40 protein-coding genes and 2 pseudogenes (1 of these 42 only partly in view) are annotated in these 50356 nt (G+C 62.2%); 8 read left to right on the top strand and 34 right to left on the bottom strand.

The window, feature by feature from the left end; translation table 11 throughout:
- Positions 1–345 precede the first annotated feature (345 nt).
- The 20 genes from FGE05_RS17610 to FGE05_RS17515 form a co-directional block, all read right to left on the bottom strand.
- Entirely contained in the window at positions 346–792 is a 447-nt protein-coding gene (locus FGE05_RS17610) for an excinuclease (protein ID WP_139646918.1), read from the bottom strand.
- 29 nt (positions 793–821) lie between these two features.
- Positions 822–2048, bottom strand: coding sequence for a beta-ketoacyl-ACP synthase (locus FGE05_RS17605; RefSeq protein WP_033034765.1), 1227 nt, complete (start codon positions 2046–2048; stop codon positions 822–824).
- Positions 2048–2776, bottom strand: a complete 729-nt coding sequence (gene fabG, locus FGE05_RS17600) for a 3-oxoacyl-ACP reductase FabG (RefSeq protein WP_139646916.1) — start codon at positions 2774–2776, stop codon at positions 2048–2050. The genes FGE05_RS17605 and fabG overlap by 1 nt, the downstream gene beginning before the upstream one ends.
- Positions 2773–3240 (bottom strand): hotdog family protein, encoded by a 468-nt coding sequence (locus FGE05_RS17595; protein ID WP_139646914.1) that lies wholly within the window; start codon positions 3238–3240, stop codon positions 2773–2775. Before FGE05_RS17595 ends, fabG begins: the two co-directional genes overlap by 4 nt.
- Positions 3237–4433 carry a beta-ketoacyl-[acyl-carrier-protein] synthase family protein gene (locus FGE05_RS17590; RefSeq protein ID WP_139646912.1) on the bottom strand — a complete coding sequence of 399 codons (1197 nt, stop codon included), beginning with the start codon at positions 4431–4433 and terminating at the stop codon, positions 3237–3239. Before FGE05_RS17590 ends, FGE05_RS17595 begins: the two co-directional genes overlap by 4 nt.
- Positions 4430–4924 carry a DUF3261 domain-containing protein gene (locus FGE05_RS17585; RefSeq protein WP_139646910.1) on the bottom strand — a complete coding sequence of 165 codons (495 nt, stop codon included), beginning with the start codon at positions 4922–4924 and terminating at the stop codon, positions 4430–4432. Before FGE05_RS17585 ends, FGE05_RS17590 begins: the two co-directional genes overlap by 4 nt.
- Positions 4921–5649 (bottom strand): class I SAM-dependent methyltransferase, encoded by a 729-nt coding sequence (locus FGE05_RS17580; protein ID WP_139646926.1) that lies wholly within the window; start codon positions 5647–5649, stop codon positions 4921–4923. The genes FGE05_RS17585 and FGE05_RS17580 overlap by 4 nt, the downstream gene beginning before the upstream one ends.
- 1 nt (position 5650) lies before the next feature.
- Complete coding sequence (locus FGE05_RS17575; RefSeq protein ID WP_139646909.1) at positions 5651–6901, bottom strand: NAD(P)/FAD-dependent oxidoreductase; 1251 nt, start codon at positions 6899–6901, stop codon at positions 5651–5653.
- A gap of 51 nt (positions 6902–6952) precedes the next feature.
- Complete coding sequence (locus tag FGE05_RS17570) at positions 6953–9286, bottom strand: MMPL family transporter (protein WP_139646907.1); 2334 nt, start codon at positions 9284–9286, stop codon at positions 6953–6955.
- Positions 9276–9866, bottom strand: a complete 591-nt coding sequence (locus FGE05_RS17565; protein ID WP_139646905.1) for an outer membrane lipoprotein carrier protein LolA — start codon at positions 9864–9866, stop codon at positions 9276–9278. The genes FGE05_RS17570 and FGE05_RS17565 overlap by 11 nt, the downstream gene beginning before the upstream one ends.
- A complete protein-coding gene (locus FGE05_RS17560; protein WP_139646903.1) occupies positions 9863–10288 on the bottom strand; it encodes a thioesterase family protein in 426 nt (141 codons plus the stop codon). Before FGE05_RS17560 ends, FGE05_RS17565 begins: the two co-directional genes overlap by 4 nt.
- Positions 10281–11825 carry a histidine ammonia-lyase gene (hutH, locus tag FGE05_RS17555; protein ID WP_139646901.1) on the bottom strand — a complete coding sequence of 515 codons (1545 nt, stop codon included), beginning with the start codon at positions 11823–11825 and terminating at the stop codon, positions 10281–10283. Before hutH ends, FGE05_RS17560 begins: the two co-directional genes overlap by 8 nt.
- Positions 11806–12750: a glycosyl transferase gene (locus FGE05_RS17550; RefSeq protein WP_139646899.1), complete on the bottom strand. Its 945-nt coding sequence runs from the start codon at positions 12748–12750 to the stop codon at positions 11806–11808. The genes hutH and FGE05_RS17550 overlap by 20 nt, the downstream gene beginning before the upstream one ends.
- Complete coding sequence (locus tag FGE05_RS17545) at positions 12747–13481, bottom strand: glycosyltransferase family 2 protein (RefSeq protein WP_139646897.1); 735 nt, start codon at positions 13479–13481, stop codon at positions 12747–12749. Before FGE05_RS17545 ends, FGE05_RS17550 begins: the two co-directional genes overlap by 4 nt.
- Positions 13482–13648: 167 nt before the next feature.
- Positions 13649–15328 (bottom strand): AMP-binding protein, encoded by a 1680-nt coding sequence (locus tag FGE05_RS17540; RefSeq protein ID WP_139646895.1) that lies wholly within the window; start codon positions 15326–15328, stop codon positions 13649–13651.
- Positions 15325–15885 (bottom strand): hypothetical protein, encoded by a 561-nt coding sequence (locus FGE05_RS17535; protein ID WP_139646893.1) that lies wholly within the window; start codon positions 15883–15885, stop codon positions 15325–15327. The genes FGE05_RS17540 and FGE05_RS17535 overlap by 4 nt, the downstream gene beginning before the upstream one ends.
- Positions 15882–16136 (bottom strand): acyl carrier protein, encoded by a 255-nt coding sequence (locus FGE05_RS17530; protein WP_024779866.1) that lies wholly within the window; start codon positions 16134–16136, stop codon positions 15882–15884. Before FGE05_RS17530 ends, FGE05_RS17535 begins: the two co-directional genes overlap by 4 nt.
- A 9-nt stretch (positions 16137–16145) precedes the next feature.
- Complete coding sequence (locus FGE05_RS17525; RefSeq protein WP_024779865.1) at positions 16146–16403, bottom strand: phosphopantetheine-binding protein; 258 nt, start codon at positions 16401–16403, stop codon at positions 16146–16148.
- Positions 16384–17193, bottom strand: a complete 810-nt coding sequence (locus tag FGE05_RS17520; protein ID WP_139646892.1) for a 1-acyl-sn-glycerol-3-phosphate acyltransferase — start codon at positions 17191–17193, stop codon at positions 16384–16386. Before FGE05_RS17520 ends, FGE05_RS17525 begins: the two co-directional genes overlap by 20 nt.
- Positions 17169–17897: a beta-ketoacyl synthase chain length factor gene (locus FGE05_RS17515; protein ID WP_139646890.1), complete on the bottom strand. Its 729-nt coding sequence runs from the start codon at positions 17895–17897 to the stop codon at positions 17169–17171. Before FGE05_RS17515 ends, FGE05_RS17520 begins: the two co-directional genes overlap by 25 nt.
- Positions 17898–18245: 348 nt before the next feature.
- Here FGE05_RS17515 and FGE05_RS17510 point away from each other — a divergent pair, with 348 nt between their 5' ends.
- Positions 18246–19016: a ParA family protein gene (locus tag FGE05_RS17510; RefSeq protein WP_139646888.1), complete on the top strand. Its 771-nt coding sequence runs from the start codon at positions 18246–18248 to the stop codon at positions 19014–19016.
- A 123-nt stretch (positions 19017–19139) separates the two neighbouring features.
- On the opposite strand, the gene trxC is transcribed toward FGE05_RS17510, so the two are convergent.
- On the bottom strand, positions 19140–19574 hold the full coding sequence (trxC, locus tag FGE05_RS17505) for a thioredoxin TrxC (RefSeq protein WP_139646886.1): 435 nt from the start codon (positions 19572–19574) through the stop codon (positions 19140–19142).
- A gap of 147 nt (positions 19575–19721) precedes the next feature.
- Here trxC and FGE05_RS17500 point away from each other — a divergent pair, with 147 nt between their 5' ends.
- Positions 19722–20000, top strand: coding sequence for a hypothetical protein (locus FGE05_RS17500; protein WP_139646884.1), 279 nt, complete (start codon positions 19722–19724; stop codon positions 19998–20000).
- A 184-nt stretch (positions 20001–20184) separates the two neighbouring features.
- On the opposite strand, the gene selO is transcribed toward FGE05_RS17500, so the two are convergent.
- The 5 genes and pseudogenes from selO to FGE05_RS30460 form a co-directional block, all read right to left on the bottom strand.
- Positions 20185–21648, bottom strand: a complete 1464-nt coding sequence (selO, locus tag FGE05_RS17495) for a protein adenylyltransferase SelO (protein ID WP_139646882.1) — start codon at positions 21646–21648, stop codon at positions 20185–20187.
- Positions 21649–21685: 37 nt separating this feature from the next.
- On the bottom strand, positions 21686–25048 hold the full coding sequence (gene mscK / locus FGE05_RS17490; RefSeq protein WP_139646880.1) for a mechanosensitive channel MscK: 3363 nt from the start codon (positions 25046–25048) through the stop codon (positions 21686–21688).
- A 36-nt stretch (positions 25049–25084) separates the two neighbouring features.
- Complete coding sequence (locus tag FGE05_RS17485; protein WP_139646879.1) at positions 25085–26827, bottom strand: potassium/proton antiporter; 1743 nt, start codon at positions 26825–26827, stop codon at positions 25085–25087.
- 253 nt (positions 26828–27080) lie between these two features.
- A pseudogene (locus tag FGE05_RS30465) lies at positions 27081–27680 on the bottom strand (methyl-accepting chemotaxis protein); the annotation flags it as partial.
- Positions 27681–27983: 303 nt separating this feature from the next.
- Positions 27984–28640: pseudogene (locus FGE05_RS30460) on the bottom strand (MCP four helix bundle domain-containing protein); the annotation flags it as partial.
- 322 nt (positions 28641–28962) lie between these two features.
- Between FGE05_RS30460 and FGE05_RS17475 the strand changes: the two are divergent.
- Entirely contained in the window at positions 28963–29193 is a 231-nt protein-coding gene (locus FGE05_RS17475; RefSeq protein WP_041024593.1) for a hypothetical protein, read from the top strand.
- The gene (locus FGE05_RS17470) at positions 29190–29492 is read left to right on the top strand and encodes a cell division protein ZapA (RefSeq protein ID WP_139646875.1); all 303 of its coding nucleotides are present in this window, start codon (positions 29190–29192) and stop codon (positions 29490–29492) included. Before FGE05_RS17475 ends, FGE05_RS17470 begins: the two co-directional genes overlap by 4 nt.
- A 263-nt stretch (positions 29493–29755) precedes the next feature.
- Here the strand turns inward: FGE05_RS17470 and FGE05_RS17465 are convergent, their stop codons facing one another.
- A complete protein-coding gene (locus tag FGE05_RS17465) occupies positions 29756–31558 on the bottom strand; it encodes an acyl-CoA dehydrogenase (RefSeq protein WP_139646872.1) in 1803 nt (600 codons plus the stop codon).
- 242 nt (positions 31559–31800) lie between these two features.
- Positions 31801–35754 (bottom strand): trifunctional transcriptional regulator/proline dehydrogenase/L-glutamate gamma-semialdehyde dehydrogenase, encoded by a 3954-nt coding sequence (gene putA / locus FGE05_RS17460; RefSeq protein WP_139646870.1) that lies wholly within the window; start codon positions 35752–35754, stop codon positions 31801–31803.
- A gap of 457 nt (positions 35755–36211) precedes the next feature.
- Here putA and putP point away from each other — a divergent pair, with 457 nt between their 5' ends.
- Positions 36212–37696: a sodium/proline symporter PutP gene (gene putP, locus FGE05_RS17455; RefSeq protein ID WP_139646868.1), complete on the top strand. Its 1485-nt coding sequence runs from the start codon at positions 36212–36214 to the stop codon at positions 37694–37696.
- A gap of 146 nt (positions 37697–37842) precedes the next feature.
- Here the strand turns inward: putP and FGE05_RS17450 are convergent, their stop codons facing one another.
- The gene (locus FGE05_RS17450; protein ID WP_139646866.1) at positions 37843–38337 is read right to left on the bottom strand and encodes a DUF2165 family protein; all 495 of its coding nucleotides are present in this window, start codon (positions 38335–38337) and stop codon (positions 37843–37845) included.
- 262 nt (positions 38338–38599) lie between these two features.
- On the opposite strand from FGE05_RS17450, the gene FGE05_RS17445 reads away from it, so the two are divergent.
- The 3 genes from FGE05_RS17445 (at position 38600) to FGE05_RS17435 (ending at position 42309) form a co-directional block, all read left to right on the top strand.
- Entirely contained in the window at positions 38600–40657 is a 2058-nt protein-coding gene (locus FGE05_RS17445; protein WP_139646864.1) for a type VI secretion system tip protein VgrG, read from the top strand.
- Complete coding sequence (locus FGE05_RS17440; protein ID WP_139646862.1) at positions 40654–41385, top strand: DUF4123 domain-containing protein; 732 nt, start codon at positions 40654–40656, stop codon at positions 41383–41385. Before FGE05_RS17445 ends, FGE05_RS17440 begins: the two co-directional genes overlap by 4 nt.
- An 84-nt stretch (positions 41386–41469) precedes the next feature.
- Positions 41470–42309: a 23S rRNA (adenine(2030)-N(6))-methyltransferase RlmJ gene (locus tag FGE05_RS17435; RefSeq protein WP_139646860.1), complete on the top strand. Its 840-nt coding sequence runs from the start codon at positions 41470–41472 to the stop codon at positions 42307–42309.
- A gap of 275 nt (positions 42310–42584) precedes the next feature.
- On the opposite strand, the gene msrA is transcribed toward FGE05_RS17435, so the two are convergent.
- From msrA to aceE, 5 genes are all read right to left on the bottom strand, one after another.
- Positions 42585–43232: a peptide-methionine (S)-S-oxide reductase MsrA gene (gene msrA, locus FGE05_RS17430; protein WP_041024603.1), complete on the bottom strand. Its 648-nt coding sequence runs from the start codon at positions 43230–43232 to the stop codon at positions 42585–42587.
- 78 nt (positions 43233–43310) lie between these two features.
- Positions 43311–46004: a bifunctional diguanylate cyclase/phosphodiesterase gene (locus FGE05_RS17425; RefSeq protein ID WP_139646858.1), complete on the bottom strand. Its 2694-nt coding sequence runs from the start codon at positions 46002–46004 to the stop codon at positions 43311–43313.
- A gap of 193 nt (positions 46005–46197) precedes the next feature.
- On the bottom strand, positions 46198–47577 hold the full coding sequence (locus FGE05_RS17420; protein ID WP_139646856.1) for an alkaline phosphatase D family protein: 1380 nt from the start codon (positions 47575–47577) through the stop codon (positions 46198–46200).
- A 407-nt stretch (positions 47578–47984) separates the two neighbouring features.
- Positions 47985–49616, bottom strand: coding sequence for a dihydrolipoyllysine-residue acetyltransferase (gene aceF, locus FGE05_RS17415; RefSeq protein ID WP_139646854.1), 1632 nt, complete (start codon positions 49614–49616; stop codon positions 47985–47987).
- A gap of 11 nt (positions 49617–49627) precedes the next feature.
- On the bottom strand, positions 49628–50356 hold the 3' end of the coding sequence (gene aceE, locus FGE05_RS17410) for a pyruvate dehydrogenase (acetyl-transferring), homodimeric type (RefSeq protein ID WP_047700433.1). Its footprint extends 1917 nt past the window's final position; only the last 729 of its 2646 coding nucleotides appear in the window; the start codon falls outside the window, past its right edge — the gene reads right to left on this strand; it ends in the stop codon at positions 49628–49630.

The following is a 50356-nucleotide window of genomic DNA, read 5'->3' as shown; positions in this document are numbered from 1 at the left end:
CAGCTTTGAGCTTGAACTCACTGGAATAAGATTTACGCATAGCCAAACACCTCAGATTTGGGCGCCATCATAGCGCCCGATTGAAGTGTCCAAAATCATTAGGCCAGTTCACAGTGGCCCCTCAAGAAACCTGTACCGGATACATATCCCTTGTGGGAGCCGAGCTTGCTCGCGATAGTGGTGGATCAGTTGGCATCGCTGTCGACTGTCCTGCCGCCATCGCGAGCAGGCTCGCTCCCACAGTGGAGTATCAGTGAGCCAAACGCCTGCGCCTGGTACAGAACTTTTGTGGGAGCGAGCCTGCTCGCGATGGCGGCGGGCCGGGCGGCATCAATGCCCGAGGGCTTATTGCACCTTCGACAGATCCCCCTTCAATGCAACGCCTGCCATGATCGCGCCGGCATGGCATTCATAGGTCGCAGGGTCTTTGCGCTCGTTGCTCTTGTAGAAGCTGACGATGTTGGTCACGGCGTTGGCGCCTGCATTCTTGGCTGCCTGGTGCAGGCTGATCAGCGCCGATTGCAGCACCCATTCGCAGGCTGCTTCGTCGGATTTGTTGAAGGCGTTGGTTTTCTTGTTAGTCACCGCACCGGGGCTGACCACGGTGACGTTACCGGCCGGTTTGTTGCCCGCCAGGTAGAATTTCACGCTGCCGTCGATCTTGCCGGTGCGGATGGCTTCGGCGACGACCTTGTCGAAAGGCAGGTACAGCGCGGTATCACGGGCCTGGCTGAGAGTCGGCAGGGTGCTGAGCAACAGGGCGGCGGTAACGGCGATTTTCTTCAGCGACATCAGGGTCTCCTTGACCAGAGGAACGGGCGTCAGTGCCAGCGACGGAAGATCAACGAAGTGTTGACCCCGCCAAAGGCGAAGTTGTTGTTCATCACGTACTCGTTGCTCATCGACCGAAACTCGTTGCGCAGATAATCGAGCTGGCCGCATTGAGGGTCGACTTCGTCGAGATTGCAGGTATGTACATACCGGTCGCGGTTCATCATCTCGATGCTGAACCAGGACTCCAGTGCCCCGCAGGCGCCCAAGGTATGGCCCAGGAAGCTTTTCTGCGAACTGATGGGCATGCGTTCACCGAACAGGCTGCTGGTGGCGAGGGTTTCGGCAATGTCGCCCTGTTCGGTGGCGGTGCCGTGCCCGTTGACGTAGCCGATGGCGGAGGGTTCGAGGCCCGCATCTTCCAGGGCCAGCTCCATGGCCCGGCGCATGGTGACCAGCTCGGGACGGGTAGCATGCTGGCCATCGGCGTTGCTGCCGAAGCCGACGATTTCGGCGTGGATTCGCGCACCGCGGGCCAGGGCATGTTCCAGCTCTTCAAGGACCAGCATGCCGGCACCTTCGCCGATCACCAGGCCATCACGGCCCTTGTCGTAAGGGCGTGGGCTGGTCTGTGGTGCATCGTTCTTCAGGCTGGTGGCGTAGAGCGCGTCGAAGACCATCGCTTCGGTCGGGCACAGTTCCTCCGCGCCACCGGCAATCATCAAGGGCAGGCGCCCGAACTTGATCGCCTCGTACGCGTAGCCGATGCCATGGCTGCCACTGGTGCAAGCGCTGGAGGTGGGAATCATCCGTCCGGTAAGGCCGAAGAAAATGCTGATATTGGCCGCCGTGGTATGGGGCATCATCCGCACATAGGAGTTGGCGTTCAGGCCTTCGGCCACGCTGTTGAGCAGCATGTTGCCGAACGCCTTGACCTCGTCGGTGCTGCCGGTCGACGAGCCGCAGGATACGCCCATGCGTCCGTCCTTGATCGACTCGTCACCCAACAGGCCGGCGTCGGCCAGGGCTTGTTCTGCCGCGGCGACCGCCAGCCGCGAGACCCGGCCCATGCTGCGCAGTTGCTTGCGTGTCCAGTGGGCCGGGACCTTGAAATCATCGATGGGGCCGGCCAGGCGGGTGTTCAGCTCAGTGAATCGGTCCCACTCGTCCATGCGCCGGATGCCGCTGCGGTTGGCGGCGAAGTTGGCGGCGATGGTCTCCCAATCGCTGCCCACGGAGGTGATGCCGGCCATGCCGGTGACGACAACGCGCTTCATCAGCACAAGCCTCCGTTGACGGCCAGGACCTGCCGGGTGATATAGCCGGCTTCGGCGGACATCAGAAAGTTCACCGCGCTGGCCACTTCTTCCGGCGTGCCCATGCGCTGGGCGGGAATCATTTTCATCAGTTCTTCCACGGGGACGTTTTCATCGAGCATGGCGGTGTCGATCAGCCCTGGCGCGACGCAATTGACGGTAATCTTGCGCTTGCCGAGTTCGATTGCCAACGCCTTGGCCGCCCCGATCAGTCCGGCCTTCGAGGCGCTGTAATTGACCTGGCCACGGTTGCCGATCAACCCCGACACCGACGTGATGCAGACGATTCGTCCGGCGGCGCGACGACGGATCATCGGCATCATCACCGGATGCAGCACGTTGTAGAAACCGTCGAGGTTGGTGCGCATCACCGCGTCCCAGTCTTCTTCACTCAGGGCTGGAAACGCACCATCGCGGGTCAGACCTGCATTGAGCACCACGCCATAGTAGGCGCCGTGGGTTTCGACGTCGGCCTCGAGAATGGCCTTGCAGGCGGCACGGTCGGACACGTCGAACTGCAGGACCCGGGCCTGTCGACCGAGGGCCTGGATCTCGGCCTGGACGGCATCGGCCTCAGCACGGCCGCTGCGGCAGTGCAGCACGATGTCATGCCCGGCCTGGGCCAGGCGCAGGGCGATGGCGCGGCCGATGCCACGGCTGGAGCCGGTGACCAATACGGATTCAGTCATGGCTGGTTTCCTGTTGCGGATGGTTCATGGAGGTAGTGGGCGGACTTGGGTGGACGGAACACGTTCAACCGGGCTGTGGCATGTATGCCGGGTGCTTCGATATGGCACTCGAACACACCCATGCCGTTGTCGTCTTCCAGCGAGCGCATACCGCGGATGTCCAGCTCGGTACCGACTGGAAAACAGTCGACGTTGCATTCGAACTTACGGGTGCCGAGCAAAAAACCCAGCTCAACGGCGTCGCCACGTCGGCGCGCATGGCAACCGGCAAACGCGGCGACGCTCTGGGCCATCAACTCGATGCCGACCCAGGCCGGCAGGCCACCGTCGTCACGGTTGAACAATCCCCCGGGTTTGACGATGGCGTGGGTATGGATCTGCTCGTCATCGAATGCCACGACGCGATCGATGAGAATCATGTCGCCTGCGTGGGGCAGCAGTTCGGCGAGTGGCCAGTCAATCATGGGGCATCTCCGATAATCAGGCTGACGTTGTTGCCGCCGAAGGCAAACGAATTGCTCATCAGGCGACGGGGGGCGGTCGGATTCAGGCGGCTGTCGGCGCGGGTCCAGGCCAAGGCCGGCAGGTCGGGATCGGCCTGACCGTCCCAGACATGAGGCGGCAGAGCCCCGGTGGGGTTTTCGGCGCTCAGGCTCAACCAGCAGAAGGCCGCTTCCAACGCTCCGGCCGCACCCAGGGTGTGGCCGGTCATGGGTTTGGTGGATGAACACGGCACCCCCTGCGGAAACAGGCCGGCCACCGCATGGCTTTCCATGGCGTCGTTGTGTTGCGTGGCGGTGCCGTGCAGGTTCAGGTAGTCGATCTGGCTGGCCTCGAGACCTGCGCAGAGCAAGGCTTTTTCCATGGCTTGGCGAGCGCCGCGACCGCTGGGCTCCGGAGCGGAAATATGATGGGCATCGGAGCTGGCGCCATCGCCGAGCAAGGCAATCGGCGTTCCATTACCTGGTGTCTTGCTCATCAGAAACAGCACGGCCGCCTCGCCGATGTTGATGCCGTTGCGGTTTACCGAAAACGGATTGCAGCGCTCGTTCGACACTGCTTCCAGCGCCGAAAAACCGTTGAGGGTCAGCTTGCACAGGCTGTCCACCCCGCCGCAGAGCACCGCATCGCACAGGCCCAGGTCGAGCAGACGCCGGGCGCTCATCAAGGCACGGGCGCTGGAGGTGCAGGCGGTGGAAATCACATAGGACGGACCACTCAGGCCGAGCCAGTCGGAGAGGAAATTGGCCGGCGCGCTGAGTTCCTGCTGCTGGTAGTCGTAGCCGTCCGGGAAGCGCTGTTCGCGCAGGTAATGGGCGATGCCCTGACTGGCCTCGTCGATTCCCGAGGTGCTGGTGCCCAGGACTATGCCGATGCGCGCACGGCCATAGGCCCGGATGGCCCGGTCGATCTCGGGCCGGATCTGCAACCCGGCCTCCAGCAGCAACTGATTGTTGCGGCTGCCATGGGCGGCCAGGGTCTCGGGGATGCGAGCCAGTTCACCTGTTACCGAAGCAACCGGCAAGGCACGCTCGGCCACCCACCCGGCTTCGATACGCAGGCCCGAGCAATCGCCGGCGAATAGGTTGCGCGCCACTTCATGTTTATCGCGGCCCAGGGCACAGATCACGCCGAGGGCATTCAAATAGGCGGTCATGGAGTGCTCTCGGTCAGCGGCGTGATGCGGTAGTGGAGGCCTTGGGGCAGGCTCAGTTGGAAATCCAGCGGCTGCTTGTAGCGCACCTGCCAGCGGGAATCCAGGGTTCGTTGCGCGGTCTGTTGCCGGGCGGTCGGATAATTGCCGGACAGCTCGGTTTCAGGGGTCAGGGCGAACAGCAGCGCGGCGAACAGCTCCCGGGCTTCGGCGTTGGGGGGCAGCAGGCCGTCGGCTTGCCACTGGCCATCGACCAGGCGTTGGCGGGCCAGGGGAATACCCAGCGGGTCCATCATCGACCAGCGAATGCCGGCGTCTTCGCGCTGGATCACCAGCAGCCAGTCCTGGCGCTGCCCGGCCAGTTGTCGCTCGATGTGCAATTGCAGCGGCAGCGCCAGGGTGGGGGTGTGCTGGGGCAGTGGCGCATGACTGGCGCAGGCTCCGAGCAGCAACAGGCAGCCGATCAGCAGGCCATTGAGGCAGGCGCGGATCATTTGCCAACTCCTTCGACGGGCTTGCGGGCCACGACGTTGACCAGGGTTTCTTCCCGCTCGCCGAACGGCCTGGGGCGGCGCAGGCCAAAACGTTCCAACAGACCGAAGTCCCTGGCGCGGCTCCACCACAGATAGGGATAGGACACGTTGTCGGCTTCGAAGCGGAACCCTTGCTGGCGGATCATCTCCAGGTATTGCGCGGCACTTTTCTGTACGTGCATGGGATGACGGAACAGCCAGCGGATGACCCAGGTATCGATGTAGGCCTCGGTGGATTCGGCGAACATCAGGTAGCCGCCGGGCTTGAGCACGCGATAGAACTCGGCCAGGGCCTTTTCCTGCTCCACCAGATGATGGAAGGTCTGGTGACAGAACAACAGGTCGACGCTGGCGTCCGGTACCGCCAAGGTTGCGCAATCGCTGCCGATCAGTTCCACGGTCATGCCCTCGCGGGCCGCTTCTTCGGCGCTCAACGCCAGGCTATGGGGATCGGCATCGACCCCGATCAACCGCTGTGGCGCGAACACCTGGCGCAGGTACTGGAACGATTTGCCCTGGCCGCAACCGGCGTCCAGCAGCACCGGGGCGGTGGGCAACGGCGTACTGAACAGGCTGCGCAGGTCGTTGATCGCCACGCGCAGCACATGGTGCTGCCAGGTGTGGCTGCGCAGGAACCAGAAGCCGAAGCGGGTTTCTTCGACGTAATTGTCGCTCAGGTAGTTCATCTCACTCATGGGCCGGGCTCGCACAGATTTCCGAGAGCATGCGCAGGCGTCGCTTGGGTTCGCTGACGAACGGGTTGCGTTGATCCCAGGCATACCCTGCCAGGATCGAGCTGATCATGCGGCGGATGTCGGAAGAACCTTCGGTATAGAAGATCACGTCCTGGAAGGTGCCGGCGTACCAGCCCTCGACGTAGCAGCGGAAGGTGTCGACGCCACGCTTGAGCGGTTCGGCGAACTCGCTTTGCCAGTCCACGCTTTCACCTTGCAGCTGACGATGCAATACGCCGGCCGCCATGCTTGCCGAGCGCATGGCGATGGTCACGCCGGAGGAGAACACCGGGTCGAGAAATTCCGCGGCGTTGCCCAGCAGGGCGAAGCCTTGGCCATGCAAGGTTTTGACATTGGCCGAGTAGCCGCCGATGGTCCGTGCCGGGGTATCCCACACGGCGTTGTCCAACACTCGGGCGAGGCTTGGAGTCTCGTCGATGAACCCCCGCAGGCAGGCGTCGAGGTCGTCGGTGCAGCCCGCAAAATGCTCTGCCGCCGCGACCACACCAACCGAGCAGCGCCCGTCACTGAACGGAATGGTCCAGAACCAGATATCGCGTTGGGTCGGGTGGGTGGTGATGAGGATTTTCTCCCGGTCGAAGGCCGGGGTATCGATGCGGTCCTCGACATGGGTGAATACGGCCTGGCGCACCGGGAAGTTCGACGGTGCCTCAAGGTCCAGCAAGCGTGGCAGGACTCGACCATAGCCGCTGGCGTCGAGGACGAACTGGGCCTCGATCCGGTACTCGCTGCCATCCTCGCGCCGTACACCCAGTTGCGGTTTGGCGAGCTTGAAATCGACGCTGGCGATGGCTTCGCCATAACGGATCTCCACCCCTTGCAGGGCGGCTTGATCGGCCAGCAGCTTGTCGAAGTCGGCGCGCTGTACCTGGAAGGTGGTGGGCTTGCCTTCGCTGAAGGTGTCGCCGAAATCGAAGGCGCTATAGCGCTCACCCCAGGCGAAGGCCGCGCCGTTCTTGCGCTGGAAACCTGCGGCCTGCACCGCGTCGAGCATGCCGGCCTCTTCGACGAAGTCCAGGCAGTGGGACAGCAGGCTCTCGCCGATGGAGAACCGGGGAAAATGCTGGCGTTCGATGACCAGCACATCGTGCCCCTTGCGCTTGAGCAGCGCCGCCGCGATGGCGCCGGACGGCCCTGCGCCGATGATGACGACCTGGCGACGTTCCATTTCAATTGCAGACATTTGGACTCCTTGCCAAGGCAGCGATGTTCGAGTGAGAGTGGTGCGTAATCGTCATTGGGCGGGTTCCAGCACGGGTGGTGCATGCTCCTGGTGCCCGGCCCACGGCGCCAGCATGAAGCTGAACGCCAGCCCCAGGCTCACCGCCAGGCCAAAATTGCTCACTGCCGGCGTACTGGAAAGCGCCAGCAGGCCGAACGACAGCCAAGTAGTGACCGCCGCGAGCAGGGTGCCCAGCAGGCTCACCGCAGCACCGCCGATCTGCTCGCGCATCAGGATCGCGTAATCGACGCCGATGGCCGTCACCAGCAGCAGCCCGAACAGGCTGAACAGGGTCAACGGCTGCCCCAGCCAGCCCAGGCTCGCCAGGCTGCACAGCGCGGCAAGCAGCGGCAGGGCCACGATCCGCAGGGCTGCCCAGACGCCGAACGGCCAGATCAACAGCAGTACGATCAGCACGCAAGAGGCCAGTTTCAGCTCGGCGGCGCTGATCTGCGTGGCGGCGAACACCCGATTCAGATCGCCCAGGCGGTCCACCAACTGCACGCCGGGCAGATCCACCGCCTGCAAGCGCAGCAGCGCGGCGTCGTTCAAACCCTGCAAGCTGATCATGGCAGCCACGCCTTGCTCGGTCGGGCCGAGCCAGAGCATGCGATATGGCTCGGCCAACGGACCGGTCAGCGCGGCATCGATGTCTTCCACCGGCAAGGCCTGTAGTTGGGTCAGCTCTGCCTGCAAGGCGGCGACCGGCACGCCCAGGTCCAGCAGCGGTTGCCAGAACGCCGGGAGCCGGGCCAGGGCTTCACGGACTTTCTGCTGTTCGGCCGGCGGGCTGACCAGTTGGTTCAGTGACAGGTAGCCCTGGAGTTTTTCCAGGCCGACCAACTGGTCCAGCCGCTCGTTGAGGGCGGTCTGGCGTTCCAGCAGTTGGGATTGATTGTCGGCGCGAATCAGGAAGAACTGGCTGGTGGGTTGGAAACCGGTGATGCGGGCGATATCGCGGGCCTCGTCGGTCAGATGCTGGGGCGTGCCGATCCATTGGCGGATGTCGTTTTTCGTGCTCAGGTGCCAAAGCCCTCCGGCGCAGAAGATCAGCAGCAGCGCCAGCAGGATTGGCGTGGGAACCCGCGCCAGCAGTGCTTCGCGGACCTTGAGCAGTTGTTCGCAGAAGCGCAGCGGCCACTGGGCAGGACGCAGGTCCGTGCCCTTGAGCAGCGCCGGCAGCAGGCAAACCGCGGTCAGGTAGGCGCCGACCAGCCCGGCGGCGGAAAATACCGCGATCTGGGTCAGGGCCGGGAAGGGTGTCCAGGCCAGGGCCAGGTAGCCGATGCAGGTGGTCGCCAGGCTCAGGCTCAGCCCCGGCAAGGTCAGGCGCAGGGCTGGCCAACTGCGCCACGGCTTGAGGCTCCAGCTCTTGGACAGGTAGTGCAGCGGATAGTCCACCGCTACGCCGATCAGGCTCGAGCCCAGCACCAGGGTCATGACATGCATGCGCCCGAACAGTGCCACGCAGGCCACCGCGCCAAACAGCATGCCGACCAGTACCGGCATGAACGCGAGCCATACCCGCAGGCGTCGGAAGGCCAGCAACAGCAGCAGCAGAATACCCACTGTCGCGCCACCGCCAACCCAGGTGATTTCCTTTGATGCCTGTTGCTGGCCGCTGGCGGCGTACAGCAAGCCACTGGCCGCTAACAGTTGCCCTTGGGCCTGGCCTGCCTGGTCGCGGCTGCGTTGCAGCAGATCGGCCACTTGCAGCGGCAGGTTCATGTCGAAGGCGTTGCCTTGGGTGCGGGCCCGTAGCATCACCCAGCTTTTGCCATCGGCATCGGCAATCAATGCACCGCTGCCTACGTCCAGCTGTATCGCGCCGCGTTGGGGCTGGCTGTTCTGGATACGCCCGGTCAGGCCCAGCCAGTCATCCTGGCTCGGTACCAGGCTGAAGCCGCTGAACGGGTCGAACAGCGCCTGTACCCGCTGCTGGATGAACGCCTGGGGCTGGTCGATCAATTGCTGGCGGTCCGTGGCCGAGAGCATCGCCAGCCGTCCGTTCAGCAGTTGCGTGCGCAGCGCCGGCAAATCGGCTTGCAGCGTCCACTGGACCTTATCGAACAGGCCACTGGCCTGCCATTGCTCGCCAAGGGTTTGCGCCAGGGCGATGGCTTGCTGACGGTCGGCGTGACCGACCAGCACCAGCACCTCGCGATTCAGCGGCTCCTGCATGCGTTGCTCAGCGACAAGCTCCAGGGCATCGGGGGACGTGCCCGGCACCAGTTCCATGAGGTTGACCGACAGTGGCGCACCGTTGCGCCACTGCCAACCGGCGAGCGCCAGCACCGCCAGCAGCAGTATCAGGAACAGCCGTGGCAACCTGCGTTCACTCGGCAAAGTCGTGTCGCTCCGCTTCGCTCAAGGGTTGCGTGGCGACGCTGTCCTGCATGCGCAGCACCGTGCTGTCGCCCTGGGTTTCAAGCAGCTCGATGCGCTGCACCAGTTCGCCACCGTCGATGTTGATCTGGTTGAACACCTGTTTGAGCAACACCGAGCGCGGGGTCAGGGTCAGCTTCCACCGCTGCGGCTCACCCGACAGGCTGAGCTCGAAATCCCGCAGCAGACCACTGCTGTCGCCCTGCAAGACGGCCAGGAACAGCCGGTTCTGTTCGGCGCCGGCACTCTTGTTCGGCAGCATTTGCCAGGCGTTGCCGTCCCTTCGGGCGATGCCTTGGGCGGTAATGCGGTAGTCCTGTTGCAGCGGCGTCTGTAGCAGCCACAGCAGGCCTTGTTTCGCCAGAACGAAATGCCCCTTGCTGATGAGCGGTTGGGGCAGGGCGCGCAGGTGCTTTTCCTGGATGAACTGGCCGTGGATGGCATCCGGGCGGGCCAGCTGTTCGCTCAGTTGCTGCAAGTCGAAGGCCTGGGCCAGGGGCGACAGGCAAAACAGCAGCAACCAGAGGGGCAGGCGTTTCATGACAGTTTCCTTTCGACGGCGTCGACAAACACCTTGGGCGAGGCCAGCAGCATCTCGCGGGTCGTGATGTCCACGGCCACCTGCACCGAGCTGGCGCGGGTCAGGCGTTCGCCGGTGAGCGTGTCGCTGATCAGGTAGTTGATCTTCAACCGGTTCTCCCACTCCACCAGACTGGCACGCACGGTCAGGGCCTGACCGAACACCGCGCTGCGCACGTAGCGCAGTTGCAGGTCGATCACCGGCCATGCGTACCCGGCGGCGAGCATGTCGTTGTAGTTGTGGCCGATCTCATCGAGCAGGGCGCAGCGGGCCATTTCCAGGTATTTGACGTAGTGGCCGTGCCAGACCACGTGCATCGAATCGACATCGAAAAACGGTACGACAATCTGCGTCTCGACATGCAGCACGCCCTGGCTACGCATGCAGCCTCCAGTGTTGCTCGGCGATGCGTTGCAGGCACAGGCGCAGTTCGCCTTCCAGGGCGCGGTCTTCGATGACCGGCGGGAAATCCCCGGCCAGTTGTTCGTGCATGGCGGCCAGAGCCGGCGGCAGCGGTCGCGCGTCCTCGGCACGGCTGCGTAGCCACACGCCCTGGTTGGCCGCCAGCAGCGTCGCGGCGGCGACTTGTTCGGTCAGCTCCAGCACGCGGATCGCATCCCGGGCGGCGATGGTGCCCATGCTGACCTTGTCCTGGTTGTGGCACTCGGTGGAGCGCGAGAACACGCTGGCTGGCATCGTGTTTTTCAGCGCTTCGGCGGTCCAGGCGCTGGCGCCGATCTGCACGGCCTTGAAACCATGGTTGAGCATCGCCCGCTCGGCGCTGGCGCCGGACAGGTTGCTCGGCAGGCCATGGTTGTAGCGCTCGTCCACCAGCAGGGCGAGTTGCCGGTCGAGCAGATCGGCGACGTTGGCCACCAGGTTTTTCAGGCTGTCCATGGCGAAGGCGATGTGCCCACCATAGAAATGCCCGCCGTGCAGCACCCGCTCGGCTTCGGCATCGATGATCGGATTGTCGTTGGCGCTGTTGAGCTCGGTTTCGATGAACGCGCGCAACCAGTTCAGACTGTCGGCCAGCACGCCGAGTACATGGGGCGCGCAGCGCAGGGAATAGCGGTCCTGCAGGCGATGCAGCGGCGCGGTCGGTGCGTCGATCGCCAGGTCCTTGCGCAGCCACGCGGCGACCTGCATCTGCCCCGGGTGTGGCTTGGCGGCGAACAAGCGCTCGTCGAAGTGCTCGGGGTTGCCTTGCAGGGCGACGACGTTCAGCGCGGTGATGCGGGTCGCCAATTGCAGCAGGTAGTCGGCCCGGGCGAAGGCCAGGCAGGCGAGGCCAGTCATCACGGCGGTGCCGTTCATCAGGGCCAGGGCTTCCTTGGGCCGCAGCACCAGCGGGGTCCAGCCCAATTCGCGGTGTACGTCGGCGGCCAGCCGGCGTTCGCCACGGAACATCACCTCACGTTCGCCGGAGAGCGTCGCGGCCACATAGGACAACGGCGTCAGGTCGCCGCTGGCGCCCACCGAACCTTCTTCCGGAATCAGCGGCAGGATGTCGTGCTCGAGAAAAGCCTGGAGACGTTCGAGCAGTTCAACCCGTACTCCGGAGACGCCGTGGCACAACGACTGCAAGCGCGCGGCCAGCACCGAGCGGGTGGCCTGGGCATCCAGCAGCTTGCCCAGGCCGCAGCCGTGGAACGTATACAGGTGGCGCGGCAAGGCCTCGACGTGCTGCAACGGCACGGCCACCACGCAGGAATCGCCGTAACCGGTGGTCACGCCGTAGATCACCCCTTCCTTGTCCAGCAGGGAATCGAGAAATTGCGCACCCTTGGCAATGCGCTGGCGGAACGCCGGATCATCCTGCAGTTGCGTCGGCGCCTGACGGTTGGCCAGGGCCAGCACGTCTTCGATGCGCAGGGGGCGTTCGCCGAAGGTTACCGGCTCAAGAGTGGGCATCGTCATCGATCTTCCAGAAAGGGTAAAAGTTGAACCACTGTTGGGGCCCCTGGAGGCAGTACTGCGCCAGGCGCTCGGCATAGCGACCGGCCCAGTGGGCGATCACTTGCTCGCGTTCGGTGCGTTTCCACACCACCGCGTCGGCGAAGGGCTCGAGGGTGACGCGATAGCGCCCCTCGTGCTTGAGGCACATCAGCAGGTTGACCGGGCATTTCAACAGGCCGGCCATCAGCCAGGGTCCCTGGGGAAACGCGGCCGGGTGGCCCATGAAGTCCACGGTCACGCTGCGTCCGCCGTGCAGCGGCACGCGGTCGCCGGCAATCGCCAGCCACTCGCCGCGCTCCAGGCGCTCGCTCAGTTGCAGCATCACCGCCGGATCCAGTTCGCTGACCTGGATCAGCCGCAGGTGCGTGGCGCCGGCTTCGCCCAGCAGGCGATTGAATTGTTCGGCGTGCTTGGTATGCACCAGCACGTTCATGGTGACTTTTTCGCCCAGTTCGGCCAGGGCCCGGCACATTTCCAGGTTGCCCAGATGCGCCCCCACCAGCATCTGGCCGCGAGCGCCACGCAGATGATTGCGCAGCAATGCCGTATCGACGATTTCGATCTGGTCGATGCTCAGTTTGCCGTTCCACACGTCGAGTTTGTCCAGCAGCGAGTCGGCAAACGCCATGAACTGCCCGAAGACTTTGCCGTGGGTAGGGCGCAATTCGATGCGGCCGCTCCAGTCGGCCAGGCGCTGCTGATATTGCCAGGCTGCCCGGCGAGCGCTGCGACCGAAAATGAAGAAGTACAGGACGATGCCGTACAGCACCGGGCTCAGCAGGCGACGGCCCAACACCTTGGCAGCGAACGCCGTGAGTTTCATCAGCCAGAAACTGCCGCGCTCCTGGCGGTCGGCCCAATGCGTTTTGTCAGCCTGGAGACTCATGTCCGCCACCGTCGCCAGAGAATCAGGGGAGCACGTACCAGCATGCCGAAGAACAAACGGGTGTGCATGCTGGAAATCAGCACGTTGTCGTGGAACAGACGAAAGTGCGAAACCCCGTCCTGGGGGTAGTGGACCCGGGTGCGCAGCCAGCACATCGGTTGGTTACGCCAGGCCAGTCGTACCAGGATGTCCGAATCGAAATCCATGCGCTTGCCAATGTTCGCCGAGTTGATCAGCGCCAGGGTCGCTGGCAGGGGGTAGACCCGAAAGCCGCACATGGAGTCGCGGATCTGCAAGGACAGGCTGTTGATCCAGACCATGACGTGGGTCAGGTAGCGAGCGTACAGGCGGCCTTTCGGCACGCTGGCGTCGTATTGCGGGTAGCCGCAGACCACCGCGTCCGGGTGGGCGCGGGACTGGTCGATGAAGGTTTTCACGTCGTCGAGGTCGTGCTGTCCATCGGCGTCCACCTGCAAGGCATGGCTGAAGCCCAGGCGCGAGGCTTCCCGCAGGCCGGTCATGACGGCGCCCCCCTTGCCCTGGTTGACCGCCAGCCTGACCAGGTGAACCCGCTCATCCACGGCCAGCCGCTCCAGCACCGCCGCGCAGGCCGGGCTGCTGGCGTCGTCGACCAACACACAGGGCAGGCCATTGGCGAGCAATGCCTGGACCACCGTCGAGATGGCGGTTTCGTGGTTGTAGACGGGGATGACGGCGCAGGGGTTATGCATGTCTTTTGCCTTCCACCGAGCTCTTGTGGCGAGGGGATTCAGCGAAGCGTCGCACCGCCCCGCTGGGTTGCGCAGCGACCCCAAGTCCTGTGAAGCACCACAATTCGTTGGCGAGTGCTTCGCACTCGAGCGGGGATAAATCCCCTCGCCACAGGACGGTGTGAGCATTAGTCATGGGCTGCCCCCAGCACAATCCGCCCACTGGAGCACGCTGCCGTATCGTTGCGGTAGGCGAAGTACAGCTTGCCGCGCTCGCGGTCGAAGCGCAGGTGCAACTGGACTTCATCGCCGGGGCGTACCAGTTGCTGGAACTTCAGCACTTCCATCCCGACGAAGCGCGGCGGCAGGTCCAGCAGTTGCCGGCCCAGGTTCAGGGCCCAGTCGACCTGCACCACGCCGGGCAGTACCGGGGCGGTGGGAAAGTGGCCGCTGAAGTACGCCAGGTCCGGCGGCACGACCAATTGCAGGCTCCATTCGCCGTCGGTCTCGACCTGCTCCAGCACGTCGGGAGCCTTTGGGCGCGGGGCCGCCAGCAGGGCTTCGACCTCGGCCTGGGGCAGCTTGCCTTGAGCGTTGAGTGGCAACTGGCGCAGCCAGCGCCAGCGCCGTGGCAGGGCCAGTGTTTCGCAATGCCCGCTCAGGTGGCGACGCAAGGTTTCGGTCACGGCGCGACGACCCTGGTTACGTAATGCATGGAGGCCGGTTTCGCTCAGTACCAGCAGAGCGCCAAGGGATGCACGATTTTCCCGCACTACCCCCAGCCGCGCTTCGCTCACCCAGTCGTGGGCCACCAATGCCTGTTCCAGCATCGGCAGGGAGATGCGCTTTTCTTCGAGCTTGACGATGCGATCCAGGCGTCCGAGCAGTTCGAAGCGCCCATCGGCGTCAATCCGTGCGGCGTCGGCGGTATGTTCCACATGGGCGGGAGGCAGATAAGGCGAAGCGACCAGCAAGGCACCGTCGCTGTCCTGGCTCAGTTCGACACCGGCAAAGGGCTGCCACCGTTCATCACTCTGGCGCCAGGCGATACCGCCGGTTTCCGAACTGCCGAATATTTCCGTCGGCCATTGGCCCAGGCGCTGCTGCAGGCTTTGAGCGGCCTCGGCCGGCAAGGCGCCACCGGAGGAGAACACCCGGCGCACGCTGCTCAAGGCCGTCCAGTCGAGGTTGTCGCCCATGCGCTTGAGCAGTGCCGGGCTGGCGACCCAGGCGAAGACCGGGTGCTCGCGGCTGGCGCGTTGCAGGTCTTCGGGAAACGCCAATTGCCGGCGCACGAACGGCCGCCCTGCGCACAGCGGCCACAGGACCCGGAACAGCAGGCCGTAGATGTGCTGGGCGGCGACGCTGCCAATCATGCAGGCGCGGCCCAGGTCGGCGCCCCACAATTGCTCCAGGGCCTGGACCTCGTTGCTCAACTGGCGCAGGTTTTTCTCGATGCGCTTGGGCTCGCCGCTGGAGCCGGAGGTGCACAGACTCAACCCGCATTGGTCAAGGTCCAGCTCGACAGGCTCCAGGGGAGCCTGTCGCAAGTCGCCTGGATGGGTGTCGCCAGGCTGGTCGGTCAGCCACAGGTCGACCTCGGCCGACCAGCGCTGGCGGGTCTGGGCCTGCAGGTCGGCGGGAAGCAGGACGCGCACCCCGGCACGCCAGGCACCGAGCAGGGCGACGGCCAGGTCGGCGGCGTCTTCCAGGTGCACGGCCATACGCTGTACACCGCGGGCGTGCAGGCCTGCGGCCAGGCACAGCGCTTCGTCCCGCAGTTGCGAATGACTGAGTGCCGGATCGACGGCGACTGCGCGCTCCGGCTGAGCCTCGAGCAACATCTGCTCAAGTTTTATCCAATTCATGGGCGGCCTCTTACCCTTTGTCGTATGAGCCATTCAATGGCAAACAGCAGCCCCATCAACCCGTAGGAAATCAGACCGGTGTACAACATCCACCAGCTCAGCGGCGCCCAGAGCGTCAGGACGGCGGCGAGCAAACCGTTACAGAGGAAAAACACACTCCAGACCACCGTGACCTGGCGGGTATAAACCACCGCTTTTGCCGGCAATTGCGGTTCACGCAGGCGGGCTATGCGCTCGATCATCGGCGGGCCGTATTTCAGGCTCAGGGTGAACATCCCGAGCATGAAGGCACTGATCAGTACCGGATACCAACGCAGCAGGAGCGGGTTATCGAACAGCGCGAGCAACCCGCAGAACACGATCGCCGCGACCGCCATCCACAGATTGCCAGGCTCACCTTTGCCGAGTCCTCGGTTAACGAGCAATGCCCGGGCCAGCCACAAGCTACCCAGCAGCAGGCCGAACTGCCAAGGGGCGAAGTGCTCCATGCCGAAATACACCGCAAAGGGGTACAGCAGGCCCGCCAATAGCAGGCCAAGGCCAATCAGCCGGCTCATGCGGCCGGTTGGACCAGTCGATAGACCGCCTCGACCACGTCGTTGACGGTGCGTACCGTCTTGAATTCTTCTGCGGCGATTTTCTTGCCGGTCTGGCGCTTGATGTGATCGATCAGGTCGACCGCGTCGATGCTGTCGATTTCCAGGTCCTGATACAGGTTCGATTCCAGCGTCACGCGCTCAGGGTCCAGTTCGAAAAGCTCCACCAGGGCATCGCGCAGGGTGTTGAAAATGTCGTCACGAGTTTGCATGGTCCGGTCTCAAGCGCGTTTTGCAGTGACGAAGGCCGCAAGGCTTGCCACATTGCTGAAATGGTTGCGGGTGTCCTTGGCGTCGGCATCTATTTTGATGCCGTACTGTTTCTGGATCGCCAGGCCAAGCTCCAGGGCATCCACCGAGTCCAGGCCCAGGCCTTCGCCGAACAGGGTCTGGTGGTCGCCGATGTCGTCGACCTCGATGTCCTCCAGGCCGAGGGCGTCGATGATCAGCTGTTTGATGTCACGGTGCAGATCGCTCATCTTCGGCGAGCTCCTTGATGAAATAGTGATGCAAAAAATCGTTGAGCCTGCGCGAAGCAAGAGGCGGGGGGCCGAGCGTGGCGAACGCCTTTGGATCTATATCGGCCCCCACATGGAAACTGAAGTGCACGCGGCGTTGGGGGATGCGATACCAGGGTTCGGCCTTGGTCAGGGTGGTCGGGCTGACCTTGATGGTCACGGGTGTGAGGATTTTCGCACCTCGCAGGGCGATAGCCGCAGCGCCCCGATGAAAGGCCGGCGCCTGGCCGGGCTGGGTACGCGTACCCTCGGGGAACACGATCAGGGTCTGGCCATCTTTCAGGGCATCGCTGGCGGCGTCGAGCATGTCCATGCTGCCGTCGTTGCTGATGTATTGGGTCGAGCGCAACGGGCCGCGGGTGAAGGGGTTGTCCCAGAGGCTTTGCTTGACCACGCAATTGGCATCGCGCACCAGCCCGATCAGAAACACCACGTCGATCAGCGACGGGTGGTTGGCGATGATCATCTGTCCGGGCCGGCCAAGTTTTTCTGCGCCGTCGATCTGATAAGTGAGCACGCCGGTGCGGGCCATGAACCGGATGAAGAACCAGAACAGCCGTCCAACCGTGCGCCGGGCCCGTTGCCGATGGACCTGGGCATCGCCGGGCCACCAGGCCAGCAGCGGAAACACCAGCAACCGCAGGCACAGCCCGCCCAGCCCGAACAGGGCGAAGCTTGCAGCGGTCGCGAGCAGGCGCCAGTAATAGGCGTCGCGATGCTTGCCCGTCACCGGTTGCGTTGCCAGGTCCATACACGATTCTTCCAGGCATGTTGGCAGGTGGTTTCGTCGTTCAACAGCGTACGCAGCAGATCCAGGGCATGGGGCCAGTCGCTGCCGGACGGTTGAACCTGTGGGGTGGACAAGGCCAGTTGCCAGTCTTCGCCCCGGGTCAGCAGCAGCCCCATCGCATAGGGAAACGGCACGTCGTCAACCCAGGGTGCATATACCAGGGGCGGTTGTTCTTCGGTGATGACCAGCAGCACCGCCGGTGCACCTTCATTCAACAGCGCGGCGGCTTCCAGGACACCATGCTCCAACCCGTCGCCCGTGGCGGCCAGGGCCGTCATTTCGCTGGTTTCGTTGCGCATGATCGACCACAGGCCGATCACTGCGTTGTGCACCGACAGGCTGAACTGGGTGGGCGACAACGGTTGGTCGGCTGCCAGGTCCTTGAGAATCTCAAATGTGCGCGGGGTTTCACCGTGGCGGGAAATAAAGACCAACGGCAGGTTCGGCCGGCCTTCGGCCAGGGGCCAGCCGACACTGAAGGCCATCCGCGCCAGGCGACTGAGGCGGCGGCGCTGCATGGCCGGCAGGAACGAGACATCAGGGGCGGCGTCGTTGGCGGGCAATATCACCGGCTGTTGGCTCCAGGCCTGCCAGTCGTCCACGCTTTCGAGCCCAGGGGCCCATGCGCGCCATTGGGCGATATTGAAATTGATCAAAAAATTCATCCCACCCCTGCGGGCTTTTTATTGTCACGGTTCAGTGGTTTGACCCGCGTCCAACCCAGCATGGCCTTGCGACCCAAATGGCGCGCATTATCCCGGTGCCGTTGGCTTGTAGCAAACAATGGTTACATTAAAACGGGAAAACCTGACGGTGGGTTCGTCCCGGCTCGGCCAGCTCATTATCGCGATTGTGACGAACCTGTCTGTCGGCTGCTTCCGTTATCCTTCGCGCGAATTGACGCTTCTTTACCGGAAAAAGCCACTAACGCTGTAGTCCATCCATGCTGAAGGTAGCGAAGCGGTGTCATCGCCTACTACACTCGGGAATCTTTGATACACGGAGGTTTTGACATGCGGCGCGTGGTATTCAATCAGAAAGGTGGGGTGGGCAAGTCCAGCATCGCCTGCAACCTGGCGGCGGTCAGCGCCAGCGAAGGGTATCGCACGTTGTTGGTGGACCTGGACGCACAGGCCAATTCCACCCAATACCTGACCGGTCTCACCGGCGACGACATCCCCATGGGCATTGCCGACTTCTTCAAGCAAACCCTGTCCTCCGGACCCTTCTCGAAGAAGAACAAGGTCGATATCTACGAAACGCCGTTCGATAACCTGCATGTCATCACCGCCACTGCCGAACTGACGGATCTGCAGCCCAAGCTTGAGGCGAAGCACAAGATCAACAAGCTGCGCAAATTACTCGAAGAGCTGGACGAGGATTACGATCGGATCTACCTGGATACGCCACCAGCCCTGAATTTCTATGCGGTTTCAGCGCTGATTGCGGCTGATCGGGTGTTGATCCCTTTCGATTGCGACAGTTTTTCCCGCCAGGCGTTGTATGGCCTGCTGGCGGAAATAGAAGAGCTCAAGGAAGACCATAATGAGAGCCTGGAGATTGAAGGCATCGTGGTCAACCAGTTCCAGGCCCGGGCCAGCCTGCCGCAGCAGATGCTCGACGAACTGATCGCCGAGGGCTTGCCGGTACTGCCGGTGTACCTGAGCAGCTCGGTGCGCATGCGTGAATCCCACCAGGCCAGCCTGCCGCTGATTCATCTGGATGCGCGGCACAAGTTGACCCAGCAGTTCGTGGAGTTGCATGGGTTGTTGGAAAACGCCTGACTGAGAGGTTGTTTCAGGCACCTATGTGGGAGCGAGCCTGCTCGCGATAGCGGACTGACAGGCACATCGATGTTGAATGTGTCTGCGCATCGCGAGCAGGCTCGCTCCCACAATGGAGTAGCGTCAGATCCCCTGGCTGCGCAACCAGCTCATCAGTTGCGGCAAGGGTAACGCTCCGCTTTGCCGTGCGACTTCCTTGCCATTCTTGAACAGGATCAGGCTGGGAATCGAACGAATTCCCAATTGCGCCGACAGTTGCGGGTTGGCTTCGCTGTCTAGTTTGGCCAGTCGGCATTTACCGGTCAGTTGTGCGGCGGCCTGTTCGAACACCGGCGCAAAGGATTTGCAGGGGCCGCACCAGTCCGCCCACACATCCACCAGCAACGGCAGGTCGCCCTTGACCTGGCTGGAATAGTCGGCCTGTTTGAGCTCGAACGGCTTGCCCAATAACACCGGAGCTTTGCAGCGCCCACACTTGGGCTGGTCGGCCAGACGTTCGGCAGGTATGCGATTGAGCCCGTTGCAATGGGGGCAGGGGATCAGCATCGGGTCAGACATGGTGAACTCCATAAGTCGGTCATGATGTTGATCTGGTGTCGCCGAGGCGGTTTATCAAGGTTGCCATTCATCAGATGCGCCGCACTGACGCCCTTCGATGGCCTCAAAAAGACCACAACGCATCTGTTCGCAACCCAAGGAGGTCCCATGAGCCATCCTCGAGAACCTGTCACGCACGCACCGCAGGACAACCCCAACGATGACGGCTGGGTGCTCGGCACCGCCGGTCGCGACGAAGACCCGAACGCCGCTCCCGCCTATGCCATTGATCGCCGTCACGAACGAGACGAACTGACCCCCGAAGACGCCTGCGGCCTGCCCGGCTATCCCGAGAAAAAAACGCCGGCCAAACCCACTGACAAGGATGCCACCGAGGCAGAGCGGGGAATCGAGACGCCTGAGCAGGGGAACGATAAGGTCGGGTGAGACAGCTTTTGTGGCGAGGGGATAAATCCCCGTTGGGCTGCGAAGCACTCCTTAAAACCGATCAAGTCTTGTCAGGCTGCGTGCAATTGCAGCTTTTTGGGGCCGCTTCGCAGCCCAGCGGGGATAAATCCCCTCGCCACAAAAGCGCGTTTGGCTGAAAGCCGATTCCAGCTATTGAGCTGGGTCACGACGAGCAACTGATCTCCAGATGCTTGCCCCACTCCGGCGGCCGTTGCGCATAGCTGTCCATGCCCGGTTGCTCCTCGAACGGACGGCTCAGCACCTTATGCAGGCGGCGGACTTCTTCGTAGTCGCCTGACTCGGCGGCATCGATGGCGTTCTGTGCCAGATAGTTGCGCAATACATACAACGGGTTCACCGCGTGCATGCGGATCCGGCGCTGTTCCTGATCGACGCTGCCTTCACGGCCGACGCGGGCGATGTAAAGCGCGCCCCAGGCGTCGAAGCCCATAAGGTCGACGAAGTCGTCCCGCAGCCTGGTGACGGCTTGTTCAGGCGATTGATCGCCTAACCGGCGGAAGAACAGGCTGTAGTCGACGCCGCTGTTCTGCATCAGTTGCAACAGGCGCTCCACCAATTTCTGGTCATCTTCCTCCGCAGTTGTCAGGCCGAGGCGACGGCGCATCAGGTCCAGGTAATGGGCCTGGTAAAGCGGCAGGTACAAGCCCAGGGTCTCGCGCAGGGCTTCGACGCTGATGAACGGCGTCAGGGCCTGGGCCAGGGCGCTGAGGTTCCACTGGCCGATGGGTACCTGGTTGCTGAAGGAATAGCGACCCTGGTCATCGGAGTGGTTGCAGATGAAGTTGGCGTCGAAGTCATCGAGGAAGGCAAACGGCCCGAAGTCGAAGGTGATGCCCAGAATCGACATGTTGTCGGTGTTCATCACGCCATGGCAGAAACCATAGGCCTGCCATTTCGCAATGAGTTCGGCGTTGCGTTCGACGATTTCGCGGAACATCGCCAGGTACGGTTCCGGCTGTTCACGGCATTCGGCGAAGTGCAGGTTCAATACGTGCTCGGCGAGCGCGGCATGCAGCTCGGGTTTCTTGGTGTAGTAGAAATACTCGAAATGGCCGAAACGCACGTGACTCGGTGCCAGGCGCAGCACCATGGCGGCGCGCTCCTGTTTTTCGCGCCATACCGGGGTGTCCGAGCCGATCACGCACAAGGCACGGGTGGTGGGGATGCCCAAGGCGTGGAGCGCTTCGGATGCCAGGAACTCGCGGATCGAGGAGCGCAACACCGCCCGTCCGTCGCCCATCCGTGAGAACGGCGTCTGGCCCGCGCCCTTGAGGTGAAGGTCCCAGTGTTCGCCGGCTTCGTTGTACACCTCTCCCAGCAGCAAGCCTCGTCCGTCACCGAGTTGCGGGTTGTAGTGGCCGAACTGATGTCCGGAATACACCATCGCCCGAGGCTCGGTTTCGGCCCACAACTTATGCCCGCCGAACAGTTCAGCGAACAACGGCGCCTGGGCTTCGGCCGGGTCAAGATCCAGCAGTGCCATGGCGCCCGGGCTGGCGACGACCAGCCGTGGGTTGTCGATGGGTTCAGGCAACACATGGGCCGAAAAACCGTCGCCCAGGCGGGCGAAGCGGTTATCGAAGGACAAGGTTTCCAGCGTTTTCATGGCCGTCTCCGGCGCGATGCCTGCTGGCACCCCGCGATCAGTCGAGTGTGTCCTGGGGCGGCTCCGCTACCGGCTTGATGCTGGTCACCGACGAAGGCGCGGGTGTGATGGTTTTTTTCTCGGGCTCGGCGGGCACCAGCTTGTATTCCTGGCCGTTAAGGTTTTTCAGGTAGATTTCCATCTGCCGGAAGGAGATGTTGATGTGCTCCTTCTTGAACTCACGGTTGATGAAACGGTTGATCTCGTCCAGCACCGGGTTGCGGTCGCCGAGATCGCGCACGTGCATGCGCAACTCGTGGTCCAGGGTGCTCTCGCCGAAGTTCAGGAAGTACACGATCGGTTCCGGTTCCTTCAGTACCCGAGGGTTGTCGCGGGCGGCCTTGAGCAGCAGTTCCCGGACCCGATCCAGGTCCGAGCCGTAGTCCACGCCCAGTTTCAGGGTTACCCGGGTGACGGTGTCGGTCAACGACCAGTTGATCAACTGCCCGGTGATGAAGGTCTTGTTCGGGACGATGATGTCCTTGCGGTCGAAGTCAGTGATGGTGGTTGCACGGATGCGGATCTTGCTGACCGTGCCCGACAGGTTGCCGATGGTAATGGTGTCGCCGATCCGTACCGGACGCTCGAACAGGATCATGATCCCTGAAATGAAGTTGGCGAAGATCTCCTGCATGCCGAAGCCCAGGCCCACCGATAGTGCGGCCACCAACCATTGCAACTTGTCCCAACTCACGCCCAGGGTGGACAGGGTGGTGACGAAGCCGACGCCGGCGATCACATAGGACAGCAGCGTGGTGGTGGCGTAGGCGCTGCCTTGGGCCAGGTTCAGTTTCGACAGCACGAACACTTCCAGCAGGCCCGGCAGGTTGCGCGCCAGGGCGAAAGTGATGCCGATGATGATCAGCGCACCGAGCAAGTCGCCGATGCTGATGGGCACCATGCTCATGTTGACGCCGGTGCCGCTGGTGTATTCGTAGAGGGTCACGTTGTCCAGGTACGAGAACACGCTGATCAGGTCTGACCAGACCCAGTACAACGCGGCGATGAAGCCGCCCAGCAGGGCCAGGCGGATCAGCCGCAGGGACTGCTCGTTGACCTTCTCGATATCCAGGGTCGGCTCCTCGACCACTGCTTCGCCATCGCCGGCTTCCTTGGCCGCCTGGCGTTTGGCCAGGGCGCGCTGGTAGGCCAGGCGTCGGGCCGCCACCGACAGGCCGCGTACGAAGGTGGCCTCGATCACCAGCCAGAACATCAGCAGGTACAGGGTATTGATCAGCCGGTCACTGAGCTTCAGTGCGGTGTAGTAGTAGCCGAAGCACACCGCCACGAACAGCGCGATGGGCAGCGCCGTGAAAATCACCCCGACGGCCTTGCGGAACAGGGAGGTATTGCGGTGGGTCGGGCTGCTGAGCAACAGGCGGCTGAGCAGCCAGGCCATCAAGGCATAACAGGTCAGTACCACTGGCATGCCCAGCACGTCGTCGGCCAGGGTCGAAGGCTGCAACTCGGCCACCGCTACCACGGCTACCAGCGCCAGTACCACCAGCCCGAGCCGACGGATCCAGCCCTGGAGGAACTCGACCTGGGGTTTCTCCCAGCGGAAATGCAACTCGGCCACGCCGCCGGGCGCCAGAATGCGGTAGGCGGTATAGAACACCAGCCAGGCCTGGCCGATCTGCAACAGCGCCGCGCCGAGGTTGGCGTTCTGGCCGCGGGCATCGATTTGCAAGGCAAAACCGCACAGGGCCAGCGCCAGGGCGACCGGCATCGCCAGCAGGATGTTGATCAGGATCGCCTGGGGGGTGTGCCACTGGCTGTCGCGTTTGAAATGGCCAACGTCCTGGTGAACCTTGTTCAAGCGAGCATAGAGGTGCTTGCGCCGCCACAGCAGTGCACCGATCAGCAGCGCCAGGGGCAGGAACAGCAGCGGCCGCTGTGTCAGGCCGTCGGCCAATTCACTGAGGCTCGAGGTCCAGGGCAGCGAGTCGACCTGTTTTTCCAGGCGAGCCGGCACGCCACGCATCCATTCGAAATCCAGCGGTTTGTTGCTGGGAATCCAGAACATCTGTTCTTCGAGTGTCGCTCGCAGGTTTTGCGCGGTGCTGAGCAATTGTTTCTGGTTGAGCTGCAGGGTGATGGACTCGTTGAGCACCGCGCTCAATTCGCGGCTCAAGCGTTCCAGCAGGTCGACGCGGGTCAGGGCCAGGTCCAACAGGGTCTTGCGCAACTGCGGTGTGACTTGCTCCGACGGCTGGGACGCCAACAGGCTGTCCACGTAGGTGCTCGGGTTGTTCAGCAGCTCCCGTTGCTGGCTGACTTCGAACTGATACAGGCGGATGTCGGCGATCTGGTCGGCGAGGTTCTGGTCCAACTTCAGGCGCGGCAGAGTCTGGCGCTGCTTGTAGAGGATCTTGGAGAGCAACAGGCTGCCTTTGAGCACGCTGATCTGCTCATCCAGGGCCGCGTCAGTCTGGGTGACGCTGTCCAGCAGTTGCTTGGTCTGCAGGTTCTGCTGGGTCACTTCGTTGAGGCGGTCGGTACTCTTGAGCAGGTAGTCGGAGAGCTTCAGGTTGGTCGCGCTTTCGGTTGCCAGCAGGCTGCTGCCGCCGGCCTTCTGGGCTTCGATGGACTGCTGGGTCACCGTCTCCTGGGATTGGGCCAGGCGCTTCTGGTTGATCAGGTTCTGCAGGTCCTGGATTTCCTGCTCCATGCGGGCGATTTTTTCCATCAGCAGGTCGTGCTGACCGTTGCCCAGGTCCTGCAGCTGGCTGTTGCCGGCCAGTTCCTGGCGACGCAGCGGGATCAGCGCGTTAAGGGCCGCCAGTTCGGCGTTGAGCTGGTCGCGCTGTTCGGCGCTCAGGGGCTTGCCGGCGTCCCTGCCGGCCTTGAGGATGCTATTGATCTGCTGGATGCGGGTCTGGCTGCTGGCGATTTCGGCCTGGGCGCGCTCGGGGCGGGTCTGGGCGGTGATGATGAGGCTGTTGGCGTCGGCGAGGGCTTTCTGCAGATCGCTCTGCTGAGTGGAGCGCTCCGTCAGCATTTGTTCGAGCTGGGGAATCGGCAGGTTGGCATAGCGCTGCGCCACGGGTACTACGGCGGTGTTCTTGAGCCGCGCCAGTTCACGCTGATTTTCAATGTTCTGCTTCGGCGCGCTGGCCAGCTGTTGCTTGAGGGCGAGTAGCTTGCGTTCGTAGTCGGCCTTGCTGGCGAGCTGGGCCAGGGTGTCTTGCAGTACGGCTTGCAAGGCTTTCTGGTCGGCTTCCGGCAGCTTGCGGTCGGCGATCTTGTCCAGGCTGGCCTGCACCGAGTCGCTGGTGGGCGGTTCAGCAGCTTGCAGCGTGGAGACGGAAAGACTCAGGCCCAGCAGGGCGATGGCGAAGAAAGAGCGCAGGGTAGGCATAGAGACCGGACGAGCAAATTAAAGAATGGGAGCAGTTTAGAGGAACAAGCCGGGACCCGGGCGACTTCCTTCGGGGAATCTGACGCCCACTTTGCCGATCTTGTTCCCGTCCATGGCCGCGACGGTCCACAGGGTGTTGTTCCAGTCCACCTGGTCGCCGACCACTGGTGCGCCACCGACTTTCTGGGCAATGAAGCGGCCCAGGGACATGTCCGGATCGATACCGTCCAGTTTCAGCCCGTACAGGGCGGCAACCGCGGCCAGCTGGGCGTCTCCTTCGAGCACGAAGTCGCCGAAGAAGCGCAGATCCAGGCCTCGTTGCGGCGCCTGGCTGAAGAGTTTTCCAAGGGCCGGCAGGTCATGTTCATGGCCGATCACGCAGAGCAAATCATCGGTTTCCAGCACCGTACTACCCGACGGATGGAGCAGTTGCTGGCCACGAAACAGCGCCGCGATACGGGTGCCATCGGGCATTTTCAGGTCCCGCAGGGGCGAACCGATGCACCACTTTTCCGCTCCGAGGCGATAAATGAACAGTTCCCACTCGCTGGTGACGTGAACCTCCAGCGCTGCCCGGGAAATCGGCAAGGGCTCCGGTGGGACGGTGACATGCAGCAGCTTGGCAACCCAGGGCAGGCTCGTGCCCTGGACCAGCAACGACACCAGCACGATGAAGAACGCCAGGTTGAAGTAGAGCTGGGCATGGGGCAGGCCGGCCATCAGTGGGAACACCGCCAGGATGATCGGCACCGCGCCACGCAGGCCGACCCAGGAGATGAAGGCTTTTTCACGACCATGGAAGGCCTTGAAGGGCAGCAGGCCGACGATGACCGACAGGGGCCGCGCGAACAGGATCATCCACAACGCCAGGCCGAGGGCGGGCAGGGCGATCGGCAACAGGTCATGGGGCGTCACCAGCAGGCCCAGCACCAGGAACATGCCGATCTGCGCCAGCCAGGCCATGCCATCGAGCATGTGCAGGATGCCGTGGCGACTGCGCACCGGGCGATTGCCGATGACCAGGCCGCACAGGTACACCGCCAGGAAACCGCTGCCGTGAAGGGCGTTGGTCAGGGCGAACACCGCCAGGCCGCCGCTGATGACGAGAATCGGGTAGAGGCCGTTGGCCAGGTTGATCCGATTGACCAATTGCAGCATCAACCAGCCACCGCCCAGGCCGAGCACCGCACCGATGCCGAACTCACGCACCAGATGCCCCACCAGGTTCCATTCCAGGTCGGTCTGGCCGCTGGCGAGCATGCCGATCAGGGTCACGGTCAGGAACACCGCCATGGGGTCGTTGCTGCCAGACTCGATCTCAAGGCTGGCGCTGACCCGCTCGTTCAGGCCTTTGCCGCCCAGCAGCGAAAACACTGCCGCGGCATCGGTCGAGCCGACAATGGCGCCGATCAGCAAGCCTTGGATGAGATTCAGCTTGAACAGCCACGCCGCCGCCAGGCCGGTCAATCCGGTGGTGATCAACACACCGATCGTCGCCAGCGACAGCGCTGGCCACAGGGCCACCCGGAAACTCGAGACGCGGGTACGCAAGCCACCGTCCAACAGAATGACGGCCAGCGCGAGGTTACCGACCAGATAGGCCGTGGCGTAGTTGTCGAAAAGAATACCGGCACCATCGACACCGGCGACCATGCCCACGGCCAGGATGATCACCAGGATCGGAATGCCCAGGCGGGACGAAAGAGAACTGACCAGGATGCTCGCACCCACCAGCAACGCGCCGATCAAGAACAGGCTGTTGATGGTCGTCGCAGTCAAAGGCAGTACTCCGGGAAAACTGAAAGACGGGCACAAACTGACCATGCAGTCTGCGTGCCAGCGATTCTAACCTGTTGAAATGCGATGCTGTCAAAAAAGGTTTGGCTTGCCTTCAGGGGGCGGAGATTTTTCGCTGCTGTGGGAGCAAGGCTTGCCCGCGATGAGGCCGAAGCAGGGCCCAGGAAGCGTGGTGCCTTCATCGCGGGCAAGCCTTGCTCCCACAGAAGAGAGCAAAGCCCGCAACGCGAACAGGTCAGAGGCTGAAGCGCCCCACCATGCTGTTCAAGTCCACCGCCAGGCGCGACAGTTCGGCACTGGCGGCGCTGGTCTGGTTGGCGCCGGTGGCCGATTGCACCGACAGGTCGCGGATGTTCACCAGGTTGCGGTCCACTTCACGAGCCACTTGGGCCTGTTCTTCGGCGGCGCTGGCGATCACCAGGTTGCGTTCGTTGATTTCGACGATGGCGGTGTTGATGGTGTCCAGGGACAGGCCGGCGCCGCGGGCGATGTTCAGCGTCGACTCGGCGCGTTCGGTGCTGTTGCGCATCGAGTCCACGGCCTGCTCCGTGCCGTTCTGGATGCTGCCGATCATGCGTTCGATTTCGCTGGTCGATTGTTGGGTGCGATGGGCCAGGGCGCGCACTTCATCCGCGACCACGGCAAAGCCGCGACCGGCTTCACCGGCACGAGCGGCTTCGATGGCGGCGTTCAGGGCCAGCAGGTTGGTCTGGTCCGCCAGGCCACGGATCACGTCCAGCACCTTGCCGATGTCGCGGGACTCATCGGCCAGGTTGCCGATCAGCGTGGCCGTGCCTTGCACGTCGGCGCTCATGCGTTCGATGGCGCTGACGGTTTCCTGCACCAGGTCCCGACCGTCGCCAGCGGAAGAGGTAGCGTTCTTCGACGCCTCGGAGGTGCTGACCGCATTGCGCGCCACTTCTTCCACGGCGCTGGTCATTTCATTGACTGCGGTAGCGGCCTGTTCGATTTCGTTGTTCTGCTGGGTCAGGCCGCGGGCGCTTTCGTCGGTGACACTGTTGAGCTCTTCGGCGGCGGAAGCCAGCTGGGTCGCCGAGCCGGAGATCCGCTGCAGGGTGTCGCGCAGTTTTTCCTGCATGGTCGCCATTGCCCGCAGCAGGCGACCGGCTTCGTCATTGCCATCCACGGTGATCGGCCGGGTCAGGTTGCCCTTGGCGATTTCTTCGGCGGCACCCAGGGCGCTGCCAATCGGGCGGGTAATGCTGTTAGTCAGCAGCCAGGCAAACAACAGAGTCAGGCCGGTGGCGATGACCAGTAGCGCGACGACCCAGTTGAAAGCTGTCGAGTACTGTTGTGTCGCACCTTGGTTGAGCGCTTCGGCTTGCTGATTGTTGATCTCCATCAACCGGTTGATGACAGCATTGATGGCGTCGGAATTACTCAGCAGCTCAGTGTTGAGCAGTGTGCGCAATTCATCGATCTGATTGTTGCGTGACAGTGTCTTCATCCGCTCTTCGAGCTGACGATACTGACCCAGCAGTTGCACGTATTGGTCATAAGCGGCCCGCTCTTCAGGGGCGCTGATGAGTTTTTCATAGGCGGTCTGGGCCGCGCGGATCTGCTGGTTGCGTTGTTCGAACAGCTCAAAGGTTTTCTGTTGGATATCCGGCTCGCGGTTGACCAGCAAGCGATAGGACAATACGCGCAGGCGCAGGGTGAGCTGGGTGAATTCGTCCAGGGCCTGGATGCTGGGCACGCTGTTCTCGACAATGTTTTCGCCGGAACTGCGGATTTTGCTCATCTGGGTCAGGGCGAACACCCCAAGCGCCAGCATCAGGGCGCCGATCAGGGCAAAACCCAGGAACGCCCGCGGCGCGATATTCATATTACGTAGGGACATGGAAGGTACCGGGAAGAAGCGCGTCCGTGCGGGCTATGGCTGGTGTCACTGACTTATCGGTCATGGGATTGAAGTCTTGAGGCAGCTGCGTGCTTTTGTCACACAGCCACATCGTCGGTGCGACGAAGGGCAGGAACCAGATTCCCCATTCGCAGTCTCTACAACTCGCCAGCGAAGCACCGTCGTCCTGCAAGCCATGGCATCGGCGGTGACTTTTCTTTATCGTACGCGCCCCTGAAAAAGCCTGGAAATCAATATGTTGGAAACATCCCTCAGCCAGCTGGAGCAACTGGTCAATGACCTGGTGCAACAGAATCGTCACCTCACCGGCTTGAACGAAACCCTGAGCGCGGAACTTGCCAGGGCCAAGGATGAAAATGAAAGCCTGCAATTGAGCCTGATGGAACAGGAAGAACTCCACGGCACTACCGCCGCCCGTATCCAGGCCTTGATCGAGCGGGCCAGCACCGGTCCTGTCAGCGCATGAAGCACCGTGCCGATGGGGTGACGGTCGTCTCGATCCTGGGAGAAGACTATTCGATCAAGGCGCCGGCCGGGCAGGAACAGACCCTGTTGGACGCCGCTGCAATGCTCAAGGCTGCCCTGGCCGATACCAAGAGAAAGTATCCGACGCTGATCGGCGATCGTCTGTTGGTGCTGGCGGCCATGAACCTGTGCTCGCAGCAGATAGAAATGCAAAAGCAGCACCAGGCAGAACTCGACCGTTGCCAGGAGCAGGTCGATGCCACGGTCGATGTCATTTCCAAGACGATTCAGCAGGCCTGATTGTTATGTCTGTCGGCCCTGCATCTCATTGTGGGGCCACCCTTGCTCGCACAGGCGGCCTGAAGGCCTTAGGTCGTACCTCGTCCCACAATAGATCGGGTATAGCTGGGAAGAAACAGGTCGGCTGTCAGGCCGCCATCGCGAGCAGGCTCGCTCCCACAATGGATCGGGTATAGCTGGGAAGAAACAGGTCGGCTGTCAGGCCGCCATCGCGAGCAGGCTCGCTCCCACAATGGGATCGGGTATAGCCAGATCGACCCGACTCAGAACCACTCGTCCCGCATCTCCAGGCACGTGTCATCCCGTGCCTCAAGCAGCGCCAGCTCATGATGACAACCCGGTACTTCCCAGGTCAGGAAGTACCGGGCCGCTTGCAGCTTGCCCTGATAGAAATCGTGATCTGCGGCGTTGCCCTTGGCCAGGCCTTCCTCGGCACGGATAGCCTGCTCCAGCCAGCGCCAGCCGATGACCATATGGCCGAACACCTTGAGGTACAGCGCCGAGTTGGCAAGGCTGCTGTTGACCTTGCCTTGGGCCAGGTCCGTCAGCAGGCCGAGGGTGACCGATTGCAGGCGCGCCACCAGGGCTTCCAGTGGCTGACGCAGGGGCGTCAATGATTCGTAGACCTGGGCGCGTTCGCTGGTGTCGGCCACCAGGCGGATCAGTTGCTTGAGCCCGGCACCGCCGTTCTGCGCCAGCTTGCGGCCCAGCAGGTCCAGGGACTGGATACCGTGGGTGCCCTCATGGATCGGGTTCAGGCGGTTGTCGCGATAATACTGCTCGACCGGGTACTCACGGGTGTAGCCATGACCGCCGAGGATCTGGATCGCCAACTCGTTGGCCTTCAGGCAAAACTCCGAGGGCCAGGATTTGACGACCGGGGTCAGCAGGTCCAGCAGTTCATGGGCCCGTCGACGCTCGGCTTCGCTTTCTAGGGTGGTGGTGTCGTCGAACAGCCGGGCCGCGTACAGGCCCAGGTCGAACGAGCCTTCAACGTAGGCCTTCTGGGTCAGCAGCATGCGGCGCACGTCGGCATGCTGGATGATCGCCACGGGGGCGGTGGTCGGGTCCTTGCTGTCGGGGACCCGTCCCTGTGGGCGTTCGCGGGCGTAGTCGAGGGAGTACAGATAGCCGGCGTAACCCAGCATCACCGCGCCCATCCCGACACCGATCCGAGCCTCGTTCATCATCTGGAACATGTAGCTCAATCCGTGATGCGGTTTTCCTACGAGGTATCCGACACACTCACCGTTGTCGCCAAAGTTCAGCGCCGTGGAAGTGGTCCCGCGCCAACCCATTTTGTGGAACAGCCCGGCCAGGAGCACGTCGTTGCGCTGACCGAGGCTGCCGTCCTCGTTGACCAGGAACTTGGGCACGATAAACAGCGAGATGCCCTTAACACCAGGCGGAGCGTCCGGCAGCTTTGCCAGGACCATGTGCACGATGTTTTCCGACAGCGGATGATCGCCTCCGGAAATGAAGATCTTGTTGCCCTTGAGTCGATAGGTGCCATCGGGCGCCTGCTCTGCACGTGTACGAATATCCGATAGCGAAGAGCCCGCATGGGGTTCGGTCAGGGCCATGGTGCCGAAGAAGCGACCCTCGATCATCGGTTGCAGAAAGCGGCGTTTCTGCTCCTCGTCGCCGAAGCTCTCGATCAGGTTCGCCGCGCCCATGGTCAGGAACGGATAGGAGGTTGAAGCGGCATTGGCGGATTGAAAGTGGGCGAAGCAGGCCTGGGACAGCAACGTGGGCAGTTGCATGCCACCGGCCTCGAAACTGCGCGCGGCGTTGAGGAAACCAGCCTCGAGGAAGGCGTCCACGGCCGGTTTCACCTCTGGAATGAGAATGGCCTGGCCGTCTTCGTAGCGTGGTTCGTTTTCATCGTTCTTGCGGTTGTGGGGGGCGAAGTATTTCTCGGCAATGCTGCGGGCCGTGCCGATGGCCGCGTCGAAGGTTTCGCGATTGTGTTCGGCGAACCGCTCGCGCTGGGTCAGGCCCTCGGCATCGAGGACTTCGTACAGCTCGAAAGCCAGATTACGGGAACTGAGCAACGTCTCGGACATGGCGGCCTACCTTTCTTTGGAATGGGGCCGAGTCTAGAACCGGGAATAGAGGCTGAACAGGATGATTGATGGCAGTGATGGAGAGGTGAGGCCGACGCTAATCAATGTGGAAGCGAGCCTGCTCGCGATGACAGTCTGTCAGTCACATCTGTTTTTTATGTGACTACGCTATCGCGAGCAGGCTCGCTCCCACGCAAGGCTGTGCAGGCTGGACAACCATTGCGGCTGCCCAGCCTAAGGCGTTAACCGATGGTCATCAGGCTGGCGTTACCGCCCGCCGCAGCGGTGTTGACGCTCAACGCCCGCTCGATCACCAGGCGTTCCAGCGCGATGCCGGTTTCCCCCTGGGACAAGCCATGGACGCCGACGATGGCACCGGGACGCTTGGCCACTTGCTGGCAAACGCTGCGCAGTTGATCCGAGTCGCCGTGATGCAGGACCGCGTCGTACACCACATCGTCCTTGGTCCAGTCGGATACACGCTGGATGCGCGCCTGGATGTCCTTCGGCAAGCGTGCGAACAAGGCCTTGCTCGTGTCGGTTTCCGGCCACATGGCCGAGCCACCCACGGCCAGCACGGCGGCCAGTTGCGTCAGCAGATCGCCTTCCACGTCGGCCAGGCAGAGCACGTGCTCGCGTGGCAGGATGGCGTAGCTGTTGCGCTCGCCGGTCGGGCCGGTCAGTTGGCGGGTGATACCGCTTTGCGATTGAGCCGCAAACTGCACGCACAGAGTGCTCAGTTCGGCGAGTTTCTGGCTGTCGGCCCAGGCTTGCAGGGCGGTCAGCGGTTTGCTCATGGCTTCGCGCAAGCGCACGTCCGGTGCGCTGGCGGCGTCGCTACGCACGAAGGACTGCTGGATCGCATCGGTCGGTCGTGTCGACAGCAAACGGTACAGGTACAGCGGACCACCGGCCTTCGGACCGGTGCCCGACAGGCCTTCACCACCGAACGGCTGTACACCGACCACGGCACCGACGATGTTGCGGTTCACGTAGACGTTGCCGGCATGGACGTTGTCGATCACCTTGGCGATGGTTTCGTCGATGCGGGTGTGCACGCCCAGGGTCAGGCCATAGCCGGAGGCATTGATCTGGTTGATCAACTGGTCCAGCTCCTTGCGCTTGTAGCGCACCACGTGCAGCACCGGACCAAAGATCTCGCGCTGCAACTCATCGAAGCTTTCCAGCTCGATGAGGGTTGGCATCACGAAGGTGCCGCGCTTGCACTCGTCGCTGTCGGCGATTGCCATCTGGTACACGGTGCGACCTTTGTCGCGCATGGCCTGGATGTGCTTCTCGATGCCGGCCTTGGCTTCGGCATCGATCACCGGACCGATGTCGACGGACAGGCGCTCGGGATTGCCGAGGCGCGATTCGGCCATGGCGCCCTTGAGCATTTCGATGACACGGTCTGCTGAATCTTCCTGCAAGCACAGGACCCGCAGGGCCGAGCAGCGCTGACCGGCGCTGTCGAAGGCCGACGACACCACGTCGATCACCACTTGTTCGGTCAGGGCCGAGGAGTCGACGATCATGGCGTTCTGGCCGCCGGTTTCGGCGATCAGCGGGATCGGACGACCCTGATTGTCCAGGCGACCGGCGATGTTGCGTTGCAGCAGGCGGGCGACTTCGGTGGAACCGGTGAACATCACGCCCTTGACCCGCTCATCGCCCACCAATCGGGCGCCGACGGTTTCGCCACGGCCCGGCAGCAGTTGCAGCACACCTTCCGGAATGCCGGCTTCGAGCAGCAGGCGTACGGCTTGGGCGGCAACCAGCGGCGTTTGTTCGGCCGGCTTGGCCAGTACCGGGTTGCCGGCGGCCAACGCGGCGGCGACCTGGCCGCTGAAGATCGCCAGTGGGAAGTTCCATGGGCTGATGCAGACCACGGGGCCCAACGGGCGGTGGGCATCGTTGGTGAAATCGTTGCGCGCCTGCACCGCGTAGTAGCGCAGGAAGTCCACCGCCTCACGGACCTCGGCGATGGCGTTGGCGAAGGTCTTGCCGGCTTCACGGGCCAGCAGGCCCATCAGGGGCTGGATCTCGCCTTCCATCAGATCGGCGGCACGCTCGAGAATCGCAGCGCGCTCCGCCGGTGGTGTGGCTTGCCAGATCGGTGCGGCGTTGAGGGCGCACTGGATGGCGTTGTCGACGTCTGCAACCGTGGCTTCCTGCACGTGGCCGACCACGTCGCGGTGGTCGGATGGGTTCAGCACCGGTGCCGGGGTTTCTTCGCTGGCGGCGCAACCGAGGATCGGTGCGGCTTTCCATTCGTTATGGGCTGTCGCCAGCAGGGCGCAGGACAGCGAGGCCAGGCGATGTTCGTTGGCCATGTCGATGCCGCTGGAGTTGGCGCGCTCACTGCCGTACAGGTCGCGTGGCAGCGGAATGCGTGGGTGCGGCAGGCCGAAACCGCCTTCCACGGTCGCCATCTGCTCGATGCTGGCGACCGGGTCGGCCACCAGTTCCTGAATGGAAATCGACTGGTCGGCGATGCGGTTGACGAACGAGGTGTTGGCGCCGTTTTCCAGCAAGCGACGAACCAGGTAGGCCAGCAGCGTCTCGTGGGTGCCGACTGGTGCGTACACGCGGCATGGACGGTTCAGCTTGCCTTCGGAAACCTTGCCTACAACCTGTTCGTACAGCGGTTCGCCCATGCCGTGCAGGCACTGGAATTCATACTGGCCCGGGTAATAGTTCTGACCGGCGATGTGATAGATGGCCGACAGAGTATGGGCGTTGTGTGTCGCGAACTGCGGGTAGATGACTTCCGGCACCGACAGCAGTTTGCGCGCGCAAGCGATGTAGGAAACGTCGGTGTACACCTTGCGGGTATACACCGGATAGCCTTCCAGTCCTTCGACCTGGGCACGTTTGATCTCGCTGTCCCAGTAGGCGCCTTTTACCAGGCGAATCATCAGGCGATGGCGGCTGCGGCGGGCCAGGTCGATGACGTAGTCGATCACATACGGGCAGCGCTTCTGGTACGCCTGGATGACGAAACCGATGCCGTTCCAGCCAGTCAGCTTCGGCTCGAAACACAGGCGCTCCAGCAGATCCAGGGACAGTTCGAGGCGGTCGGCTTCTTCGGCGTCGATGTTCAGGCCGATGTCGTATTGCTTGGCCAGCAGGGTCAGCGACAGCAGGCGTGGGTACAGCTCCTCCATGACGCGTTCGTACTGGGCGCGGCTGTAGCGCGGATGCAGGGCCGACAGCTTGATGGAGATGCCAGGGCCTTCATAGATCCCGCGGCCATGGGAGGCCTTGCCGATCGAATGGATGGCTTGTTCGTACGAGGCCAGGTATTTCTGGGCGTCATGTTCGGTGAGTGCGGCTTCACCCAGCATGTCGTAGGAATAGCGGAAACCCTTGGACTCGAATTTGCTGGCGTTGGCCAGGGCTTCGGCGATGGTTTCGCCGGTGACGAATTGCTCGCCCATCAGGCGCATGGCCATGTCGACGCCCTTGCGGATCATCGGCTCGCCGCTTTTACCGATGATACGGCTCAGGGACGACGTCAGGCCGGCTTCGTTGTGGGTGGCGACCAGCTTGCCCGTCAACAGCAGGCCCCAGGTCGCGGCATTGACGAACAGCGACGGGCTGTTGCCCAGGTGCGGTTGCCAGTTGCCGGTGCTGATCTTGTCGCGGATCAACGCATCGCGTGTGCCTTTGTCCGGGATACGCAGCAGTGCTTCGGCCAGGCACATCAGCGCCACGCCTTCCTGGGACGACAGGGAGAATTCCTGCAGCAGGCCCTGGACAATACCGGCACGACCGCCAGCACTTTTCTGGTTGCGCAGTTTTTCCGCAATCGACGCCGCCAGCTTGTTGGTGGCTTCGGCCATTTCGGCCGGCAGGCGAGCCTGTTCGATCAGCATCGGCACCACTTCCGGCTCGGGGCGACGGTAAGCGGCGGTGATGGAGGCGCGCAGCACCGATTGCGGCAGGATGCTCTCGGCAAACTCCAGGAAGCACTGGTGGGCGTGATCGACCTGGACATCGCCAGCGTCGTCGCCCTCTGCGCGGACCGAGCCGTTCAGTTCGGTCAGGGTTGCACCACCCTCGAGTTTTTCCAGGTAATTGAAAATTGCCTGCTTGATCAGCCAGTGAGGCGTGCGATCAATCGAGGTTGCGGCGGCCTTCAGGCGTTCGCGGGTCGGGTCATCGAGTTTGACCCCAAGGGTGGTGGTAGCCATATTTTTATCCTCATGTTTACCACGTACGGCGTGGCATTAGCTGGCGCAAGATTAGCTGCGCGCTGATTGAGGTGCAACCGGGTGCAACCCTTTTTTTGACGAAATATTAAGCAGCCTGTCAGGAATAAAAGTCCGGCACGCCTATCTCGCACCGCCTTAGTGCTTTGGCTTCTAGCTGACCCTGGTTGTCTGCACTAAAAGGGAGCAAAAAACACGGTTTTTTCGAGAAAACCGATCAGGTGCAACTGATTTGAACGAAACTGGTTGCACCTTATTTCGTTTGTTGAATAGCATTCGCGGCCAAGGTGCAACCGGTTCCAAGCCGAGGGGCATCGGCTGATGGCTTTCCTGGGGAAACATCAGTCATAAATTCGCGGGCCTGCAAATCGTCGCCACACGTCTGTTGTCGACGCTTTCTCTGCCACCGCTACATAAAAACAAAGCCAGGGCGTAACTCATGAGTGTTAGTAATCCTACCCTGATCACCTTCGTGATCTACATCGCAGCCATGGTCCTGATCGGCCTGATGGCTTATCGCTCCACCAACAACCTTTCCGATTACATCCTGGGCGGCCGCAGCCTGGGCAGCGTCGTGACCGCATTGTCCGCCGGTGCCTCGGACATGAGTGGCTGGTTGTTGATGGGTTTGCCCGGTGCCATCTATATGTCCGGCCTGTCGGAAAGCTGGATCGCCATCGGCCTGGTCATCGGTGCCTACCTGAACTGGCTGTTCGTCGCCGGTCGCCTGCGGGTACAGACCGAACATAACGGCGACGCGCTGACGCTGCCGGATTACTTCGCCAGCCGTTTCGAAGACAAGAGCGGCCTGCTGCGCATCATCTCTGCGGTGGTGATCCTGGTGTTCTTCACCATCTATTGCGCTTCCGGCATCGTGGCCGGTGCCCGCCTGTTCGAAAGCACTTTCGGCATGTCCTACGAGACCGCATTGTGGGCCGGTGCCGCAGCGACCATCGCCTACACCTTCGTGGGTGGTTTCCTGGCTGTGAGCTGGACCGATACGGTACAAGCCACCCTGATGATCTTCGCGCTGATCCTGACACCGATCATCGTATTGCTGGCCACCGGCGGTGTGGACACCACGTTCCTGGCCATCGAGGCAAAAGACCCGACGTCGTTCGACATGCTGAAGAACACCACCTTCATCGGCATCATCTCGCTGATGGGCTGGGGCCTGGGCTACTTCGGCCAGCCGCACATCCTGGCGCGCTTCATGGCCGCTGATTCGGTCAAGTCCATCGCCAAGGCCCGTCGTATCTCCATGACCTGGATGATCCTGTGCCTGGGCGGCACCGTGGCCGTCGGCTTCTTCGGCATCGCGTACTTCTCTGCACATCCGGATGTGGCCGGTCCTGTGAGCGAGAACCCTGAGCGCGTGTTCATCGAGTTGGCGAAGATCCTCTTCAACCCATGGATTGCCGGTGTACTGCTGTCGGCCATCCTGGCAGCCGTGATGAGTACCTTGAGCTGCCAGTTGTTGGTGTGCTCCAGCGCCCTGACCGAAGACTTCTACAAGACTTTCCTGCGCAAGAGCGCTTCCCAGGTGGAACTGGTCTGGGTCGGTCGTGCCATGGTGCTGCTGGTGGCGTTGGTCGCCATTGCCCTGGCTGCCAACCCGAGCAACCGTGTGCTGGGTCTGGTGAGCTACGCTTGGGCCGGCTTCGGTGCCGCTTTCGGTCCTGTGGTCCTGATCTCCGTGATCTGGAAAAACATGACCCGTAACGGCGCATTGGCCGGGATCCTGGTGGGGGCGGTTACCGTGATCGTCTGGAAGCACTTCGAGCTGCTGGGCCTGTACGAAATCATCCCGGGCTTCATCTTCGCCAGCCTGGCCATCTACTTCGTCAGCAAGATGGGCGCGCCTACCACCGGTATGCTGCAGCGCTTCGAAGCGGCCGAAAAAGATTTCCGCCTGAATCAGTAAGTCTGTTCGGCGAGCACTGATGGCTCGCTGAAGGTTGTACCGAGAAACGGCCCGTCGCCAATGGAGACGGGCCGTTTTTTTATGCGTGATCTCCTGGGGACATCGCCAATCCTTGTGGGAGCGGGCCTGCTCGCGATAGCGGCGCGTCAGTGCGAATCTGCATCGGGTTGATTGAGAAAGATCAAAACGCCCAGTAGCGCCATGTAGAACCTGAACGCGGCATCCTGGCCATTCCAGATTTCCGATTGCCACATCAGAAACCATTCGCCACCGATGACCATGAAACCAAAGAACCAGACGAAGAATCCCACCGTCAGGCCTGCGATGCCCCAGCGTTTGGCTTGCGCGAAAACCCTGGCATCGGCTCGGCGTGCCAACCACAACTCCAGGGCACCATAACCCAGCAGCCCGGCCGTGATCGCTTCGCCGAGGATGATCAGCCAGTAGGCGCCGTGCCACAGCCATGGCTGGGTAATGGCGCGGTAACGGGCGGCGTTATCCGGGAAAGTGGTATCCATGCTCAGCACGTGTTGGACGAAATTGAAGTTGGAGCGGTAGTCCGTGACATTGTTGAACACGGTCAGGAAGGCGAACGCGGCGAGTGCCAGGATCATTGCGATTTTTGCGTAACGTGCCGTCATGGGGGCGTCCTTTGCTTTTTGCGACAACGGAACGTTATCACGCTCATGTGAAGTACCGAGTGCCGTCTTGGTGTAAGAAACCACGGATTCATTCGTGCGACGGCTGGTCGTGACGCAGAAAGTGTCTATCGGAAAATACAGCGCGCTTTTGCAGCTTCTATCCCCCTGTTTGTAAGGTAAATCTGTTTTTCATGACGTCCCGTCAACTCTCCGCTTGGCTCATGCAGAATCGCCCGCCTTTCATTCTGCTGAGATACATCGGATGTTCGCGCCTGCCAACTCACCGCGTTTCACCCTGACGCTCGACAGCGGGCCAAATGAGCTAAAGGTGCTTGAGTTCACGGGCCAGGAAACCATCAGCCAACCCTATCGCTTTGACCTGGAACTGGTGAGCGAACGACCGGACCTGGCATTGGAGGCGCTACTGCATCGCCAGGCCTACCTGACCTTCGATCAACAGGGGCGTGGCATCCACGGCCAGGTCTACAGCGTAGCCCAGGGCGATTCGGGCAAGCGCCTGACCCGTTACCAGATCAGCCTGGTGCCGCGCCTGGCGTACCTGCGTCACCGTATCAACCGGCGGATTTTCCAGCACTTGAGCGTGCCGTCGATCATTGCGCAGGTCTTGAAGGACCATGGCATCCATGGCGATGCGTTTCAGTTCAGCCTCGGCGGGCAATACCCCGAGCGGGAATACTGTGTGCAATACGGTGAAAGTGATCTGGCGTTCATCGAGCGGATCTGTGCCGAGGTCGGTATTCATTACCACTTCCGCCACAGCCCCGACGGCCACCTGCTGGTTTTTGGCGACGACCAGACGGTGTTCCCCCGCTTGCCCGAGTCGACGCTGTATCTGCCGGGCAGTGGCATGGCTGCGGGAGCGCCGTCGATCAAGCGGCTGGCTGTTCGACTCCAGACCCGGACCAGCGTTGTGACACTGCGCGATTACGATTTCCGCAACCCCAGCCTGTCCTTGCAAACCAGCCTCGACAGCCAACAGCAACCCGTGCTGGAGGACTATCGCTACCCCGGTCTTTTTTCCGACCGCGAGCATGGTCGGCACCTGACCCGGCGCGCCTTGGAGCGTCATGGCGCTGAATGCCGCCTGGCCGAAGGGCGCAGCGACCAATGCGCACTCGTCAGTGGACACTTCATGCAAATCGATGGGCACCCGCGGGCACAGTGGAACGACCTGTGGCTGCTGACGCAGATCACCCACCGGGGTCGCCAGCCGCAAGTGCTGGAGGACACGGTCGCGGATGGCGAGGATGAGTTTCAAGGCTATAGCAATACCTTTCTGGCGACGCCGTGGGACGTTTTCTTTCGTCCGCCGCTGCTTCATGAGAAGCCTCCCGCCCACGGCTATCAGCCTGCGGTGGTGAGCGGGCCTGTTGACAGCGAAATTCATTGCGACGAGTTCGGACGGATCAAGGTGCAGATGATCTGGGATCGCGACGGCAAGCGTGACGAGCATTCCAGTTGCTGGCTGCGGGTGGCCACCGGCTGGGCCCATGATCGATATGGCGGCGTGATGATTCCCCGGGTCGGCATGGAGGTTCTGGTGGGGTTCATGGATGGCGATGTGGACAAGCCACTGGTGGTGGGTTGCTTGCCCAACGGTGCCAACCCGTTGCCGCTGGATCTGCCGGCGGATAAGACACGCAGCATATTGCGCAGCCAGAGCAGCCCCGGCGGGGGCGGTTACAACGAGCTGCGGATCGAGGACCGCAAGGGTGCCGAGGAGATCTACCTGCGGGCCCAGCGAAACTGGACCCAGCATGTGCTCCATGACCAGCGCGTGCAGGTCGATCACGAGCGCAGCGTTGTGGTCTGCGGCACGGCGCGGCATGAACTCAAGGCCGAAGAGTTGCGTATCACTCATGGGCGGCGCCAGGTTGAAGTCAGGCAAGACGATCATTTGGTGGTGACTGGCGAGCGGCACATTCGCGTGGCCCGTCAGGCGGTCAGTGCCAGCCAGCATTTCCATGTCAGCGCTGGTCAGCAGATCGTGCTGGACGGCGGCGCCAGCGCGACCATCCAGGCCGGTGGACACTGGATCAGCATCGGTGCGGGGGGGATTTTCAGCAGTGTGCCCATCGAGGTCGGTGGTGGGCCGATGGCGGTCACAAGCGCCGCGCCGGGTTCGCCGGGTCATCCCGAAAGGCTTGTGGCCGCCGTAGCCGCTCCACTGTCATTGGCGCAAATCCTCAGCCTGCAAGGCCAGGCGCCGTTCTGCGAGGAGTGTGAGCGGTGCAAGGACGGCGTCTGTGCGCCGTTGTCCGCGCTTTCCGGGCTGGCTGATATTCAGGAGCGTCCATGAGTACGGGTCAGTCGCCCCACGCTTGGCTTCGACAGCGCCCGTTGCAAGCGTCCGAGCAGCTGTTCGCCATCTTCAGCAATGCCAGCGACGCCATGCCGTTGGCGACCTGGAGGCGTTCGATGGCGCTTGGCCCCAGTCCGATCTGGGCCGAGACGCCTTATGCCGACTGGGAACCTGTCATGCCTTATGTCGGCGTGGTCGCTGCGGACAGTGATTTTCTTCATTGGGTTGCGACGACCGACTCGCTCGATTGGGGGTGGTTGGCGGTGTCCTCGGTGGGGCAGGAAGTCCTTGTCGAACATTTGCGTGGGCTCACCCAGGTGCTGTTGCCTGGCGGCCGATCGGCCTTTTTTCGCTTTTGGGATGGACGTTATGTGCTGCCTCTCCTGCAATCCGACGAAGTCGATGCCGGACAGTTGCTGCCGGTCATCAGTCGTTGCCTGATCAACGGTCGGCCCTTGGAGATCATGGGAAATGTTCAACGGCCGCCACGAGCGTTCCCCTGGTGGGAGGTGCCAGCCTTGCTGTTGAAAACATTGACGGGTGGCACGACGGACTGCCTGCTGGATAACCTGCTCAGGTGGTTGGGCGAGGAGCATCCGTACCTGTCCGAGCGGGTCGACGAGCGCATCCTGCGGCGCAAGATTGCACATTTTCTTGAGGTGCATGGGGCGGTTCATGGGGTAAAGGCGCAACTGCCTGGGTACCTGATGCAAGAGTTCGGCTGAGTAGATGCCTGTGCCCGCTCGGCTGCGAAACCCTGACGTTCGACGCGCTTCGCGGTAAACTCGTCGCCCTTCGCAGGAGCCGCCATGAACTATCGCCACGCCTTCCACGCCGGTAATCACGCCGATGTGTTCAAACACCTGACCTTGACCCGCCTGATCGCGCTGATGGCTCGCAAGGAGCAGCCGTTCGCCTACCTCGATACCCATGCGGGCATCGGGTTATATGACTTGCAGGGCGACCAGGCCAATCGTACCGGTGAATACCTGGAAGGCATCGCGCGCTTGTGGGGGCAGGACGATCTACCGCCGCTGACCGCCGACTACATGAATGTGCTGCGCGAGATGAACCCAGACGGACAGTTGCGCTATTACCCGGGCTCGCCGGAGTTGGCGCGGCGTCTGACGCGCCCGCAGGATCGGGTCTTGCTCAATGAAAAACACCCTGAAGACGGTGTGCTGCTCAAGGACAACATGAAGGGCGACCGCCGTGTGGCGGTGCATCTGGGTGAAGGTTGGCACGTGCCTCGCGCCTTGCTGCCGGTGGCGGAAAAGCGCGGCTTGATGCTGATCGATCCGCCCTTCGAGAAGCTCGACGAAATGCAACGCTGCGCCACCTCCCTCAAGGAGGCCATTGGCCGGATGCGTCAGACGGTGGCAGCGATCTGGTACCCGGTGAAGGATCAGCGGATGTTGCGTCGCTTCTACCAGGACCTGGCCGGCACGGGCGCGCCAAAGCTGTTGCGAGTGGAATTGCTGGTACATCCACTCGCCACGCCCGACAGCCTGAACGGCTCCGGCCTGGCGATTGCCAACCCGCCATGGGGGTTGGAGGAGGAATTGCGTGAGTTGCTGCCGTGGCTGTCGAAAAAGCTTGGCCAGACCCAAGGTGGCTGGCAGATGGATTGGTTGATTGCCGAGCGCTGATCCGCGAGTTTGATGCTGTCTGGCAGGGCGCCATCGCGAGCAGGCTCGCTCCCACACTGATTCGGAAGAATCCGGTATGCGCCTGAACACAAATCCCCTGTGGGAGCGAGCCTGCTCGCGATAGCGGTGGGTCAGCTTGCATTGGTGTTGACCATGCCGCCGCCATCGCGAGCAGGCTCGCTCCCACATTGATCCGGGTGATTCGGGTATCGGCGTCTGAACACAAATCACTTGTGGGAGCGGGCTTGCTCGCGAAGCTTTTCGAGGCTCGAAAGTCAGATCGGGCAGGTCACGCCCGTCCCGCCAATCCCGCAATAGCCCTCGGGGTTCTTCGCCAGGTACTGTTGGTGGTAAGCCTCAGCGTAGTAGAACGTCGGCGCTTCATCGATTTCGGTGGTGATTTCACCGAGGCCGGCCTTGGTCAGTTCAGCCTGGAACACCGCCTTGCTCTTCTTCGCCGCTTCCAGTTGCTCGGGCTTGGTGCAATAGATTACCGAGCGATATTGGGTGCCAATGTCGTTGCCCTGGCGCATGCCCTGGGTTGGGTTATGCAGTTCCCAGAACATTGCCAGCAGTTCTTCGTAGCTGACCTTTTCCGGTTCGTAGACCACCAATACCACTTCGCTGTGGCCGGTCAGGCCCGAGCAGACCTCTTCGTAGGTCGGGTTGGGGGTGAAGCCGCCGGCGTAGCCCACTGAGGTGCTGTACACCCCATCACGTTGCCAGAAGCGACGTTCCGCGCCCCAGAAGCAGCCCAGGCCGAAAATCGCGAATTCTACGTTGCCCGGAAACGGGCCGAGCAGCGGGTTGCCGTTGACGAAATGCTGATCCGGAACCTTGATCGGGGTTTCACGGCCAGGCAGAGCTTGTTCTTGAGTAGGGAGCACGTTTTTGTTCACCAGAATTTCCGAGCGCAGGGCCATCATCAGTCCTCTCAGTCAGATTGAGTTGAGCGAGTTCAAGCAATAAGACTGTCAGTGTGCCCGAGTGTTACAGCGCTGTCAGTCAATTGGGCCGCGCGGGTAGCGCTTGAGCTTCTCGATCAGCTCCGCGCCGGGGATTGGCCGGTCGAACAGGTAGCCCTGGCCGACATCGCAGCGATGGCGACGCAGGAAGGTCAGTTGCTGGGCGGTTTCGACCCCTTCGGCCACGACCTTGAGCTTCAGGTTGTGGGCCATGGCGATCACCGCGGAGGTGATTTCCATGTCGTCCTGGTTGTCCGGGATCTCATGGATGAAGCTGCGATCGATCTTGATGATGTCGATCGGGAATTTCTTCAGGTAGCTCAGGGACGAGTAGCCGGTACCGAAGTCGTCCATGGCCAGGGTCAGGCCCAGGCGCTTGAGCTGGTCGAGTTGCAAGTGGGTGTCTTCAGTGGCTTCCAGCAGCAGGCCTTCGGTCAGCTCCAGCTCCAGCAGCCGTGCGGGCAGTTGTTCTTCCTTGAGGATGCTGGCAATCGAGGCAACCAGGTCCGGGTCGGAGAACTGTTTAGGTGAGAGGTTGATCGCCACCTGCAGGTTGCCCAGGCCAGCGGCGGTCAATTGCTTGCTCATGCGGCAGGCCTGGCGGGCGATCCATTTGCCGATGGGGATGATCAGGCCGGTTTCTTCGGCCACGCTGATGAACTGGTCCGGTCGGATCATGCCCTTTTCCGGATGGTTCCAGCGCAGCAGCGCTTCCATGCCCAGCAGGCGGCCGCTGCGCAGGCACAGCTTGGGCTGGTAGAACACGTCAAGCTCGTTCTGGGTCAGGGCGCGGCGCAGGTTGTTTTCCACGAACAGCTTGTAGCTGGCCTCGGCGTTCAGTGCTTCGGTGAAGACCTGGACCTGATGCTTGCCGTTGGCCTTGGCCTTGTGCAGGGCGAGTCCGGCGTTGCGCATCAGGGTCTGGGGATCGCGGCCGTGCAGCGGGGCACAGGCCAGGCCCACGGAGCCGGTCACGCTGATCAATTGGTTATCGACGAACATCGGCTTGTCGAGCGTCATCAACAACTGGCTGGCGACCTGCTGCCCGGCCTCCAGGTCGGTGTCGTCCAGCAGCACGGCGAATTCATTACTGGCGAAGCGTGCCAGACTGCCGCTGGGGCTCAGGCTGTTGCGCAAGCGTCGGGCCAGGCTGATCAGCAGTTTGTCACCGGTCTGGTGGCCGAGGCTGTCATTGATGCGCTTGAAGTTGTCAATGTCCACCAGCAGCAGGCTGATGGGCGAGTCGCTGTCCCGGGCGAAGCGTTCATCGAGGTTGCGAATGAACGCCGGGCGGTTGCCCAGGTTGGTCAGGTTGTCGGTGTAGGCCAGGCGTTCGATACGCTGCTGGGCCAGTTTGGTCTGGGTAACGTCTTCGTAGATGCCGATGTAGTGGGTCAGCTCGCGGTTGTCGCCGTAGACCTTGGAAATCGACAGTTGGCCCCAGTAGGGTTCCAGGTTCTTGCGTCGGCTTTTGAACTCGCCTTGCCAGCTATTGCTCTGGGCCAGGGCCGAGGGCGCGTCGAACAGCAGCTCGCTGAGGTTTTCCAGGGCCGGCAGTTCGGACAGGCGTTGGCCGTGGACTTCCTCGGTGGTGTATTGGGTGATGGCGGTGAAGCTCGGGTTGACGTACTCCACCACGCCGTCGCAGTTGACCAGCAGGAAGGCGTTGGCGCTTTGCTCCACGGCACGTTGGAACAAGTGCAGGGCGCTGGTGGCGATGCGTCGGTTGTGGTTGTTGATGACCTGGGCGAACTGGTCCGCCAGTTCACCGGCAAAGGCGATCTCGTCCGACTGCCAGGCACGGGTGGCGCCTACCTGCTCCAGGCACAGCACGCCCACCACCTGACCGTCGATTCGCACGCTGGCATCAAGCATGGCGTTGACGTTGCGGGCGCGCAGGCTTTCAGCCATTTCCCGGGTGCGTGGATCGCGTGTCGCGTTGTGGGCATCGATGGCGCGGCAGGTCTGCAGCGCTTCCATGTAGTCGGGATACTCATTGGCATCGATCGCGTCTGGCCGAAAGTACTCCTGGGAAGCGCGGTTATAGGCGGAGATCGGCACCAGCTTGTTGTCCTCCAGGTTCCAGATGCTGGCGCAATCGATCTGGTAGATGTCGCAGGCGCTGCGGGTGATGAGTTCGGCGGCTTCCAGCAAGGAATTATTGGCGCTGTAGCGCTGGCGAGTCAGCAGCAGGATGAGGTCCTGTTGGGCACGGACGCGGTCCAGATGCTGAAGCTGTTCCTGTTGGGCGCGCTGGTTCAGCTCCAAGGCTATCTGCAGGCGCGAGTTCTGGGTCTCCAGATCGAGGGCCGGCATCGATGGCTCGTTTTGCAGCAGGCTGTCCACCGTCAGCAGATAGCCGCGCAGCAGGTGGCGATTGTGCTGTTTGTACGCTTCACCCATTTCCAGCAGGTTCATGGGGCCCTTGGCGGTGTGAAGCGTATAGCGGATCAGGTAATGCGAGGCCTGGGCCAGCTGTTCTTGAATGGCATCATGCAGTTGATAGCGCGCTTCAGGCTCCATCAGGCTGGCATAGGGCGAGCTGACCAACGAGCAAAGCTCAACCGCCGGCAGGCCAAAGTAACGTTCGCAATTGGGATCGAGGAACAGCAGTGCCCAGCTCGCTTCATTCAGCCGCTCGAAACGCAGCATACCGAGCCGCGAGGGCACCGGTAACTGCGTCACTACCTCGGCCGCCATACGGCTGGCGGCATCGGGTTGGCTTTTCATGGGGAAACTCGCTTCGAGAATGCTGATCGCGCCGGGCTGACGCCCCTCGTTATCAAGGATTGCCGCAAGGTTGCATCATTGCGACACTGGCTGACAAGAGAGATGAAGGCTAAGTGCTATAAACCTTATCGGCCGACAAGCGGATTTCTCCAGTCGCCAGCCGATCAGAGGGCCTGGCGGGGGCTACCGTTCGTCAGCGCAACGGGATATGGACCTTCTGCAAAGGGTAACCGTCACGGTCGTGAAAGGTCACGTGAATGCTCTGGGCCGCGACATGCAGATGTGCGAAGTTGTCCTGGCTGACCACTGTGCCGGTCAGCTCATAGTGGTAGTCACCGTTTTCGGTCCGGGCCATGGGGGCCTTGAAAATAAAATTCGAGGCGGCGGCGTAAGGCAGCAGTTCGCTGTTGCAAAACGGCGAGGCGACGATGGCATGGACCTCGAAGTCAGGATCCTGGCTGTGACACAGTCGGCTGGTCATGGAACCATGGACATCACCGGACACGAAGATCACGTTTTTTATCCCATGGCGACGAATGCATTCCAGCAGTCGCAGGCGCTGTTGCGGGAAGGCCTGCCAGGCGTCGCCATCATCGAGTGTGCGGTCGGGGTAGAACATGACGCTGGTGACGATGAATTTGACCCGGGCGGTGCTGTTCACCAGCCATTCGAGCAACGACCGCTCCTGCTCGATATCCAGGATGCGCCGGTCGGCCCTCGACAAGTTGCGTCGTGTCCGGCTGTCGGTGACGAACCACTCGATATCGCCGTGAGCGAACTGATACCAGTAGTGCGGCAATGACCCGCTCAATATGCCGTCGCTTGTTAGTGCGTGGGCCGGGCTATGGCTGGCTTGATAGAGGTCGTAAGCGCTCATGGCGTTGGCGTAGAGAATGTCGTCGTTGACTTGTCTGTTGGCGGGCCAGTTGTCTTCGATTTCATGGTCGTCGAGGATCATGTAGGTCGGTACGGTGGACATCAATTTGCTGATGTGGGGCTGGGAAAAGACAGTGCGGTATTTGAACAGGATGTCTTTGTAGGTCCGGTCCGGGGCCACAATGTTCAAATCGTCGAGATAAACCTGGTCCCCCGCCATCAATACGCCGCTGATCGGTGGATTGGCCTGGTCCACGATGCGCTGGATGCCTGCGAACGTGCGGTCCCCGAGTTCGGGAGTTGAGGGAGCGCCGGCGGTGATGCGCAGATAACGGCAAGAACCCACGATATAAGCGTGTGGAGTGCCAGCTTCCGCATGGGGCGTGCGCAGCCGATGGATGTCCACGGGCCATTGCTGCAACGGCTCCGGGGTGGCGGTGTGAGACGCGGTGAACCAGCCGGCCTGGTATTCATAGATGGTGCCGGCTTGCAGGTTTCTCAAAATGACCACATCGCTCATGTCGCGATGGGCATGCAACTGGATGAAGTGCTCATTCGTCCATTTCGTATCGCCCTGGCGTCTGTAACGAAGTCCTGCGAATACCGGAAGCTTGGGGTCTTTGTCGCCGCGCAGGAATATTCGTGCATGGCCGGTCGTGGTGTGGCCGACAATCGGGCCGACGGTAGGTTTGAACATGTTCGAGTCCATTCGAAATGCAGCATTTTTAAAAGTACTTGTGCGAGCAAAAAGTTGTCGCTGCGTGCCGATGCTAAAGCTCGACGCTGAATAAATGCTGATAGGGAAGGGGACGCAAGTTGTGGGTAATGACTGATAGATGACGTAGGAAAGGCCGCCGGCAAACGGCTTGATGCTTGTCAGTCAAGGCAGATAACCCTGTGGGAGCAAAGCTTGCTCGCGATCAGGGCGAGCTCAGTCGATAACGATATTGGCTGATCCACCGATATCGCGAGCAAGCTTTGCTCCCTCAGGTTCTGGTGCGTTTATAGCAGGCAAAAAAAGCCCCGCCATCGGCGGGGTTGAGGTACGAGCGTGGCTCGGAAAACAGCGGTTCGAATGGCCCTCCATGAGGAGGGCCGTCCGGTTTACAGCAGGATGGTGCGGATATCGCCCAGCAGGTCGCTCAGACGCTTGGTGAAGCGTGCAGCAGCGGCACCGTTGATCACGCGGTGATCGTAGGACAGCGACAGCGGCAGCATCAGCTTAGGCTGGAAGGCTTTACCGTCCCAGACAGGCTGGATGGTGGCCTTGGACACACCCAGGATCGCCACTTCCGGCGCGTTGACGATCGGCGTGAAGCCGGTGCCGCCAATGTGGCCGAGACTGGAGATCGTGAAGCAGGCGCCCTGCATGTCGTCTGCGGTGAGCTTCTTGCTCCGGGCCTTTTCGGCCAGGGCAGCCGCTTCGGCAGCCAGTTGCAGCAGGCTCTTCTGATCGACGTTGCGGATGACCGGTACCAGCAGGCCTTCCGGGGTGTCGACGGCGAAGCCGATATGCACGTATTTCTTGCGGATCACAGCCTTGCCGCTTGGCGCCAGGGAGCTGTTGAAGTCCGGCAGTTCCTTGAGCAGGTGCGCGCAGGCCTTGAGCAGCAATGGCAGTACGGTCAGCTTCACGCCGGCCTTTTCAGCCACGGCTTTCTGCGCAACACGGAAGGCTTCCAGCTCGGTGATGTCGGCCTGGTCGAACTGCGTCACGTGAGGGATGTTCAGCCAGCTGCGGTGCAGGCTCGACGCGCCGATTTGCATCAGGCGGGTCATTGCCACTTCTTCGGTTTCGCCGAAGCGGCTGAAGTCCACTGCCGGGATCGGCGGGATGCCCGCGCCACCGGTGGCGCCTTCGGCCGGAGCATTCTTGGCTTTCTGCATCATGGCCTTGACGTAGGCCTGCACGTCTTCCTTCAGCACGCGACCGTGTGGACCGCTCGGGCCGACGGCGGACAGCTCGACACCGAACTCGCGGGCCAGCTGACGTACCGCAGGGCCGGCGTGCACCTTGGCACCGCTTGGTGCAGGTGCTGCGGCAGGGGCTGGCGCGGCCTCGGCCTTGGCGGCAGGCGCGGCAGCCGGAGCCGGAGCCGGCGCGGCTTCAGCCTTGGCCGGTGCGGCAGCAGGTGCTGGCGCGGCGGCGCCAGCCACTTTCAGCTTCAGGATCAGGTCACCGGTGCCGACTTCGTCTTCCAGCTTGATCTCGACGCTTTCCACCACACCGGCGGCCGGCGACGGGATTTCCATGCTGGCCTTGTCGGATTCCAGGGTGATCAGCGACTGGTCGGCTTCGACGGTGTCGCCGGCCTTGACCAGTACTTCGATGATCTTGGCTTTGCCCGACGAGCCGATGTCCGGAACATGGATGTCCTGGACAGTGGCGGCGGCAGGCGCAGCGGCCGGAGCCGGAGCCGGAGCGGCAGCCGGGGCAGCGGCAGGCTTTTCAGCCGGCGCCGGGGCAGCCACAGGCGCGGCTGCTTCGGGCGCCGCAGCGGCGCCTTCGACTTCCAGCTCAAGCAGTTCATCGCCTTCTTTCAGACGATCGCCCAGCTTCACTTTCAGGCTCTTGATGACCCCGGCCTTTGGCGCAGGCACTTCCATGCTGGCCTTGTCCGATTCAAGTGTCAGGATGCTCTGGTCAGCTTCGATACGGTCGCCGACCTTCACAAACAATTCAATTACTTCACCTTCACCGCTGCCGATGTCAGGTACGCGAATGAGTTCGCTCACGGAAATTCTCCTCAGCAGTCCAGTGGGTTGCGTTTTTCCGGATCGATGCCGAACTTGGCGATGGCTTCGGCCACCACTTTTGGTTCGATATCGCCACGGTCAGCCAGGGCTTCCAGGGCTGCCAACACAACGAACTTACGGTCGACTTCGAAGAAGTGACGCAGCTTCTTGCGGCTGTCGCTACGGCCGAAACCGTCGGTGCCCAGCACCTTGAATTCCTTGGAAGGAACCCACTGGCGGATCTGCTCGGCGAACAGCTTCATGTAGTCGGTGGAGGCGATGACCGGACCTTTACGGCCGTTCAGGCACTCTTCGACGTAGCTCAGTTTCGGCTTCTGGCCAGGGTGCAGGCGGTTGCTGCGTTCTACGGCCAGGCCGTCGCGACGCAGTTCGTTGAAGCTGGTAACGCTCCAGACGTCGGCACCGATGTTGAACTCTTCACGCAGAATCTTCGCCGCTTCACGCACTTCGCGCAGGATGGTGCCGGAGCCCATCAGCTGGACGTGGTGCGCCGCTTCGCGGGTGTCTTCCTCGAGCAGGTACATGCCCTTGACGATGCCCGCTTCCACGCCGGCCGGCATGGCTGGCTGCTGGTAGGACTCGTTCATCACGGTGATGTAGTAGAAGACGTCCTGTTGCTCTTCGGTCATCTTCTTCATGCCGTCCTGGATGATCACCGCCAGCTCGTAGCCGTAGGTTGGATCGTAGGTGCGGCAGTTCGGGATGGTGCCGGCCAGCAT

The sequence above is a fragment of the Pseudomonas sp. ICMP22404 genome, from assembly GCF_006227205.1.
GTDB lineage: Bacteria > Pseudomonadota > Gammaproteobacteria > Pseudomonadales > Pseudomonadaceae > Aquipseudomonas.
Note: the sequence above shows the minus strand (reverse complement) of the source record. Positions and strands in the feature narration are given on the sequence as shown.

What these genes read in the sequence shown, in the direction of transcription:
- FGE05_RS17610 (WP_139646918.1), bottom strand. Translation starts at nt 792, where the DNA reads ATGTCGCTGAAGAAAATCGCCGTTACCGCCGCCCTGTTGCTCAGCACC.
- FGE05_RS17605 (WP_033034765.1), bottom strand. Translation starts at nt 2,048, where the DNA reads ATGAAGCGCGTTGTCGTCACCGGCATGGCCGGCATCACCTCCGTGGGC.
- fabG (WP_139646916.1), bottom strand. Translation starts at nt 2,776, where the DNA reads ATGACTGAATCCGTATTGGTCACCGGCTCCAGCCGTGGCATCGGCCGC.
- FGE05_RS17595 (WP_139646914.1), bottom strand. Translation starts at nt 3,240, where the DNA reads ATGATTGACTGGCCACTCGCCGAACTGCTGCCCCACGCAGGCGACATG.
- FGE05_RS17590 (WP_139646912.1), bottom strand. Translation starts at nt 4,433, where the DNA reads ATGACCGCCTATTTGAATGCCCTCGGCGTGATCTGTGCCCTGGGCCGC.
- FGE05_RS17585 (WP_139646910.1), bottom strand. Translation starts at nt 4,924, where the DNA reads ATGATCCGCGCCTGCCTCAATGGCCTGCTGATCGGCTGCCTGTTGCTG.
- FGE05_RS17580 (WP_139646926.1), bottom strand. Translation starts at nt 5,649, where the DNA reads ATGAACTACCTGAGCGACAATTACGTCGAAGAAACCCGCTTCGGCTTC.
- FGE05_RS17575 (WP_139646909.1), bottom strand. Translation starts at nt 6,901, where the DNA reads ATGTCTGCAATTGAAATGGAACGTCGCCAGGTCGTCATCATCGGCGCA.
- FGE05_RS17565 (WP_139646905.1), bottom strand. Translation starts at nt 9,866, where the DNA reads ATGAAACGCCTGCCCCTCTGGTTGCTGCTGTTTTGCCTGTCGCCCCTG.
- FGE05_RS17560 (WP_139646903.1), bottom strand. Translation starts at nt 10,288, where the DNA reads ATGCGTAGCCAGGGCGTGCTGCATGTCGAGACGCAGATTGTCGTACCG.
- hutH (WP_139646901.1), bottom strand. Translation starts at nt 11,825, where the DNA reads ATGACGATGCCCACTCTTGAGCCGGTAACCTTCGGCGAACGCCCCCTG.
- FGE05_RS17550 (WP_139646899.1), bottom strand. Translation starts at nt 12,750, where the DNA reads ATGAGTCTCCAGGCTGACAAAACGCATTGGGCCGACCGCCAGGAGCGC.
- FGE05_RS17545 (WP_139646897.1), bottom strand. Translation starts at nt 13,481, where the DNA reads ATGCATAACCCCTGCGCCGTCATCCCCGTCTACAACCACGAAACCGCC.
- FGE05_RS17540 (WP_139646895.1), bottom strand. Translation starts at nt 15,328, where the DNA reads ATGAATTGGATAAAACTTGAGCAGATGTTGCTCGAGGCTCAGCCGGAG.
- FGE05_RS17535 (WP_139646893.1), bottom strand. Translation starts at nt 15,885, where the DNA reads ATGAGCCGGCTGATTGGCCTTGGCCTGCTATTGGCGGGCCTGCTGTAC.
- FGE05_RS17530 (WP_024779866.1), bottom strand. Translation starts at nt 16,136, where the DNA reads ATGCAAACTCGTGACGACATTTTCAACACCCTGCGCGATGCCCTGGTG.
- FGE05_RS17525 (WP_024779865.1), bottom strand. Translation starts at nt 16,403, where the DNA reads ATGAGCGATCTGCACCGTGACATCAAACAGCTGATCATCGACGCCCTC.
- FGE05_RS17520 (WP_139646892.1), bottom strand. Translation starts at nt 17,193, where the DNA reads ATGGACCTGGCAACGCAACCGGTGACGGGCAAGCATCGCGACGCCTAT.
- FGE05_RS17515 (WP_139646890.1), bottom strand. Translation starts at nt 17,897, where the DNA reads ATGAATTTTTTGATCAATTTCAATATCGCCCAATGGCGCGCATGGGCC.
- FGE05_RS17510 (WP_139646888.1), top strand. Translation starts at nt 18,246, where the DNA reads ATGCGGCGCGTGGTATTCAATCAGAAAGGTGGGGTGGGCAAGTCCAGC.
- trxC (WP_139646886.1), bottom strand. Translation starts at nt 19,574, where the DNA reads ATGTCTGACCCGATGCTGATCCCCTGCCCCCATTGCAACGGGCTCAAT.
- FGE05_RS17500 (WP_139646884.1), top strand. Translation starts at nt 19,722, where the DNA reads ATGAGCCATCCTCGAGAACCTGTCACGCACGCACCGCAGGACAACCCC.
- selO (WP_139646882.1), bottom strand. Translation starts at nt 21,648, where the DNA reads ATGAAAACGCTGGAAACCTTGTCCTTCGATAACCGCTTCGCCCGCCTG.
- mscK (WP_139646880.1), bottom strand. Translation starts at nt 25,048, where the DNA reads ATGCCTACCCTGCGCTCTTTCTTCGCCATCGCCCTGCTGGGCCTGAGT.
- FGE05_RS17475 (WP_041024593.1), top strand. Translation starts at nt 28,963, where the DNA reads ATGTTGGAAACATCCCTCAGCCAGCTGGAGCAACTGGTCAATGACCTG.
- FGE05_RS17470 (WP_139646875.1), top strand. Translation starts at nt 29,190, where the DNA reads ATGAAGCACCGTGCCGATGGGGTGACGGTCGTCTCGATCCTGGGAGAA.
- FGE05_RS17465 (WP_139646872.1), bottom strand. Translation starts at nt 31,558, where the DNA reads ATGTCCGAGACGTTGCTCAGTTCCCGTAATCTGGCTTTCGAGCTGTAC.
- putA (WP_139646870.1), bottom strand. Translation starts at nt 35,754, where the DNA reads ATGGCTACCACCACCCTTGGGGTCAAACTCGATGACCCGACCCGCGAA.
- putP (WP_139646868.1), top strand. Translation starts at nt 36,212, where the DNA reads ATGAGTGTTAGTAATCCTACCCTGATCACCTTCGTGATCTACATCGCA.
- FGE05_RS17450 (WP_139646866.1), bottom strand. Translation starts at nt 38,337, where the DNA reads ATGACGGCACGTTACGCAAAAATCGCAATGATCCTGGCACTCGCCGCG.
- FGE05_RS17445 (WP_139646864.1), top strand. Translation starts at nt 38,600, where the DNA reads ATGTTCGCGCCTGCCAACTCACCGCGTTTCACCCTGACGCTCGACAGC.
- FGE05_RS17440 (WP_139646862.1), top strand. Translation starts at nt 40,654, where the DNA reads ATGAGTACGGGTCAGTCGCCCCACGCTTGGCTTCGACAGCGCCCGTTG.
- FGE05_RS17435 (WP_139646860.1), top strand. Translation starts at nt 41,470, where the DNA reads ATGAACTATCGCCACGCCTTCCACGCCGGTAATCACGCCGATGTGTTC.
- msrA (WP_041024603.1), bottom strand. Translation starts at nt 43,232, where the DNA reads ATGGCCCTGCGCTCGGAAATTCTGGTGAACAAAAACGTGCTCCCTACT.
- FGE05_RS17425 (WP_139646858.1), bottom strand. Translation starts at nt 46,004, where the DNA reads ATGAAAAGCCAACCCGATGCCGCCAGCCGTATGGCGGCCGAGGTAGTG.
- FGE05_RS17420 (WP_139646856.1), bottom strand. Translation starts at nt 47,577, where the DNA reads ATGTTCAAACCTACCGTCGGCCCGATTGTCGGCCACACCACGACCGGC.